We start from the raw sequence: 45,570 nt of genomic DNA on the forward strand, positions 1-45,570 counted from the left end.
GGAGAGGCTGCGATCCGGGAGGCCTCGCTGGCCGCGCTGGAGCAGATGGGCGTGCGCCATCTCGCCATGCGCCAGGCCGGCGACCTCTCGTTCGGCCAGAGCCGCCTGGTCGAGATGGCCCGCGCCATCGTCGGTCGGCCCAAGGTGCTCCTGCTCGACGAGCCGGCGGCCGGCCTGCGCGGCGGCCTCGTGCTGGAACTGTCGACGATCCTGCAGCGGCTGCGCGCGCAGGGCATGACGATCCTCGTCGTCGAGCACCGGATCAAGCTCGTCACCAGCATGTGCGACCGCGTCGTCGTGCTCAATCTGGGAGACCTCATTGCCGACGGCGCCCCCGCGACCGTGATGGAATCGCCTGCCGTCATCGAGGCCTATCTCGGCGAGCGCGCCGGCGAGGCCTCTGACGAGACGCGGGCGCGCCGCATCCGGCGCCGCTCCGTCGATCATGTCGCAGCGCATGGTTGAACAAGATCAATCTTCAGGGAGGAAGACAATGAACAGGAAAACGACAATGGGAATGCGCGGCCTGCTGGCTTTGGCCGGTGCCGGCGTCGCACTGGCGACAACGCCGCTGGGCGGGGCCGCAGCTCAGGAACAGCCGCTGATCGGCGTCTCGCTGCCGATGACGGGGTCAAAGGCCCTCGTCGGTCGCAACTTCAAGCAGGGTGTTGAACTCGCCATCGCCGACATCAATGCTGCCGGCGGCGTGCTCGGCAAGCCGCTGCAGGTCGTCTTCGAGGATGACCAGGGCGACAATACCAACGGCGCGATCAACGCCGTCAACAAGATCATGCAGGTGCACAAGACGCCTGTGATGATCGGCCCGCACTACTCCGTGACGCAGATGGCGACCCAGAACGTCTACTGCAACGGCAAGGTCGTCTCGCTCACCGGAGCGACCGGCGTGGCCGTCACCAACAGCGGCTGCAAATATGTCATCCGCACCCGCTCCAACGACGACATCCAGGCCAAAGCCATCATCGATTACGCCCAGAAGGAGCTGAATGCGGGCGACAAGACCGCCGTGTTCTACGCGAACGACGATTTTGGCAAGTCCGGTCAGGCGCGTGTCGTCGCCCAGATGGCTGCTCTCGGCCTGAAGCCGGTGACGGTCGAGAGCCACAACCCCAACGACAAGGACTACTCGGCCCAGCTCGCGAAGCTGAAGAACGCCGGCGCCGCCCTCGTCGTCCTCTGGGCCCACGACACCGACGCCGCACTGATCGTCAAGCAGGCTAAGCAGTTCGGGCTGCCCTTCCGCTTTGCTGGCGCAGTGCTCAGCGAGGACGCCTTCCTCAAGCTCGCCGGCAGCGGCGCCGAAGGCGCGATGAGCGCCTCCTATTTCGTCCCGACCGATCCGAATCCGGCGGTGCAGACCTTCGTCCAGCGCTATCTCGGCGCCTGATGCCGTTTCCCCTTCACATCCTACCACCCCAAGCAGAGGCAAATACCACACCATGACGAAGCTTCACGGCATCATCCCGGCGCTCACCACCCCCTTCGGCGAGAAGGGCGACATCGACGAGGCCAAGTTCCGAAACCAGATCCGCTTCATGCTCGGCAAGGGCGTGCACGGCCTCTGCTTCGGCGGTTCGACCGGCGAAGGCCAGGCGCTGGAGCCTGGCGAGTTCCGTCGGCTTGGAGAAATCACCATGGAGGAGGTCGCGGGCCGCGTGCCGGTCGTTGCCGGCATCATCGCCAACTCGACGCGCGAGGTGATCAAGCGCGGCGAACTGATCGCCGACCTCAAGGTCGATGCCTTGCAGGTGACGCCGGTCTTCTACGTCTTTCAGCCCGACGACGACTCGAATTTCGGCCACTTCAAGACGTTGACGGAGACGCTGAAGACGCCGGTCCTGCTCTACAACGTCATTCCCTGGAACCTGCTGTCGACGCCGCTCGTGCTGCGCATCCTGAACGAGCTTCCGTGGGTCGTCGGCATCAAGCAGAGCCAGGGTCACATCACGCGTACGGCCGAGCTCGTCGCCAATGCGCCGAAGGACAAGGTCATCCTCGCCGCGGTCGACAACCTGCTCTATTCCTGCTTCCAGTTCGGTGCTCACGGCACGCTGGCCGCCTCTCCGACCGCCGCGCCCGGCCCCTGCGTGCGCCTGTGGGACGCCGTCAAGAAGAAGGACGATGAGACTGCGCTCGCCATCCACCATCGCCTCGTCAATTTCTGGTCGGTGCTGCCGCACGGCAATCTGCCGGCTTGCGTGAAGTACTCGCTCCAACTACAGGGCCTCGACTGCGGCATCTCCCGCCAGCCCATGCCGATGCCCGACGCGGCCACCCGCGCCGCCATCGAACGGACGCTGCCGGCGCTACTCGAATACGACGTCTGATCGAGATCGTTCGGGGAGAACCGGTCCATGAAGAAGCTGATGAACACCGCCGACGCCTTCGTCGACGAGATGCTCGACGGGCTGGTGACGGCTCACCCGACACTGGTGCGGGAGGCGCGGGTCGTCCGCGCCGTCCATGCGCCGAAGCGCGGCAAGGTCGGCATCGTCTCGGGCGGCGGCTCGGGACATCTGCCGCTGTTCACCGGCTATGTCGGCGCCGGCCTGCTCGACGCTTGCGCGATCGGCGACGTGTTTGCGGGACCGTCGGTGGATTCTTGCGTGCAGGCGATCAAGGCGGTCGATGGTGGACGTGGCGTGCTGCGCCTCTACGGCAATTACGGCGGCGACCGTATGAACTTCGATCTCGCCGGCGAGATGGTCGAGATGGACGACATTCCGACCACGACCGTGCTCGGCACGGACGATATCGCTTCCGCGCCGCCGCAGGAAGCCGGCAAGCGCCGCGGCGTCGCCGGAATCGTCTATGCCTACAAGATCGCCGGCGCGAAGGCCGATACCGGCGCCGATCTCGCCGAGGTCACTGCGACCGCCCAGGCGGCTGTCGATGCCTGCCGTACCATCGGGGTTGCGCTCGCACCTTGCCAGATTCCGGGGGCCGCGAACCCGACCTTCGAGATCGGCGCCGACGAGATCGAGATGGGCATGGGCATCCATGGCGAGCCGGGCATCTGGCGCGACAAGCACCGTTCGGCAGATGCGATCGCCGACGAGATGATGAAGCGCCTGCTCGCCGATCCCGTCGCTGACAAATCCGAGCGCGTATCCGTGCTGGTGAACAGTCTCGGTGCGACGCCGCTCGAGGAACTGTTCATCGTCTACCGCCGCGTTGCCGAGCTTCTGAAGAAGGACGGCCTGACTATCGTGCGTCCGCTGGTCGGGCACTACGTCACTTCGATGGAGATGGCGGGGCTGTCGATCAGTCTGATTCATCTCGATGCCGAACGAGAGCAGCTGCTGGCGGCGCCCTGCGCCTGTCCGTTCTGGAGGGTATGACGTGGCGATCACGGCCGATACGCTCCGCAACGCAGCCCTCCGCGCCAGCGCCGCGGCCGCGGTCGCGCAGGATGATCTCAACGCCGCCGACGGCAAGATCGGCGACGGCGACACCGGCGTCATGCTGCGCCGGCTGTTCGAGGCTATTGCCGCCGCCATTCCTTTCGAGGAGAGCGACATCGGCCAGATCTTTCAGGCCTGTGCCAAAGCTTGCGCCAGCGGCACGGGATCGAGCCTGGGAACGCTGGTCACGGTTGCGATGATGACGCTCGCCAAGGCGACCAAGGGTCGCAATGAGATCGGCTGGGACGAACTTGGTGGTCTGCTGGCTTCGGTTCGCGACCAGATGATGACGCGCGGCGGCGCCACGATCGGTGACAAGACCGTTGTCGACATGCTCGATGCGGTCGCAATAGCGCTCACGCGCTGCACGACACGCGATGAATCTATCGCAGCAGCACAAATGGCCGCGCGCGAAACGCTTGACGCATTCCGGGAGCGGCCGAACAGGCTCGGCCGCGCCCGCATGTTCGGCGAGCGGACGATCGGGCTCGACGATCCCGGCATGCTCGCCTTTTCCCGACTGCTCGCTGGAGTCGCAGCTTGAATGCCGCTGTGCAGTGGTGCAGATGAGGGCAGGACCATGAAGGAGACAGCGATGAACGCCCAGGTCCTGCCACGCCCCGCGCCGGACATTATCGCCACTGTGCGAGCAAAACTCGTCGAGCGCCTCGGCACGCGCGTGAGCGTTTCGCAAGCCGTGCTCGACCAGCACAGTCATGGGGAGGGCCTGCCGGTGGTCGGCATGCCCGATCTCGTGGTGTTTCCCGAGGCCAACGAGGAGGTCGCGTTCGTTCTGGCGCTCTGCAACGAGCATCGCGTAGCGGTCACGCCGTTCGGTGCGGGGTCCTCGCTCGAGGGCCAGCTCGCGGCGCTGGCAGGCGGCGTGTCGCTCGACATGGGCCGCTTCGACAAGATCCTCGACGTCTCGCCGGATTCGCTGGATTGCCGGGTCCAGGCCGGCGTGACGCGTGAGGCGCTTAACGCCCATATCCGCGACACGGGGCTGTTTTTTCCGGTCGATCCTGGCGCCAACGCCTCGATCGGCGGCATGGCCTCGACGCGTGCCTCCGGCACCAACGCGGTGCGCTACGGCACGATGCGCGAGAACATCTTGGGCCTCACCGTCGTCACGCCGGACGGCCGCATCGTGCGCACCGGCAGCCGTGCCCGAAAATCCTCCGCCGGTCTCGACCTCACTCATCTCTATGTCGGAAGCGAGGGTACGCTGGGCGTCATCACCGAGATCCAGCTCAAGCTCTATGGATTGCCGGAGACGATCGTCGCGGCCGTCTGCCAGTTCGAATCGCTTGAAGGCGCTGTCGTCGCCGTCGTGACGGCGCTGCAAGCCAACCTCAAGCTGGCACGCGTCGAATTGCTCGATGAGGTGCAGATGCGCGCGGCGATCAATTATTCGAAGCTCGACTATGCGGAGACACCAACATTATTCCTCGAATTCCAGGGCACGCCGAACAGCGTGCGCGAGGATGTCGAGACGATGCAGACGATCACGGAAGAGCGCAGCGGCGGCGCGTTCCAGTTCGCGGAGCGGCCCGAAGACCGCAATCGTCTCTGGAAGGCGCGGCACAATTCCTATCAGGCGGTTATGGCGCTGAGCCCCGGCAAGAAGAACATGGGTACCGATGCCTGCGTGCCGATCTCGGCCTTGCCGGCCTGCCTGCTGGAGACCAAAGCCGACATCGTCGCCTCGGGATTGACTGCGCCGATCGTCGGCCATGTCGGCGATGGCAATTTTCATCTCGGGATTCTGTTCGATCCCAAGGATGCAGACGAGACGGCGCGGGCCGAGGGGCTCGCGTTTCGCACGGCGCGTCGCGCCATCGCCATGGGGGGAACGTGCTCGGGCGAGCACGGCGTCGGATTGCACAAGATCGTGCATATGGAAGCCGAGCACGGCGAAGGCGTCGCCCTGATGAAGGCAGTGAAGACGGCATTGGATCCAAGCGGGATCATGAATCCGGGAAAGGTCTACCCTTGACGGGCATCCAAGAGACCGTTTCATCGAACACAGGCCCCGCTCCATCACCGACGCACTTGCGGTTGTCCGACGTGCGAGCGAGAAGAGCTCAGCACTTGGCGGTAAGATTGCACGTTTTCAATCGGCACCGCGCTCTACCTATATCGGCTTCGCCATCTCTCGCATGCGCCGAGAGACAGCCGTGTGGCGATCGTATCTTTATTCAGAGCGACTTCCTTCGGTCGCACATGCTCCTTGCTCAATACTGAAGCATTTTGACGTCGGCTTTGAGAGGCAGCCGACGGTCGATCATTTCGCTCAAGCTGCGGACGTCAGCTCAGCTTGATGCCGGCTTCGCGCGCCACCGGCTCCCAGCGCTCGCGTTCGCGCTTCAATGTCTGTGCGAATCGCTCCGGAGTACCGCCGGTCGCCTCCACGCCGAGAGCGGCCAGCCTGCTCGTCACGTCGGGCATTGCGAGCACCTTGCTCAAGGCGGCGGCATACTGCGCCACCAGGTCTTGCGAGGTGCCGCCTCGCATGAAGAAGCCCATGTAGGTTTGCCCGTAAAGTTCAGCAAAGCCCTGTTCCTTGAACGTGGGGATGTCGGGCGCGAGTTTGCTGCGTTGCTCGGTGGTGACACCGAGGATCCTGACGAGGCCGGAGCGATGCGAGTCCAGATAGTCCGACAGTACCGATTGCCCGGCCGGTATATGGTTGCCGATCAGGTCGGTGAGAAGTGGCTGGCCGCCGCGATAGGCGACCAGCCGGACGTCTGCGCCGCTGGTCTTGCGTAACAACGTGACAAGAAAGGCGCCGATGCTGCCGAGGCTGGATGTGCCGACATTGCCGAGCTTCGGATCGCGTCGCACCGCCTCGATATACTCATTCAGCGTCGTCGCGCCGGTGTCCTTGCTGACGGTGAGCGCGTTCGCGGCGAAGGCGCCCTCGCATACCGGTGTCAAGTCGCGTTCGGGATCATAAGGCAGGCTGTCGTACAGAAACGGGAAGAACGCCACGGCCGAAATCGGCGAGAACATGATGTGCGAGCCGTCCGGCGAAGTACTCTTCATGAAGGATCCGGCAACCAGATCGGTAGCACCAGGCTTGTATTCCACCACGATGCTGCGGCCGAGGAGCGGGGCCAGCTTGTCGGCCACCACCCGCACGATGGTATCCATGGTCGCGCCGGCGGGTACGACCACAATCATGCGCAGCGGCTGTTCGGCGCGCGCGACGTAGGGAGCGGATAATGCCAGCGGCAACGCGGCGGCAACGCGGGAGAAGCGGCGGCGGGTCAGGAGTGTCATGGCAGTCTCCAGCAATCCTTCAGAAATAGGGGGTGTTGAACTCGAATTCCTTCGGCTTGATCTTGCGCTCGATGCAGCGCGCCGCGGCAAAGCCGGCGATTTCCCCGGTCTGCGTGCACCACGGGAAATTGCGCATGACCATGAACAGCATCTTGTACTCGAAGGAGAGCGAGGCGCCGGTCAGGATCATGTTGTCGATGCCCTTCGGCAGGAAGCAGCGGAACGGCACCTCGAACGTGTATTTGCGATGGCCGTCCCAGAAGAATGTCTTGGTCATCGGCCTCGTCACGGCGTCGCGGAAGCTGCGGCCGACCTTGACGTCATCGAGATTGACGACGTATTCACCGATCGGATGGCGGCCGTCGCGGACGCCGACGAAACGGCCGATGCCCGCAACTGTCGCGTTCTCGAACCCGGGAACGTATTTGCGCAGGAACTTGGCCTCGGCATTGATGAAGCCGCGCAAGGCCTGCTTTGCTCTCGCATGGTCGGCGGCATCGTCGTCCATGTGCAGGGCCCATTCGTAGGGCACGTTCTGCCAGAGTACATAGGTGCCGTCGGCGGAGATCGGGCTCATGTCGAGCGTCGGATGTCCGATATAGGCCTCGCCATAGACATTCTTTCCGGCCATGCGCGGCCGGTACACGCCCTCGGGCAGGGCGCCGTCGGCGGTGGCCTCGGCCATCAGCTTGTGCAGCAGCGGGTCCTTTGCGGTCTCCTGATGTGCGGCGACCTTCTGGAAATCGATGCCGTTCATGGTCCACAGCAGCCCGCCGGGAATGGGGCGTTCGATTCCGTCCCAGCCGGTGCTCTCGGGCTGCCCGCCGCCGCCGCGCACGAACGGCGCGCCGGCGCGCGCGACCAGCTCGCTGGTGCCCGAACCCTCGATGAAGATCTTGCCGGCGATCCCCTGCAGGCCGCTGGCATTCTCGACCACGATGGAGGAGATCCTGTCGTTGCCTGAGCCGCGGCTGACGATCGCGTCGACGAAGCTCGTGCCGTACAGCGCCGTGACGCCAGCCTCCTGCAGCATGTTCGCCATCACGCAGCCGGCGCCTTCGGGATTGAAGGTCATGCGGGTGAAGGCGGCGCCACGCTCCTTGTTGCGCTCGTAATGCGAGAGCGGATTTCCGGCCCAGCCGGGATGGGTCTGCTCGGTGGCCGTGTAAATGTAACCCTCGGCGGCGAAGCGCTGCATCAGTTCGGTGTGGATACCGCCGACGCCGACGTCCGCAGAGCCCTGCAGCCCCGAAGTATGGACGCCGCCGGGCATATCGAAGCGCTCGACCAGCACGACGCTCGCGCCCATGCGCGCGGCCTGAAGCGCGGCGGCGAAACCGCCGGGACCGGCGCCGACCACGACGACGTCGGCTTCATAGACGATGGGAACATCGCGCTTCACCACGATGGCCGGGCGTTGCATTTCGCTCATGTTTTGGTTTGCGTCCGTCACCGTTCAGTCCATTCCTAGGGTTCAGGTTGCGAAAAAGCCGGCGTCCGCCGGGCGCGCCAGCACGCCCTGCCGCACCAGAATCTCGGAAGCCATGGTGATCGTCTTCTGCGTCGCCGGATCGGACGCTGCAGCGAACTTGAAGCGCAGGCGCCCGGCCTTCTTGGCCGCCTTCAGCGGTTCGGCCTCGACTCGCGTGCGCGGCGCATATTTGTCGACGAGCTGGTCGAAATTGGCGTCGAGGCCGGCGACGCATTCGCCGAACATGGCGTTGAGCCGCGACGAAAGGCCCGGCGTCCGCTCCAGCAACTCTTTGCGCGCGTTGACGCAGAAATACGGCAGGTCGAGCGAGGTCTTCTCCCGGAACGCCGCGCCCAGATTGTAGATGACGCCAAGATCGGCCCGGCGCGCCATTCCCGAACTGATCATCGGCTCCCACGCCATCGCGGCGTCGGCCCGATCGGCGATCGTGAGCGTGACGCCTTGCGCCGGGTTGTCCGCGTTCTGCACCTGTGCTGCGGTTTCGATGTCGATCTTGTCGAATTCCTTGATCATCGCGCGCGTCATCCGGTACACGCCCGATTGCAGCGGCGCGGCCACGGTCTTGCCCTTGAGATCGGCCAGCGAGCGCGGCCCCTTTTCGGTGGCGACGAGGCCGATCATGTCGGCGGTCATCAGCGTGCACAGCAATTGGCAGGGCACGCCGCCCTGATATCGGGTCAAGAAAGGATCCCAGCTCGCGATCATCAGCTCATAGGAGCCGGCCACGAAGTCGTTGAACAGCGTGGCGATCGAGGTGTTGAGGATTGGCTCCGGAAAACGCAGGCCATGCTTTTGGTCGAGCTTGTTGTCGCGGATGTAGTCGTAGAACGCCACCGTCAGTCCTGGCGTCGCGGTCGCCCATTTGGCAGTGAACGCTTCCTCCGCGCGAACGATAGCGGGCGCCGGCAGTGCCGCAGCCGCCGCGACTGCACCTGTGCGCACGACAAACTTTCGTCTCGAAATCTGGGTCATCGCTTCATCACCCGTGCTCTTGCTGATGTGAGTCCTGCGCGGCTTCCGGGCCGAGCGCCGTTTCGATGTCGTGGCGCAGCCTGTCCCTGGCTTCTCCGTCCTCGCTTGCCGCCGGCACCGCGGCTTCCAGGCGAATGCGTGCCCTGGCGCCGAGAACGATCACCCGGTCCGCCATCTCGATCGCGTCGTCGATGCGATGGGTCACCATCAGGCAGGTCTTGCCGAATTGCCGGGCCAGGCCGCAGAAGTCGCGGCGCAATGCCGACGAGGTGACGTGATCGAGCTGGCTGAAGGATTCGTCCAGCAACACGAGCTCCGGATCGACGGCAAGTGCGCGTGCGAGCGAAACGCGCTGGCGCATGCCGCCCGAGAGTTCATGGACGTAACGGTCCTCGGCCCCGGACAGTCCCACGCGCCCGAGCCATGATGCGGCGATTTCCCTTGCCTGGCGTTTCGGCTTGCCGAGGATGAGCAGGCCGAGCTCGGCATTCTCGACAGCGGTGCGCCAGGGCAGCAGCCGATCGGTCTGGAAGCTCACCGCCATATGGCCGCGCAGCGCCTTGAACTGGCGAAACGGATCATGGCCCGCGACGCGCACGGATCCGGCGTCGGGCGGCGTGGTTCCCATCACAAGGTTGAGCACGGTGGTCTTCCCCGCACCGGTGCGGCCGAGCAGCGTCACGATCTCGCCGCGCCGCACCCGGAAGCTCAGCTCGCCGATCACTTGGGTGCCGGCAAAGCTCTTGGCGACGCCGTCGAGGGCGATGACCGGTTCGGAACCGGCGGACGGAGAGGGCCGCTCGCTCATCGTACCGACGCCTCCGGCCGCCACTTCAGCGCGACCTTCTCGATTCCGTTGACGATGAGCTGAAGGACCATGTTGAGAAGGACCAGCAGGAATGTCCAGGCCAGCACCTCGTCCATGTGAAACGAGGACTGCGCCAGGCCCATGCGCGAGCCGACGCCGATGGCGGCTGCCACCAGCTCGGCGAAGATCACCATGCGCGTCGCATAACCGACGACCGTTTTCGTCGTCAGCAGGATGTAGGAAACGATGTGCGGGGCGATCAGATAGCGCACCACCTGCCAGCGCGAGGGTCGGAAACTCTCGATCATGTCGACGAGGTCCTTCGGCAGCGCGCGAATGCCGTCATAGGTGTTGAGGGCATAGAACGGCAGCAGGATCATGGTGAGGATGAAGAAGATCCGAATCTCGGGATCCTTGAACCAGAACACGGCGAGCAAGATCCAGGACAGCGCCGGAATACCGGTGTCGATCACGATCAGCGCCCTCAGGAATGGGCGCAGGCCCGCCGATATGCCCATCACGAGTCCGATCAGGACGCCGGCGATCAGCGAGAACAACAGGGCCAGCAGCAGGCGTCCGACCGTCGCCGCCACGTGCAGCATGTCCTGCGTCACAATCTTCCAGCCGGCCTTCGCCACGGCGACGGGGGAAGGCATGATGTAGTCGGGCACATAGCTGCTGACGACATGCATAGTGACGAGGATTGCGATCACGACGACGACCATCGCGCCGATGTCGTTCATCGCCGCCGGGCGGCCCGCGGCCCGGGGCGCAAGGCCTTCCATCGCGTTATCCGTCATCGCAAATCCGGCTCCCCAAAATGAAGCCTGACCATGAATCCTCCCGGCAATTCTCTCGGGCCTGTCGCTGCTTTTACTTATCATGAACTTAACATGTTATGTGGATGCGTCAACTCAGGCGATGCGGTAGGCTGCCCCTGCGACATCGATTCTGGAGGAACAAGGACGGCTGAGAATGAGAACCCGGCTGAAGACAGGCGGGGCGGATCACCGCCCGCCGCGAGATAGCAATGCGCAGAAGGAGCCGGCGCGGCGGGCGCCGGGACATGCGGAAGGCGCGCGCCGCAGCGGCATGACGCAGGAGATCGTGTTCGAGACGGGCCTGCCGGTCGCCCTATTGCGCGCGCGTGAGGCGGTGATGTTCCATATGCGGCCGATCCTGCGCGCGCACGGATTTACCGAGCAGCAGTGGCGCGTCATGCGGAAGCTTCATCCGTCAGTTCCGATTGACAAGACGACGTTGTCGTCTCGCGCCACCTTGCTGATGCCCAGCCTGCTTCGCATTCTGAGGGATCTTGAGGAGATGGAGCTGATCCGGCTGGTTTCGTCCGCTCGCAATCCGCGACTGTCGCGCGTCATCTTGTCGGCGAAGGGGGCGGCCGCCGTCGCGAGGACATCGGCGGACATCGAGCGCGCCATGAAGGCGGTCAGAACCCGGATCGGCGAGGCGAGCGTGGCGCAGTTGCTGGAGCTGTTGCAGACTGTCGAAAGCCGGCTCACCGGATTTTCACTGCCTTAGCCGCTCGCTTGTATGGTGGGATTGGGTGCGTTCAAACCTTCTTGTCAATGTTCCTAACCCCACCACCAAGCCAGCGTTGGGTTTGCTGCCGATGGCCGACGAGACGACCGGCGCCCCATTCTTCGGCCACGGGTCGATTCTGGCGAAAAGGCGGCTGTTGCGGCGCAGATTGACCAGTGATTCAGTCTGTCTGGTTGGCAGGACTGAAGATCATGATGGGGCATCGGCAAGTGGAGCAGGCCGCTTATGAGTTCTCACTTGAGAAGCATATTTCCGCCGATTACCTGCTCAGGTCGATCGAGAGGTTTGTTGACCTCGAAGAGATGAAGCGGGACCTGGCATCTTTCTACAGCAACATCGGTCGGCCCTCGATCGATCCGGAGCTCATGATCCGGATGCTGCTGATCGGTTACTGCGTCGGTATCGGTCAGAGCGGCGCCTGTGCGATGAGGTTCACCTTAATTTGGCCTACCGATGGTTCTGCCGGCTCGGTCTCGATGGGCGGTGCCGGATCACCCAACGTTCTCCAAGAACAGGGCGGCCGCTTCCGGCAAGCGGTCTCTTCCGACGCGTGTTCGAGTGCGTGTTGCGCCGCTGCATCGAGGAGCGGCCGGTCAGCGGTGAAGGGTTTGCAGTCGATGCGAGCTTGATCAACCGAACGATGTTCTGATGCCATCGGCCCATGCCATCGATCGCGAATATCGCGTACTGACCGCGCTTCAGGAGAATGCCGCCCCGACCCCGAGACCGTATCGCTACTGCGATGATCGCGACGTCCTGGGGACGCCCTTCTACCTCATGGAATGGCTGGAGGGACGCGTGGTCCACGACTATGCGTTACCCGGCTTCGCGCGCCACGAGCGGAAAGCATGCTATCGCTCAATGTGTGCCGCGCTGGCTCAGATCCACAAGCTCGACTTTCGGGCGGTCGGGCTCGCCGACTTCGGCAAGCCCGGAAACTATTTCGCTCGCCAGCTCGGCCGCTGGTCCAAGCTATGGACCGAGTACCGCCGTGGCGACGACGACAACCCGGCACTCGACTGGATGTTGCGCTGGCTCTCCGACCGTGTACCGGAAAGCGAAAGCCTGGTGCCGTCCATGGCGATTTCCGCATGGGAAATCTGGTGTTTCATCCGACCGAGCCACGTGTGGTCGGCGTCCTGGATTGGAAATTGTCGACCTTGGGTCACCCGCTTGTCGATCTCGCCTTCAACAGCCAGGCCTGGCGCATGGCGCCGGACGAGAACGGGGGATTGCTCGGCCTGCTGCTCGACGACATGGGCATCCCGCGCGAGCAGGATTACCTCGAACGCTATTACCAGCTGTCTGGTGCGGCCGAGCGCTTGACGTTTTTCCACCAAGTCTTTGCGATGTTCCGCGGTGCGGTCGGAAGTGCCGGCGTGGCGGCGCGCGGCGATCTCGGTAACAACGTTCTGCCTGATGCCGCCAATGTGGGACGACGGCTCGCCCGCGCCTACGCGACGCGGGGGATGGCCCTGATCGAGAGCGAGTCATGAGCATGCCGGAACGGCGTCGATGAGCGTCGATGAAGCGATCCGTCGGCGCCGTTCCGTGCGCGGCTTCCTATCCCGCGAGGTGCCCGACGCGATCCTTCGCGAGGTCTTCGCGCTGGCGGAATGGTCGCCCTCGAACTGCAACGTGCAGCCGTGGATCCCTCACGTGGTGTCGGGAGACAGGCTCAAGCGGCTTCGCGACGCGCTCGTCGCGGCGGAATGCGCGACGAGCCGATCAAACCGGACTGGCCGGCCGACGGCAAGTTCACGGGAGTGTATCGCGAACGGCAGGTCGGTGCCGCTCAGGCGCTTTATGGCGCGATGGGTGTGGCACGAAGCGACGCGATCGGGCGCAAGCTGGCCTATGTTCGGAACCACGCCTTCTTCGATGCGCCCCACGCCGTCTTCATCTTCATGCCAGAGCTGTTTGATACGCGCGAGGCGGCCGTTATCGGCATGTACGCACAAACCCTAATGCTCGCCTTCGTCGCTCGTCGGGGGATGGAGATGATGAGATCGACGACCAGTCAGCCTCTACGACTGAGGTTGATACCATCAAGTTCACCGACCTGAACGCGAACGATATCAGCGTCAGCCGGTCCGGCGGCGCCTTGCTTGTCTCGGTGCTTACGATTGGCGCGACGATCAAGGTCGACAATCAGGACTACTCGCAGACCGCCAACTACGGCGTAGAGCAGTTCTTATTCGCCAATGGGACCAGTTGGAGCAGCTCCAACATCGTGGATGCGGTGTCAACGTTCACCTGGGTCGGAAGTGCCGCGAACGCCACACTCACCGGCAACGATTATGGCGCGAACATCTTTCAGTTCGGCGCGGGAGCCGAGACGGCCTATGGTGGCGCTAGAAGCAACGTGTACCAGGTCACCACGAATACGGGGCAGGCGCAGATCAATCTTTCATCCGCGTCAGGCTCGAAGAACGAGATCGATTTCCTCAGTGGCATCACCGACCAGAACCTCTGGTTCGAGCAGGTCGGCAATGATCTGAAGATCGACCTTCTTGGGACCAGCACCAGCACGACGGTCAGCAATTGGTTCTCCGGTAGCGCAGGTGCGCTGCAGGAGATCACGGCCGGTGGCCTCAAGATCGACAGCCAGATCTCGCAGCTAGTCCAGGCCATGGCCACCTATTCGGCCAACCATGCAGGGTTTGACCCGTCCAATCCGAGTATCTAGGCTTTGCCGAACGACACCACGCTCCAAAGCGCGGTAGCGGCGTCATGGCATGCATAGGTCGAAAGTTGAGCTACGACCTGAAGGGCGTAGCTCAACGGCGCTGTCACAAAAAGGGCTGACCACCGATTGACCACCGAACCCATTGAATAAACGGCGATAAAGGTGGTCAATCGCGGTCGAACTTAATTGTTTTTGTTGATCTTTTCGCTTACTACTTACGTTCGGGACGGAGGGGTCGCAGGTTCATCCTGCCACTCCGACCATTCCTGCTAAAAGTCGACGTTTTCCAGAGGCTTGGCCGACCGGCCGCCCCGCCTCAGAAGGCCTTTCTGCACCGATTTCGGGATCGGGTCCACGGCCGATTTGGCCGGGCAGGGCGGTTTGTTCCGGCAGCATGGCTTGCGCGGGATGACCGATCGGGCCGACGCTCGAACGAGCCTGCCCACCGGCTCGATCAGATCGATCTCTGCGGCTCACTGCACGCTATTCGGCCGCGATGTCGCAGGGCGCGGACTGAGCGCCAACGACATCGCTACCTTCGCCGCCAACACGTAGAACGCCCCGCTTTTCGAGCGCGCGATGTCCAGCTGTTGCGAAGTCGATCGTAACCGATCGGACGATGGATGCGCGGAGTGCGTGCATCCATTGGGTCGGCATGGATGAAACACACCTGGAGAGATTGATGACGCCCGTAGTTCGTTCGCTCGTGGCCGGCGTGGCCATGGCCGTCAGCCTGCTTGGTCGTTCTGGGGCGCGCCACCGACATCGTGGACACCGCGGTTTCCGCCGGTTCGTTCACGACGTTGGTGACGGCCGTGAAGGCGACCGGTCTGGTGAAAACGCTCACCTGGCCGCCACGGCGGCGGGGCGTCGCACAGACGATGACGTCCGGGGATCAGGGAGCCCGTCGCGATTGATGTGATTGTCTCGAATCGCCTCTTACGACGGGGTATGCCGGCGGTCTGTTGGAATAGCCGAGGGCCGCGCCGATGGTTCGGGCTGCCTCCATGACGTGAACCGAATATTCCTTGATCTGCTTGCGCTTGATACGCGTATCGGGTCCGGACATGCCGATCGCTCCGACGAGCTCGCCGGAGCGGCCGAGGATTGCGCAGGCGCAGGCCGCAATCCCCTCGCGCCACTCGCCGTGCAGCACGGAGGAGTAACCCTGCGCGCGTGCCAGCTCGATGTCCTCGCGCAGCTCCTCGATCGTCGTTCGAGTCGCTTCCGTGTAGCGCCTGAGATGCGGCCGAAAACGTTCCAGATAGTCATCTGGCATATGTGCGAGCATCGCCTTCCCTGTCGCCATGGTGAAGGCGGGGGCGCGCATGCCCACGCTCGTATGGGCGCGGATATGGTGAGCGCTCTCGATCTTGTCGACGTAGACGACGTCGGTGTCCTCGAGCACGGACAGGTGAATGGTTTCGCCGGTAATCTCGGCAAGCTTCGTCATGGCCGGCCGCGCGACGTTGATCAGGTCCATCCGGTGGATGACATGGCTGCCGAGCGCCCAGATCTTGGTCGTGAGCTCGTAGGTGCTGTGAGGGGGGATCTGGCGCACATAGCCCTGGGACTGCAGGGTCATTAACAGCCGATGCACGTTGCTCTTGGTGAGCTTCAGCTCGCTCGCGAGGTCCGTGACCCCCCGGGGCTGCTCGCTCAGAGCAAGTGCTTCCAGGAGACGTAGCCCCTTGGTAAAAGCCTTATCCATCCACCAGCCAAAGTAGAATGATCTTTCACAGCGTCTAGCATGGTCGCACGATCCGCAACAGCCCGCGTGTGAGATCGGCCCCGATCCTCTCGGATCGGGGCCGGTCGGCCTGCCTACTGGGCCAGCAAGGCGTTGAGCTTCTCCTGCCCGTACTCCTCATTGGTGGATTTTCCGGCCGGCGAAGCCGCGCCCCAATAATCCGGGCTCCATTCGATCGCCTTGGAGACGTTGTCCGGGTTGTTGGCCCAGTAGCGGGCGAGCTTCTTGTCGGTCGCGGCCTCGAACACGACCTGGGAGGGAAGGGCGACCGGGAAGGTCGAGGTGAGCTGCGCCGCGCGCTTGGGCTCAAGCCGCCAGGACAACAGCTTCAGCGCGTTATCGTAGTTCGGCGCTCCCTTGGGGATCGAGAAGAAGTCGTAGTAGACGAAGCCCTGATTGAAGGTCAGCTCGATCGGGGCGCCCTCCAGGGCGAGCTTGCTCATCGAGCCGGTGTAGGCCATGCACATGTCGGCCTCTCCGTCGAGCAGCAGCTGCGGCGGCTGTGCCGACGTCGTCCACCACTTGGCGATGTGCGGCTTGATCTCCTTGACCTTCTTCAGCGCCCGCTCCATGTCGATCGGGTAGAGCTTGCTCTTTTCCACGCCGTCGGCCATCAGCGCCGCCTCGAACACGAAACGAGGCCAGGCGGGCATGCAGCGGCGGCCGGGAAATTTCTTCACATCCCAAAAGTCGGCCCAAGTGGTCGGTACGTTCTCGCCCTTGTACTTGTCCTTGTTGTAGACGAGGCCGACGCCGATCACCTGCAGCGCCACGCCCTTCTTGCGCTTCAGGTTGTCCGGCATTGCCGCCAGCGTCTGCTTCGCCCCGTCGGACAGCTTGGAATAGTCGATGTCGGCCAGGCAGCAGTCGCCAAGCAGCTTCGTCTCCTGGTCGAAGATGAACGTCAGGTCCCATTGCGCCTTGCCGGCTTCGGCCTGAGCCTTGATGCGCGGGCCGCTACGGGCCTCCTGGACGGTAACCACCTTGATGCCGGTCTCCTTCTCGAACGGGTCGTACATGACTTTGCGCAATGCATCGCCATATCCGCCGCCCGGATCCTGCATGATCACGACGTTGCTCTGTGCTTGAGCCAAGCCCATCCCCATCGCAATGCACAAGGCCGAGGCCACTACGGAAACCGACAGTCGCCAGCGTTTCATTCCCAGCATTTTCTCTTCCTCCAGTTGAATCTTGATCTGCGTCACGTTGCCTTCCGCGACGTGGCGAGAACCGGTCGGGCAAGGGCTAGCCCGGCGACCACCAGCAGCACCTCCAGCGTCGAGACCACGGCCAGCACCGGATTGAGCCGGTAATTGACGTCACCCCAAAGCATGAGGGGCAGCGTCTTCAGCTCCGCGCTCGACAGGAACAGCGTCAGCACCAGCTCGTCGAACGAATGCAGGAAGGCAAAGAATGTCGCCGCAGCCAGGCCGGGCATGATGGCAGGCAGGGTCACCAGGCGGAACACCGTCAGGGACGATGCGCCATGGACGGCAGCGGCCTGTTCGAGTCTGGTATCGACGCCTTGAAGCGATGCGGACACGATCACCACGACGAGGGGAAGGCCGCCGATCGCATGCGCCGCGGCAAGGCCGAAGACGGAGCCGACCAGGTCGAAACGCAGGAACAGGCTGTAGAGCGACAGGCCGAGCACGACCGGAGGCACGATGATCGGACTGACGAGCAGCAGCATGATGGTGGACTTGCCACGAATGCTGCTCCTGACGATGCCGAGGGCGGCCGACGCGCCCAGCACGATCGCGATTCCCGCCGACATCGCCGCGACCACCAAGGACGTCCAGAACGCCCGCATCCAGTTCGAATCGGAAAAGAACTGCTCATACCAGCGAAATGAGAAGCCCGGCGGCGGGAAGGTCAGATAGCTTGCGCTGCTGAAGGAAATGATCATCACCACGATGATCGGCAGGATGAGAATGGCAATGACCAGTCCGCCCATGAGGCGAACTGTCCAGGTTCCGAAGCTCGCCGGCAGCCGCCCGAAAAGTCTCAGAAGCGGCCAGCCGATCAAGTCGGCAGCTGAGGCGGCGACACTGCGGCGGCTGACATCGGCTGCGCGGCGGTCAGCCGTTGTCGGTGTGGCCTCGGTCAGCTTGCGGCCACCCCATATGAATTCGAAGCCGAGGAAACGTCCGGCTACCGCGACCACCGCCAACGTGATCGCCAGCAGCACCACGCCCAAGGCCTGCAGGAATCCCTCGGATGTGACCGAGTCTGCCTGCTGCGTGATATGCATGGCAAACATCTGGTCGCCGGGTCCCCCGAGCAGCGTCGGCGTGATGAAGAACCCGATCGCGGCGACGAAGACCAGCAGGAAGCCGGCGCCCATGCCCGGCAGGGTCAGCGGCAGCAACACGCGCCAGAACGCGGCAATGGGCCCGGCGCCGCTGGCAAGCGCCGCGCGGGTCAGGCTTTGATCGAGGCGCGCGACGCTGGAATAGATCGTCAGCACCATCAGCGGCAGAAGCACCGCGGTCATGCCGAGAAGCACCGTGCCGCGATTGAAGAGGAGCTGCGCCGGCTCGCTCAATATTCCGATCGAAACCAACAGCTTGTTGACCGGCCCGTTGCGGCCGAGCAGGACCATCCAAGCGTAGGTCCGGATCAGGATGGCGATGAAATAGGGCAGTACGATCGCGGTCGCGATCAGGGCCTGGGTAATGCCGCGGCTGCGGTGAATGAGCAGCGCCGTCGGATATCCGAACAGCAGGCACAGGCACGCAACGGTGACCGAGATCTGCATCGTGCGGACGAGCGAATCCCAATAGAGCGGTATCGCGAATACCCGCTCGAAGTAGGACGTCCAAGACGGCCCGCTCACGCTGATCCGGATGAGATCGATCAGGGGCAGGAGATAGATGAAGGCCAGAAACGCGAGCGCAGGCAGGAGCAGCAGCGCCGGATCCTTCAACCTCCTCACGAGGTCGAGATCCGCAGCACGGTCCGCCTGGACGCCGATCGATGCCGAGGTCATGCAAGCACCCAGCAGTCCGCGGCGCCCCAGTTCACGTGCAGACGATCCCCGACGTTCGGCAATGGCCGGTCGGCCATGTCGGTGCACCGGATCAGGAGCGGATCTCCACCCTCCATTTGCGCCTCGATCCGCAGGATCTCGCCGAGGAAGATCGTAGAGGTGACGCTGACGGGCGTGGAGTTCGCACTCGGCTCGTTCGACACGGCAATGCGTTCCGGACGCACGAGCACCGTTGCGCGCCCGACATCGATCGTGTCCCGGCTTTCGGCGCTGAACACGTATCCTGCACGGTTCTTCATCGTCAGTGTCGAGCCGCGCTTCTGCAGAATCTCCGCCTCGATCAGATTGCTCTCGCCCACGAACGAGGCGACGAACCGATCGATCGGATGCCGATAGATGTCCAGCGGACGGCCGATTTGAACGATCTTGCCGGCGTTGAGTACCGCGATGCGGTCGCTCATCGTCAGGGCTTCTCCCTGATCATGGGTGACGAACAGGATCGTGCTGCCGATGGTCCGGTGAAGGTCGCGGATCTCGATCTGGATCTGTTCGCGCAACCGCCGGTCCAGGGCGCTGAGGGGCTCGTCCATCAGCACGACCTTGGGCTCCCTGACGATCGCGCGGGCGATTGCGACGCGCTGCTGCTGCCCGCCGGACATTTGCGAAGGAGACTTCGTCGCATGCTCCGTCAGTCGCATGATCTCCAGCGTTTCGGCGACGCGTCGCTCCGCAGTCGCCCGATCGACACCGGCCATGCGAAGCGGAAACGCGACGTTCTGGCTGACCGTCATGTTCGGAAACAGCGCGTAGCTCTGGAACACCATGCCGAAGCCGCGGTTGTGCGTAGGCACGTTGTGGACCGGCTTGCCGTCGACGAGGATCTCGCCGCTGTCGAGGCTCTGGAAGCCGGCAACGAGATTGAGCAGCGTCGTCTTTCCGCTGCCGGAAGGGCCAAGAAGCGTGATGAACTCGCCCGGCTCGATGTCGATGCTGATGCGGTCGACCGCGTGGAAGCTGCCGTATCTTTTCACCGCGTCGCGGACGGCGATGCTCGATCCGATCGCGTCGCGGTCCCGCTGGCGGCCGGTCGGCAATGTCCGAACGTTCGCATCGCCGGCGCGCATCGGGCGCTGAGCCGCGGGCTCACCCATTCTTTCCTCCCAACGTGTTCTATATTATAGAACGTTATTCCAATTATTGTTGGCTTACCGCTTCGTCTTGTCAAGTCGAGTCGTCCGATCGCGGAGCAATGGTACGACGCTGTGACCGGCTGCGCGGGCGGAAACGCTGCAAATTAAGGCCCCTCAGCGAAGCCAGATTGACAGCGTCAGCAAAATCCGCCTAACATAAATTTGGAATTGCGTTCTACAATATAGAACATGGTGGAGGGGGCAAGGGTGTTGAGCGAGCCTCGCGCAATGGCGAAGCACATCGAGCCGGGCATGCGGGTGGCTTTGCCGGTCGACTACGCCGGCGTCTCCATGGCGATGACGCGGCCAATGATCGAGCATGGCGCGGGTGATCTCGATCTCGTCTGCGTGCCGACCGGTGGATTGCAGGTCGACCAGCTTGTCGGCGCAGGTCTGGTCCGGACGGTGGAGACCAGCGCTGTCTCGCTCGGCGAGGCGGGTGGAGCGCCCCGCTTCAACGCAGCCGTCAGGGAAGGCGCGGTTCGACCGAAGGACGCGACGTGCCCCGCCATCCATGCGGGTCTGATGGCGGCGCAGAAGGGCAGTCCCTTCATGCCGCTCCGGGGGCTGATCGGAACGGATCTGCTCCGCCATCGCGACGATTGGCGCGTGATCGACAATCCGCTGGCTGACGGGGGCGATCCGATCGTGCTGATTCCGGCCATCAAGCCCGACGTCACGATCTTCCACGTTCCGATGGCGGATCGCTTCGGCAATGTCTGGATTGGGCGGCGGCGCGAGCTTGCCGCCATGGCCTACGCCTCGCGCACCGTTCTCGTCACGGTGGAGCGCATCGTCGAGGAAAATCTGCTCGCTGACGAGATGAGCGCCGCCGGTGTGCTGCCGGCACTCTACGTCACGGCAGTCGCGCGCGCACCGAAGGGCGCGTGGCCCTATGGTCTGTGGGGCGAGTATCCCGCCGACAGCGCGGAGATCGCACGTTATGCGAAGGCCGCGCGAACGGCTGACGGCTTCTCCGCCTATATGGCGCAGGCGCAGACGGAGCCCGCGTGATGGCCGAAGTTCTCCCTCGCGAAGTGCTGATTTGCACGATCGCGCGGCTGCTCGACGGCGTCAGGCATGTCGCCGTAGGCGCCTCCTCTCCGATTCCCGCTGCCGGCGCGATGCTGCTGCGGGCTATGAAGGAGGCGGGCGGCGCCGTCGGTCCGCGCATCTCCATCCTCGGCTCTGTCGAGCATAATTTCTTCACCAACGGTTCGGCCGAGCTGTTCGATTGTGCAGGTCAAGGCCGGATCGATGCGTTCTTCCTTGGCGGCGGCCAGATCGACGGCTTCGGCAATGTGAACCTCGTCGGCGCCGGTGATTATCCGCGCTCCAGCGTGCGCTGGCCCGGCTCGTTCGGGTCGGCCTATCTCTACTTCGTCGTGCCGCGCGTCATCCTGTTTCGCGAAGAGCACACGCCGCGTGTCTTCGTCGAGAAGGTGGACTTCATCAGTGCCCCCGGCATCAGTTCCGAGGGGGTGTTTCGGAGCGGCGGCCCCGTTGCTCTCCTGACCGGCAAGGGCCTCTTTCGATTTGACAAGACGCGGCCCGGGTTCGATCTCGAGAGCGTTCATCCCGGGCACAATCTTGCGGAGATCAAGCAGGCGACCGGCTTTCGCTTCGCCCATGACGTCGAGCCGCGGCAGACGGCACTGCCCGATCGATCGACGCTCGACCTGCTCCGCGGCCGTGTGTTCGACGAACTCGCCGAGACCTATCCCGAATTTGCCGCGCAGATGCGGCGCGATCTCGTAGCGGTCGACGCATGAGCAGGATCAAGCGGATCCCGCATTGCAGCCATTGGGGTGCTTACACGATCCTCGTCGAGGATAACCGCATCGTCGGCGTCGAACCGTTCGAGCACGATCCGGCGCCGTCCCCGATCATTCATTCCATCGCCGAATGGGCCAATCCCGAGCGGCGCGTGCTGCGACCGATGGTTCGTTCCGGCTGGTTGGACAAGCGTGAAAAGAGCGATCGCCGCGGGCGCGGCCGGGAGAGATTTGTACCGGTTAGCTGGGACGAGGCGACGACGCTGGTTGCGGACGAGATAAGGCGCGTGGCGGGCACGTTCGGCAACGCGTCGATCTTCGCAGGCTCCTATGGCTGGACCAACTCCGGCCGCCTTCATCATGCGTCTTCGCTTCTGAAGCGCATGCTCAATCTGGTTGGCGGCTTCACCAGGCACGTCGATACCTATTCCATCGCCGCAGGCCCCGTCATCCTGCGCCACACGCTGGGCAGCGACGACGCCTGCGGCGGCCGCGCCAATACGCTCGACACCATCGCACAGCACACCGAGACGCTGGTGGTGTTCGGCGCTCTCTCGCCGCGAACCGCGCAGAATGAGGCGGGGGGAATTGGCAGCCACCGGCTCGAAACCTATCTCAGGCAGATCGTCGAACGCGGCGTCAAGATCATCCACGTCTCCCCGCTGAAGGACGATCTGCCCGACTGGGTCAACGCCGAATGGTGGCCGATCCGGCCGAACACGGATGCCGCGCTGATGCTCGGCCTTGCCGGCGAGATCGTGAAGGCGGGCCGGCACGATGCGGATTTCCTCGCGCGCTGCACCAGCGGCGCGGATCGCCTGCTCGGCTATCTGAAGGGCAAGACTGATAGTGTGCGCAAGGAGGCCGTGTGGGCCGCGAGCATATGCGGCCTCGATGCGGACCGGATCGCGACGCTGGCGAGGCGCCTGGTCGACACGCGGAGCATGCTGACGGTGAGCTGGAGCCTGCAGCGCGCCCATCACGGCGAACAGCCGTTCTGGGCGGCGCTCGGACTTGCATCGATTGTCGGCCAGATCGGATTGCCGGGCGGCGGCGTCGGTTACGGCTACGCCTCGCTGGGAGGCGTCGGGGCACCGCTCAATCTGGGCCGCTCTCCTGCCATTTCACAGCTGACCAGGCCGATCGACAGCTTCATTCCCGTGGCGCGGATCAGCGACATGCTGCTCAACCCCGGCAAACCGTTCAGCTATGAAGGCGAGACCCGCACCTACCCGGATACGAGGCTGGTGTATTGGGCGGGCGGCAATCCCTACCACCATCATCAGGACCTCAATCGCCTGTCGGAAGCCTGGACGAGGCCCGAAACGATCATCGTGCAGGACCCGATGTTCACGGCGACAGCGCAACGGGCCGACATCGTGCTGCCGGCGACCACCTCGGTAGAGCGCAACGATCTTGCCGGCAACAGGCGATCCGACTTCATCCTGGCCATGAAGCAGGCGATCGAGCCGCTGGGCGAATCCCGCTCCGACCTTGCGATCTTCGACGCGATTGCGGGCAAGCTCGGCGTCGCCGATCGGTTCAACGAAGGCCGCGACGAAATGGGCTGGGTCCGGCATCTCTACGAAGCCTGCCGCAGCGACGCCTCGCAGCGCTTCGGCTTCGAGATGCCGGATTTCGATGCGTTCTGGGAAGCCGGCTATGCCCGCTGCCCGGTCAAGACAGACCATACCTACTTGGCCGACTTCCGGAACAAGCCGGAGGCGTATGCGCTCAAGACCGAAAGCGGAAAGATCGTGCTCGGCAGCGAAACTCTGGCCAGGCTGGATTATGCCGACTGCCGCCCGCATCCCGCGTGGATCGAGCCCGCTGAATGGCTCGGCGATGCAGCCGCCGGCCAAATGCACCTGGTGTCCCATCAGCCGGCCGGCCGTCTTCACAGTCAGCTCGAAACCGGCGCATCGAGCCGGGCCATGAAGCGCAATGGCCGTGAACAGGCTCGCCTTCATCCCGACGACGCGGCTGCTCTCGGCGTCGAAGACGGCCAGACCATCCGCATCTGGAACGGCCGCGGCGAGTGCCTTGCGACGGCGGAGGTCACTGCCATGGTCCGTCAAGGCGTGCTGGTGCTTCCGACCGGTGCCTGGTTCACGCCGACGGGCAATAGCGGTCTGGAGGTCGCCGGCAATCCGAACGTGCTCACGCTCGATATCGGCACGTCTCAATTCGGCCAGGGCTGCTCGGCCCATACCTGCCTCGTGCGGGTCGAGCCCTACGCCGCCGATCGCCGCGATGCCTTCGAGGCCTATCGGGAAACGCTCGTCGCGCTTGCGGCAGTCTAACAGGAGCTTGGAACATGTCTGCGCCCGCCATCAGCCGCTTTCCCGTTCCCGATATCGCGACGCTGCCGGAGGATATTCGCTCGCGGATCGAGGCGGTTCAGGAGAAGTCCGGCTTCGTCCCCAACGTCTTCCTGACACTCGCGCATCGTCCTGACGAGTTTCGGGCATTCTTCGCCTATCACGACGCTCTGATGGACAAGCCCGGGCCGATCACCAAGGCCGAGCGCGAGATGATCGTTGTCGCGACCAGCAGCGCCAATCAATGCCAGTATTGCGTCGTCGCACACGGCGCCATCCTGCGCGTACGCGCGAAGAATCCGCTGATCGCGGATCAGGTCGCCGCCAATTATCGCAAGGCCGATATCACCGCGCGGCAAAGGGCGATGCTCGATTTCGCGATGAAGGTCTCGGCGCGCGCCTATGAGGTGGACGACTCTGACGTCCGGGATCTCAAAGGACACGGATTCACCGAGGAGGACGTCTGGGACATTGCGGCCATCGCGGCATTCTTCGGCATGTCGAACCGCCTCGCCAACGTCACCAGCATGCGCCCGAACGACGAGTTCTTCGCGATGGGACGCTGAGCGCCGCGAACGAGAACTGCAATGGCATCGCTGGTCATCGACAGGCGCTTCCGGGGCCCGCCTAATTCCGGCAACGGCGGCTATGTATGCGGATGTCTCGCAAGGCACGTTGCCGGAGACGCCGAAGTGACGCTGCGCGCCCCGCCGCCGCTGGAGCGGCCGCTCGACGTGCGGACGAAGGCGGACGGCGGGATTGAGTTGCACGAGAACGGCAGGCTGCTCGCGACGGCGCGTAGAGCAGGAATCGATGTGTCGGACATTCCCCGGGTGAGCTACGCGGCGGCTGAAGAGGCAGTCGGCAGAACACCCTACGACGAGAAGACTCACAACCTTCCGGGATGCTTCGTCTGCGGCCCCGCGCGCGGCCATGGCGACGGTCTGCGGATCTTCGCAGGTCCGCTAGAGGCGGGCACCGTCCCGGGCAAGCCGGTCGTGTTCGCGGCGCCCTGGGTACCCTATGGCAGTCTGTCCGGCGTGGACGGCTATGTCGCGCCCGAATTCGTCTGGGCCGCCCTCGATTGCCCGACCGGCTATTGCAGCGTGGGCGCCCGTCACCTCGGGCTGAACGGTGACGAGACGGCCCTGCTCGGACGCATGGCCGCACGGATCGAGCGCCGACCGCGCCCGGGAGATCGATGCGTTGTGGCGGCGTGGCCGACCGGGCGGGAAGGGCGCAAGCTCTTTGCCGAGAGCGCCTTGCTCGATGCGGAGCAGGAGGTGCTGGCGACCGCGCGAGCCACCTGGCTATTGGTCGACCGCCAGGTCCAGCTCGGAGCAAGTGCATGAACGAGGGTGGGAGCAAGGTATGACCGGGCGTGAAGCAGAGCTCGAACTCCGTCAATCCATCATCGACGCGTGCCGCGAGATGGCGGCGCAAGGCATCAACCAGGGAACGTCCGGAAACATCAGCGTTCGAACCGATGACGGCATCCTGCTGACGCCGTCCGGTCTTCCCTACGACCGTATGAAGCCCAAAGACATAGTGGCGATGAAGTGGGATGGCTCGTGGACCGCGTCGGCCGGCAACGTTCCATCGACGGAATGGCGCTTTCACCTCGACATCCTGAAGTCGAAACCGGAGGTCGGCGCCGTCGTTCACGCCCATCCGGTCTTCTGCACCATCATCGCGATCATGAATCGCTCGATCCCTGCGATCCACTACATGATCGCCGCGGCCGGCGGAAACGACATCCCCTGTGCGCCCTATGCTCAATACGGCACGGCCGAGTTGTCGCAGGCGGCCCTCAACGCGCTCTGCTATCGCCGCGCCTGCCTGCTCGCACATCACGGGCTGATCGCCATCGGTCCTAATTTGCGCAAGGCCTTGTGGCTCGCCGTGGAGGTCGAGGTGCTCGCCAAGCAATATCACGGCTGTCTTCAACTCGGCGCTCCTCCGCTGCTGCCGGACGGGGAAATCGACAGCATCCTGAAGCGGTGGGGACAGTACGGCCTGCGCGATAGCGAGGGCACGCCCAAGGTCCCTCAGCTGTCGAGATAGATCACGATCCAACTACTGTTCTGCGAGAAATCATGACTCACTCTCACGACGTCAGCGTCTGCGGCACTTATATTCTGGACATTCTGGGAGTGCCGGTGACCGAGATTCCGCCTGGTGGCGGCCGTTTGCTGATCGAAGAAATTCGGCTCGCGGTCGCGGGCACCGCCGGCGGAACGGTCGTCCCTTGCGCGCGTCTCGGTCTGAAGGCGCTCGCGGTCGGCGCCGTCGGCTCCGACGAGAAGGCCGACTGGATGCTGAACGCGCTGGAGCGCGAAGGCATCGACATCTCTCTCATGGAGCGGATGGCCGGCAGTCCGACCTCGGCCACGATCCTGCCGATCCGGCCCGACGGCTCGCGTCCGGTCATGCACGCAAGGGGCGCTTCCGCCCGCTGGCGCATCGCACCCGAAACGCAAAGCGCCGCTTGCCGGAGCAAGATTCTGCATCTCGGCGGGGTTGGCTCCCTGCTGGCGATGGATGGAGCGCCGTCCGTCGCATTGCTGCGCGAGGCGAAGGCGGCCGGCTGCACGACGACGCTCGACCTGATCCAGGCTCGCGGCGAGACGTTGGCACTGGTCGAGCCTCTGATGCCTTATGTCGACTTCTTCATGCCAAGTATTGACGAGACCCATGCGATGGTTGGGATCGCGGATCCGGCCGCATGCGCGCGCTTCTTCATCGAGAAGGGAGCCGGAGCCTGCGCTATCTCGATGGGCGCCGACGGCTCGTTCGTGATGACGCGCGACGGACGTCAATTCACCGTACCTGCCTTCGAGGTGAAGGTTCGTGATACGTCGGGATGCGGCGATTCCTACACCGGCGGCTTCATCGCGGGTCTCGTGCGCGACTGGGATTTGCTGGACTGCGCCAGGCTTGCGACGGCGACATCCGCAATTGTCGCGACGGGTCTCGGCTCCGGCGCCAACCTCGTGTCATTCGAGGAGACCGCGAAGGCGATGAACTCGCTTCCCGTGCGCAAGCCCGCTCAGGCGTGAGCCAACCACATCATCAATACGTCAATCCGACCAATAGGGGAAAATAACATGGCCCGACATGCAATCGTTACGGGAGCCAGCCGCGGAATTGGCCGAGCAATCGCCATGGGTCTTGCCAGGCGCGGCTATGATCTCGCGCTGACCGACATGGCACCTCAGGAGAAAGTCCTGCTCGAGACCGTCGCCGATATCGCCGCGCTCGGTGGTCGTTGCATCCCGGTGCTTGGCGACGTCAGCGATCTCGGGGATTGCAAGCGGGCCATGGCGGAAGCCGTGCAGGGGCTGGGACACATCGACGTCCTCGTCAACAACGCCGGCATCCTCCGACTGGCGACGATCGACGAGCTGACCACCGAGGCATGGGATCAGACATTCGCCGTGAACACACGGGGCGTCTTCCAGATGACCCAATCCGTGGTGCCGCACATGAAGGAGCGCAAATACGGACGGATCGTCAACATCGCCTCGCTCGCGGCACGAACGGGCGGTCCGGGACAGTCCCACTACGCCGCGTCGAAGTCGGCCGTGGTCGGCTTCACCCGGGTTTCGTCTATGGAGTTCGGAGGCCACGGCATCACGGTCAATGCCGTATGCCCGGGCATCATCGTGACCGAGATGGGGATGAACAATCTCCGTGATCCTGAGCGCGTCGCCTATTTCGAGAAGGTCACGGACTTGCACCGGCTTGGGCAGCCGGAGGACGTCGTCGGGCCCGTGGCGTTTTTCGCGTCCGATGATTCAGCGTTTGTGACAGGTCAGGCCCTCAACGTGGACGGAGGTATTTTCTACAGTTAACGACGGGACGATCGTTGAAAGAACGCGCTGTTAGCAGCGCTTCCAAGACAGTGCATCATCGAGCTCCTCATCGGCTTATGTTCCAGGGGGATGTGAAGGCCGGCACGCGAGCATGGTTGGGTTTCTCGCTGTAGGTCATCCGGCTCGGCATCATCCAGGAGCACCTTCTGATCCTCCGAGCCCTAGAGCGCGGGGTCTCCGAACAGCGGATTGCGAGGGCTCTTGGGGTTGACGTTGCCCTCATCAAGCAGCGCCGCGATCTGCTGCGCGGCATCGCTCCTAACGCGGTCGCACTCCTGAAAAACAAGTCCTTAAACCCGACGACGTTTAATGTTCTGCGAAAAATGAAGCCGACGCGGCAGGTTGAGGCTTGCGAACTGATGATGGCCGCCTCGAACTACTCCCCGTCGTATGCCAGAGCCATCCTTGCGGGAACGGACAACGCAGAGAGGATCAAACCCGCACGCCAAAGCCGTCCGTCCGTGGTTACGTCAGCGGACCTCGCGCTCATGGACCGAGAATTACAGGACATCCGAAAGCAACTCGCCGCAGTGGAGGCATCCTACGGTCGGGACATGCTCGATCTGGTGGTTGCCGCGCGCTACGTTTCGCAGCTGCTCGGTAATCAAAAGATTGCTCGCTATCTCGACGACAACCACCCGGAGATCATTCGTGAGTTTTGCATTATAGTCGCAGCCACCTTACGAGAGCCTGCCTTGCCGACGGACATCTGAAAGTCGCGATTCGCTGCACTATAGGTCCACCTATTTACCTAGGAATAGAGCTATTAGTGAGGCTAGGGAGGTAGCAGGCCTGTGTCTCGCTCTCGGACAACTCGAGCGCCGACTTGTGGCATTAAGCCGGCAATTCCGATAGAGGAAAATATCCTAAGGCTGCAATGCATGTTTGTTGCCTCATTCGAGGAATGCGTGTCAAATGTTCCTACGACATCACGCGCCTCTTGATCAGCGGCTCCGGCGAAATGTGAGTTTTACGCCTACGCATGGGGGAGCGCGTAGGAACGGCGGCTTCTGACGGGCTATCAAGGCGCCAAGCCGGCAGTTAAGCTACCCTTTGGCAAGAGAACAGTGCCTCCACGGTAGTGGATTTAGCCATGTAGCGGACCGGAGACTCGAACCCCCGACACTCTAGTTGCGATTGGTCCGACGGTCGTCTCTTGCAAGGTACTTCCTTATTTGGAAGCGCCCGCTAAGCAATTGATATCGCTAGATGGGAACTCAGCTCTGTTTTCCAAATGGTCATTGAAATCATTGAATAAGCAAACTGATTTTGATTCCGCCATTCGGAGTCTGATCCGTTGTGGCCAAAAAGACGCTCAAGGTCTTGAGTTCGTTAAGTACAGAGCGCCAGTAGGCGCAGGTCCTTAGTACGTGTTTGGAAACCGGTCACCGGACACGCCGCCGGCGGCCAGCCTGAAGTCATGCGGCCTGGCGAGTTCTTTCTTGCTCCCCAGAGTGTTTGGCTCGAATCGGAATTGGGTCACGGCTCTTCGGCTGGCTCCGTGGCCAAGCCAATTTATCAGGACGCCCTCCTCCGCAAGCGACTTACCGAGTGCGGAAAACACGACAGTGCTAATAGCTTGTTGCTGGCTGCGCAGGTGGTCTTCAACCAGCTTGTGTCGGGTGACATAGCCAGCGTTCACACCAGGGATAGAATGGTTCATGAGGAGCTTGGCATCGAACTCAGAAACGCCGGCAGCGGTGGCAATCGTCCGAAATGTTTGACGAAGGTCATTGCCCCATTTTGATAGAATATCTCGATCTTCCTTTTGTTTCCGCTAAGTGCCCTGAAGCGCTCTCAGCTGGGAATAGCCATTTTTGCGCCTGAGACGGATGCATTTGCCTGCCGAAACGAAGCACCCTGATGAGGCTCAGGATCATTTCCCGAGATAGCGGGATGCCGAACGCCCGCTTACTGCCTCCCTTGGGCTTTGGGATGTGGAGCGTTCGCCTTCGAAAATTGATGTGCTCGGGCTTGGCCTGCTGCAATGCGGTGGGCCTGGAGCCACAGAGTAATGTGAAAAGATGGAATTCGCGCCGGATCGGATTGTCCAGACTAGCCAGCTCTAAGAACCATTCTTTCAAGTCACCGGTGCCCATACCAGTGTTCCTGCGCTCCTCCTGATTCCAATCGACTGCATCTGCGGGATTGTCACGTGGCAACGATCGATTGGTCTTCCGAGCATGATTGTAGATGGCCCGCAGCGTCCGCATGCTGCCATTCGCCATATACGGACCGTTCTCCCTGGTGAGCTGATCATGCTTTTTGGCGACGCGGCCGGGATCGTTCGCGAGATCGAGCAGAGGGGTCTCAAGCCATTCCGAAAAGAGACGTTCGACGTGATCCCGATATCCACTTATCGTTTTCTCGCTACGGCCTTTTCGGATCAGGTGGGCTTCCAGATAGCGTTGCCAAGCCTGCTTTAGGGTAGCGGCCGCTACGGCACTATTCCCATCGGTCTCAGCCTGTCCGGCCCTTCCGTCTAGTCTCGTTTTCGGGTGCTGTCCTTTGCTGATCTGAGCAAGATATTCCTTGGCAATCGCGCGGGCTGCTCGGGTCGTCAACTCGCTCGCATCTCCAATCGATACTCTGATGGTTGAGGCTCGCTTTCCACTTTGTCGAAGATCACCTTGAACAGTGAACGTCCTCTTCCGCTTCCCCACAACCACGAGAAGCCTTTTAACTCGGTGTCGCGAGCCAGATACCAGCCATCTTCGGGCTTCGGTAGCTGAGCGATGGCCTTGTCGCTGAGAGCAATGCGAATGTCGGTCATGAGGGCCGCGTGAACTGCTAAAACGGTTTTCAAACGGTTTTGGCGAACTGAGGTGTTTGAAGGTCGGGGTTCGCTGGACTGCGAAGCTATGCGACAAGTCCCTATAAATAAAAGACCTTCTTGGACGTTGTCGTAGTGTGGCGCAGATTCAGAAATCGCAGGGAGGCGCCGGTTTTGAACTCTTAATCAGCGGGTCCCAGGTTCGAGCCCTGGTGCGCCCACCACCCTTAAGAAACTGGCCCGCAAGGGCTTTTTTAAATTCTTCGATAGAGCAAAGCGCGTCTGGTGCGACGTTTTTTGTTGGAGTGGACACGGCCGGTTTGCTATTCGGCGTTTCCCTAGTTTCTATATCTTCACCCATTCGATACTGCGCGCAGATCCGATGGGACAAGTCGGTCACGTGCTTGTCGTACAATAGGAAATTGGAGCGGGCAAAACGGACGGTGTGTTCTGTCCGTCGCAGCAAGATACCGCTTGCTGCAGAAAGAACCAGAAGCAGAATGTTCCGGATCTGGGCCACCGAAGCGCAATGCGCAGTTCGATGCGGTGCAGCGATCGTTCGCGGAGTCATGCGCAAAGATCCGTTATGCACGCACGATCTAGCCGGCTTAACCTCTTCGCGTCAGCCGCGCTTTCGCTGAGAGGGTGACTTAAATTCCACGACCTCGTGCTTGTCGCACGGATCAGGTGGCTGATTTTTCTTCCACGATCTGCTCGAACTCGAGAGCCTCGAAGGCGAGCTCATCCGCCAAGCGCTTGAACATCACCAATGACGAATCGGCCGGCGGTTACCGTGAATTCTAGCCTGTTCCCAGAGGTGCTGAAGTCGGTTCAAATCGCCAATATCAGCTTGCTGGGCCAGTACGATCCCGCGGGCTTCCGGACTGAGGCAGACAAGAACATGGGAACGCTTGTCAGCTACCACGGGGATCTCGTCTGACGCATTGCGAGGAGATGGCTAAGGGTGCCGACTGCAAAGTCGGTACCTGGCTCGCCTGGACATTCGGATGCGCTACGCCGGACACGACGATGGGACTGGCTGCATTCGCCAACGCCTTGCCGACTGCGCTGATGCATCCCGCCGCTTCAGAAGAGCTGACATCTTTCGTTCGGCTTGAGCGAATCCGGCTCGAGTTGCGATTGACTGCAGTTCATCGAGCCTCTGCTTGCAAACGGCGCAGATATTGAAGCGCGAACACGAACTGATGATTGCGGCAGTGTAAGTAACCAAATCGTGGGGCTACAAGGCAGCGTGCGATCGGAATCTTCGAACGGATCACCTCACCCGTCGTAACAGGTGTGTTGCGTCGCGGCTTTCGCACGTCGCGAAATTTGCTCGAGGCGCGCCGGCCTGGGCGCAGCATCCGCTCGATCATATCGCCTTCACATGATTGTCGATTAATCTTATTATAACGTCGCTCATCCGTAATAATCCGGTGGTTATTTAGCGACTCTCAGCCAGCGCTCGCCCGGGGATTCGGTCATTAGGTCATCTATGGCCTTTGATTCACAATGCTTTTGTCGATTCTGGGATTGTCTTGACGGCTCGTTTCGCGGTGGGTTAATTCGAAATAGGCATTATATATTAAATGTTGACGATAATAGACATTTAATGAATAGTTTGTCGCTGGCGGGGCTGGAGATAAATCCGCAGCCGCTGAAATTGCCAAGGTGTCTGAAAATCCATCCTGAAAGAAGGGATTCCTCCTATGTTGCATCATTTCATCGAGACCAAGGAAGCGTTGAAGCGTCTGCGGACGGACCAGGACGGCGTGGTGTCATTCGAGTACATCATCGTCGCGGTTTGCATCATCGGCGCAGTGTCGGCTGTGTTCGGCGTTGGTGCCGGCGGTGCGATCGGAACCGCGCTGACAGGCGGGATCACCGCGATCACCACCGCTTTTACTGCGGCGGTCTGATACGGCCGTCCGGCCAGAGGGGGGCATCGGAATGTGTCCCCCTCCGAATGTTATTCTCTCCATTCTTATTCTTGCTGTGCCTTCCCACCACCCTGAGGCATGCATGAGCTGGGTTTGTTCCATCGTCTCGATACTGGAAATCTCGTTGTTGCTGTATGTCGCAACGCTCGACGTCGCGACCCGCACGATCCGAAATGACGTCTGTCTCTTGCTGGCGCTGCTCGGGATCGCCCGTCAGCTTGCCAGCCCAATGCAACTTGCCGAATCCCTCATCGCCGCGACGATCCTGTTCCTGCTGCTGCTCGCGCTCTACCAGCGTGGCGGGATTGGCGGGGGCGACGTCAAGTTACTGGTAGCTTTGGCCATTGGCCTGCCGCCGACGGGCTTGATTGAGTTGCTGACGGTAACCACGCTGGCCGGGGGCGTTCTTGCCCTGGTGCATCTGGTGATGCGCGTCCTGCCATATCCGAGGTTGGCGCCGGTCGGATCGTCGCTCGCACGCCGCGTCTACGCGATCGAGCGCTGGCGCCACGTGCGACACGCGCCCCTGCCTTATGGGGTGGCCATAGCGTGCGGTGGCATCTGGACCATCTCGAGCAGAGGATTTTGACATGTCATCCACGTTGCGCCTCTCGATCATCCTGGTGCTCTTGCTCGCAACCACCGCATTCGGGCTGATCGCCTACAACATGAACCTGCCGAAACAGGTTCCTGTAACCGTTACGGCGCAAGGGCCGGCGCCTGCTTCGACTGTCGGGTATTTTGTCGCGGCACGTCCACTGTCGAAAGGTACATTGGCCCGCGAAGACGATTTCGCCGTGCGCTCGGTGTCGCCTGAACGCCTCCCTGCAGGAGCGATCCTGGAAACACCGGACTCGAAGGCCGGACTTCCCGGCTCTCTGGTTCGCAAGTTCGTCGACGCTGGCAGTCCCATCACCTTGCAGGACGTATTGCGACCTCGGGATCGTGGCTTCCTGGCCAGCGTCCTGGCACCGGATAGCCGTGCAATCAGCATCAAGGTGGACGAGGAGTCTGGCGTGTCGGGGCTGATCAGGCCAGGTGATCATGTTGATGTCTTGTTGACCCAGGTGTTCGAGAAGGCAGATCCCGCGCGCCGGGCCCTGAGCGAGACCGTTCTAGGAAACGTTCGAGTCATCGCGATTGACCAGGAAATCATGCAGGGTGGCCGAACTGTAAGCTCGGTAGCCGGCTCGGTGGCCGGCAAGCAAGCGCAGACTGTATCGTTGGAGCTTGCCCCGGACCAGGTCAAGAAGATCACGGTCGCAAGGCAGCTCGGAACGCTTTCCCTGGCGGTGCGGGCCGCAGTCGAGCAGTGGGATACGGCGGACACCGGCGCGATGTCCAGCTGCGATGTGTCGCCGGAAATCGCCCGCCAAAATGCGATTGCCGGCCGGACTGCAGCGGTCGTTGTTCATTCCGGTGGTCAGATAAAGCAATACTCCGTCAGGAAACAGGAATCTGCCGACGGCGACGTTCCGATCAACTGCGACGGGTCGGAAGTGTCCCGCCGCGGAGCGACGATGGTGGTTCAGGCAGGCAAGTTGCTGGAGAAACGTTGATGAGCGTTAACATAGCGGCCCTCAGTACGCCTGAAGAAGCGACGTCTGTTGTCGCCCGCAATCGAATCGTCTGCTTCGTCAATGACGAATTGAGTGCCGCGGCTCTGCGCAAGGGCCTTGAAGGCAGCAACATTTCGATCAAGCGGGGCACGATCCGCAATGCCATACGGATGCTCGAAACGGACACCGAACTATTCGCCCTGGTGACGGACATCAGTGGTATCGATGGTCCATTTGCCGAACTGGAGCGGCTGGCCGGCGTCTGTCCGCCCGATGTCCGGGTGGCTCTGATCGGTGAAAGCAGGGAGATCACCTTCTATCGCGCGCTTATGGAGCTCGGCTTGACCGAGTACCTGCCGAGACCGATCACGCGGGACATGGTGCTGGACCAGCTGCGCCCAAAGCTGCTGGGCGATCGTGCGCCGGCGGCAACCGACCGAGGCGGGCATGTGATCTCGATCTGCGGCGCGCAGGGCGGTGCCGGCGCAACGAGCATCGCCATCAATCTCGCGCTGCAACTGGCGGAGACCACCAAGGCCAAGGTCGCGCTGCTCGATCTTCATCTTCAAGGCGGCGAAACAGCCGTGATGCTGGGTGTTCAGCCCGGACCGGGCCTGCGCATCGCCCTGGAGAACCCGATGCGGGCGGACACGTTGTTCCTCGAGCGCGCCGCAATTGCAGTCAACGAGCGGGTTAGCCTGATTTCCGCCGATGAGGAGCTGGACGCTCAGCTCGACATCACCGAAGCGGGCGTGAGGCACGTCCTTGGCCTGCTCCGCCAACGATTCAACTACATCGTGGTCGATGTCCCGGTCCCGTTTCCGTCATCCATCCATCCGGTGATCTCTCTTTCCCGGCACGTGCTGGTGCTGCTGGAGGCGGAGGTGACCGGACTTCGCAATGCCCACGCACTACGGACCGCCGTCACCAACATTGCCGGCAGGGATCGGGTCTTCACCTTGCTGAACCGTGCCAATCGCCCGGGCGGCCTTCCCAGGGCCGCGGTGGTCAAGGCGTTGGGGACAGAGCCTGACATGGTCGTACCCGATCTCGGGAAGGGCATGACCCAGGCGGTCAATCTCGGAATTCCCGCGCTGAAGCACGTATCTGCACTGCGACGCCATCTCGCGCCGATCGTACGGGAGATCACGGGGCTCGGCGCCGAGCAGAAGGGACGGCTGAGGAGGCTGCTGGGGCTATGAGAAAGTTTGGTAGGCGCGACGAGGAAACGCCGGTTCGCTTGCCTGCATCGACGCCGAGCTTGGCTGCAACGACGCCAAGCGTGCCTGCATCAAGACGCGACGAGGCTTCGATTGACCGGCCGGTGATGCCAGCTTCACTGCGCGAACGCGTCATCGAGCAGATTGAGCCATCGGTGGCCGCAACTGTTTCGCGTGACGTCCTTCGGCGCCAGATCGAGGAAATCATCCATGGCATCGCCAATGAGGAACGGCTCGAACTGTCGGGTCGCGAGCAGCTTCAACTGGCGGACGAGATTGCCGACGACATGACCGGCTATGGGCCGCTGCGTCCGCTTCTGCTCGATCAATCGATCAACGACATCATGATCAACGGGCCGAGTAACGTTTATGTCGAACGAGCCGGCAAGCTGGAGCGGATCGCGGTGCGCTTCCGCGACAATGATCACATCGCATCGGTGGCCCAGAAAATTGCCGCGCAAGTTGGACGGCGCATCGACGAATCCAGTCCGATGGTGGATTGCCGCTTGACCGACGGCAGCCGCGTCAACATCATCTTCCCGCCGCTGGCGATCCACAGCCCCTGCATCTCGATTCGAAAATTTCCGAGCCGCCGCCTGGATATCGCCGCACTGATCGAAAACGGCTCGATGACGGCAGCCGTCGGACAATTGCTGGAGATTGCCGCCCGGTGTCGGCTCAATGTCCTGGTCTCCGGCGGCACCGGGTCCGGCAAGACGACGCTGCTCAATGCCATGAGCCAGTTCATCGATCACAGCGAACGCGTCGTCACCATCGAGGATGCGGCGGAGTTGCAGCTCCAGCAGCCGCACGTGATCAGCCTGGAGACCCGGCCTCCCAGCCTTGAAGGCACGGGGCAGGTGACACAGCGCGATCTCTTGTGGAATGCGCTGCGCATGCGTCCTGACCGGATCGTCGTGGGCGAGGTGCGCGGCGCTGAAGCGTTTGACATGCTGCAGGCGATGAACACAGGCCATGATGGTTCGATCTCCACGGTCCATGCCAATAGCGCCCGCGATGCCCTGACCCGCATCGAGAACATGGTGCAGATGGGGCAGGTGAATCTGCCGTCGCGAGCCATTCGAACTCAGATCGTCGCTGCGCTGGATCTCATCGTGCAAGTCGAACGCATGCGCGATGGGCAACGTCGCATTATCCAGATCAGCGAGGTGATGGGGCTGGAATCGGATGTGATCACCACCAATGACATCGCAACTTTCGAATACCAGGAGGAGGACGAGCACGGGCGGATCTCGGGCACTTACCGGGCCACCCTTGCAGTCCCGAAATTCAAGAGCCGTCTCGTCTATTTCGGGCTCGATCGCGCCTGGGCCGAGGCAGTGAGGCAGATATGATACCTGAGGCCGTGATCGTCGCTGTTCTGGTGCTTGCGATGTGCGCAGCCGTCGGCTCGTTGTGGCTCGACGGCCGGGAGCGACGCATGGACCGCCGGCTGGCGGTCGCTCTACCGGCCTCCCATCCGGCCAGCCTGCCATCCATTCGCCGGGCGGAGACCGGCTCCCGATATATGCTTCTTCACCGTTTGGCCAATTACAGGCCCGAGATGGTTCACGCCTGGCATCCGGCGTATGTGCTGCTTGCTGCCGCTATCGCCGTAGCAGCGATCTTCTACGCTAATCGCCTGTTGGGATTTTCCGTTTTCTACGTGTCTGTCGCGGCTGCGGTTGCCGCCGTGGTAGTCGTGCGAGGTCTGTTTGGCTGGCAGCAACGTCGCTTCGCCAGTCAACTTTTCCGGCAGCTGCCTGACGCCATTCAGCTGGTGACGAGTACGGTTCGATCGGGTCTGCCTGTGCACGAAGCATTTCGCACCATCGCGCGCGAAATGCCGCAACCGACGTCGGGACAATTTGCAATCGTATGCAGCGAAATGAATCTGGGAAGACCTCCGGAGGAAGCCGTCGAAGGCGTCTATCGGCGAACGCAAGTGGCAGAGTATGCGATGTTTGCGGTGACACTTGCGGTTCAATTGAAGTCCGGCGGCAGCTTGGCCGAGACCTTGCAGACGCTGGGCGACACGGTGAGCCAGCGTGTTGCGCTCGCTGCTCGCGCCAAGGCGCTCGCGGGAGAAGTGATCTTCTCCTCGCGAGCACTCACGATCTCGCCCCTGATTGCCGGAGCATTGCTATACGCGGCCAATCCGCAGAACGTCGATTTGCTGTTCACTGACCCGACCGGAAACAAGCTTCTGGCTTACGCGGTAGCCTCGGTGCTCATCGGGCATCTGGTGATAAGTTGGATGGTCAGGCGGGAAACGGAACTATGACTTTTGGTCTCGGGCTGGCGGCCCTCGCAGTCGTAGCTGGAACGGCGGCCTTCATGTTGATCATCCGCGAACTACACGTCCGTGCATTGGACACGCGGGTCTCAAACGCCGTGATGGGTATCCCTTACCGGTCTGCCCCCTTCAAAGACCTGACCGGTTGGTTTTCATGGCTGGGCATGCGCTATCGGCGCTTCTACGCCGAGGAGAATCTGGAGGAGCTACGAACGGTCCTCCACTCATCTGGATTCAATCATCATAGAACCTTGCCGATCTGGATCGGCATCAAGATCGTCAGCATGTTCGCGCTGCCTGTCATTGCGCTGCTTCTGGCGCAACTTTCGGGAAGGAGACCTGCCGACGTGCTGGTCTTCACGCTGATGGGTGTGGTGATCGGAATCTTGGGTCCGCGATTGGCTCTGTCGGTGATGAAGCGGCGCTTTGATGCTGCCATTCGGCTGGGCACGCCGGATATGATCGATTTGCTGATCGTGTGCAGCGAGGCGGGAATGGGCCTGGAAAGCGGGTTGGGGCGTGTCGCCGAAGAAATGAAGTCGACCAATCCTGCCATGGCCTGGGTGCTGCACCGTCTCCTTGATGATCTCCGGATACTGCCAAGTCGCGTCGAAGCATTCGAGAATTTGGCGGTCACTTCGGATGGTCTTCGCCGGTTCGGCACGATGATCAGCCAGAGCTTGCAGTACGGAACGCCGTTGGGCCAGGCGCTGCGCAGTATTGCACTCGACCTGCGGCGGGAACGCATCACCAAGCTGGAAGAAAGGGCGCACAAGTTGGGCGCCAAGCTGACCATTCCGATGGTGCTGTTCCTGCTCCCAGCCATGTTCGTCATCATGGGGGGAAGTCCCGTTCTTCACCTCGTGCGTTCGTTCGCCAGCTTCGGAAAGTAGCCATGAGCACAATTGCCCTCTCCAAGAGCGGATCTTACGACCGGATCATGCGGCTGCTTGGCAGCTTGTGGTTCTTGTTGCTGGCTCTTTGCGTCGCCGTCAGGATTGGGGCGTCGCTGCACGATCCATGGCCCTCGCTCTTGTCGAGCTTTTGCCTCGGCATCTTCTACATGCTCCTGGCGCTGTTGATCATGACGCGCTCACCGGCAAAGGCGCATGCCGATGGCCTGCTTCCAAGAATAGCTGCCTTCGTCGGCAGCTATCTGCCATGGACGATCAGCTTTCTCGGTAAGACCGACGACACGCTGCCCAACCTGGCATCGACGGCTTGCGTGCTGGTCGGCACGATCATGATGCTTGTCACCATCCGACATCTGGGGCGGTCGTTCAGCCTGGTGCCGCAGGCGCGCACGGTGGTCCAGACCGGTCCGTATCGATGGATCAAGCACCCGCTCTATGTCGCAGAAGAAATCGTGGTGCTGGGCGTCGTGCTGCAATACCTGACACCGGTTACGGTGATCGTCCTGGTCCTGCATATCGGCATTCAGATCTGCCGAATCCTTTACGAGGAAGACCTGCTTCGGCGCAATTGCCCTGAATATTCGAGTTACGAAGCATCACGTTGGCGAGTGATTCCTTACGTTTGGTGAGCGGCTATGCGTGGCCGGATTGTGGTGGACATGGTTCAGATCGCTGCGGCTCGGGTGACGCGATCGCACGTGGCAAGTCCCCGTGGAGGCAGGCGCGCGTATCGTAGAGGGTCCTTCGTCGCCGATCAGCGCGGCGCCGTCGCGTTCGAGACAGTCATCGTTTACATTTTCATGGTGGCGAGCCTGCTGATGCCGCTCGCCGATGTCGCTGCCGCGGGCTTCCGGTTCATCTCTGCGTGGTCGGCGTTGCGGTCTTTCGGGCAGTACATTCAATACAAGAACCCGCCCGACCCGGCGGACCCGGGGACCTGGGTGTCGGCGCTACAGACAACGGTCGCCGGGCATACCATCGGTAATATCCAGGTCATGTGCGGAAGCACGGCCTGCAACTCCGGCAACCTTGGTTTGACTCCCAAGTACTTTACCTTTTCGACAACCGTCACTTTGGCCCCGATTGTGTTGACGTCAGTGCTGTGCCCCAACAGTTGTACGTACACGCTGCTTTACTCTGAACGCTTCCAATAGGTGCTTCCATGCGTAGTCTGCTCCGTTCCAAACGAGGCTCGGCTGCATTCGCGACAGTGATCGCGCTGGTGCCGCTCATCGGCGTGGTCGCACTCGGGACCGAGGCCGGATCGTGGTACGTCACCAGGCAGCACGCGCAGAATGCCGCCGATGCAGCGGCCTATTCGGGTGCCTTGCGACTTGCATGCGCGAATGCTGGTGTGCTCTGCGATACATCAGTGGATTATCACGCCAAGCAATTCGCGGCACAGAACGCGTTCTGCAACGCCGGCGATACGGCCTATCCGGGCAGCAACTGTCCGACCAGCCTTCCGACCGGAATCTCGCGCGCCGTGCAGATCGATATCGGCAGCTACAGTGCGGGTGCGTTCACAACGCCGCCCGCAGGAGGCGGTGGTAACGCCGTTCGCGCCCTCGTCAGTCAGCAACAGCCGGCCTACTTGTCGGCAGTGCTGGGTTTGACGACCGTCAGCATCCCCGCCCAAGCCATCGCTCTGGTCGAACTGCCGAGCAAGGTGTGCGCCTTGGCGCTCGGACCTGATCCGAACGCCGGTGGAGGGGCGCTTAAAATTGCCGGTAACGTCAGCAACAACGGCACGGGTTGCCCGATAATGTCGGATGCCAGCGTTCAGTTTGCCAGCACTGCCACTTTCACCGGTTCGGGGTGGGCCGTCTTGGGCGTAACCGGCTGTAGTCCAGCCAGCACCTGCGCCAATCCCGGCGTCACGCACAACTATTTCATGCCGTACGCCAACAATCCGCTCAGCAAATTGGATAGCCAATCGTTCAATAGCTTGACATCGAGCGGAAGGCCAAACGATTTGGCATGCAGTGGTACGTTGACGCCCAACACTCCGCCGAGCAGCACCAACCTGTACCGCAACCTAACGTGCACGACCGGGGACACGGTAGATTTTAGTCCGGGCACGTACTTTTTCTACAATGGGACAATAAAGTTCAATGGCGGAACCATCACCTGCAATGCCTGCACACCCTGGCCACCGGCAGGCACGGGTTTGGGCGTTACCCTTGTATTACTCGGGGATTCGAGCATTTCCATCTCTGGCGGCGCTGTAGTTAATCTGTCCGCGCCTTACACCAACACGTTCTCTTCTGATCTGAACGGCGTTCTGATTGATGATCAAGCACCGAGCAAGAGCAGCAATAAGGTCACCATCAACGGTGGTACGGTCAAGCTGGGTGGTGCGATGTATTTCCCGCACGTCGACGTGACCTGGAACGGAGCGACGCAAAGTACCAATACGACCTGTTCACAAGTGATCGCCCAGACACTCACCATGGGCGGTGGCGGCTTCCTGAGCACGGATGGATGTAACCCGGCGACCGTCCCTTACACCCAAGTTGTCCGCTTGGTGCAATGATGAGAAAGCTCGATCAGCGGGGCATGGCATCATTCGAATTCATCCTCGCCTTCGTGTCCCTTTTCATGTTGATCTTCGCCATCTTCGATCTCGGACGCTATGCGATCACGATGCAGTCCTTGCGGACGCTCGCGAGCGCCGGGGCCCGAGCGATCATGATCAACTGCTACACGCCTGCCTTGCTTCAAAGCCCGCCTCAGTCGCCGTCAAGCTGCGCGGGCGATCCGATGTCCACGACCGCTAAACAGACTGCCGCGCCGTTCCTGTATCGCGGCGGTCTCACGCCGACGCTGAGCGTGGCATCCAGCGGCAGCAACTTGACCGTGACCGCTTCTCAAGCCGGCTTCACCATGCTGATGCCGATATGGGGCACAGCACTCAATGCGCCGAGCGCGTCAACGCAGATTCCCTTCTAGTTTCCCCGAGCATCAAGCCCATGAGCCACCCGACCACCCAAGGGAGCGGCGACAATGCCAAGCGCGGACTCGGTCCAACTCACCGAATATGGCAGTATACCTTACGCGTTTTTCACCGACGCCGGCTCGCGGCTGCGCGCCGGTCGAGAGTTGGCGAGCGCGTCGGCATCTCCATTTCGTTTCAGCCAGCGACATTCGGCAACGGAACCAGAGGAAATGATGCTCGCTGGCAACATTGCAGAGTTTTCATTGCCGCTCGAGGCGGTGCGGTAAGCGTCTCTTCTTGCAAGGAGGCAGCATCAAGGACGATGATCTTGGAAACGCGAAGTAACGAATTGTACTAGGACAGATTGTAAGCTCTGCGACGTGGTGCGCGGAGGAGAGCTATTGGGGATATCGAGCACGTAGATTTGCGGGGATGGCCGCGGATTGCTGTGGGGGGACTCGGATGGGTGGTAATCGCGTTTTGGATAGGACTATAAGGAGGCTTCTCGCCTTCAGCGTGATGGGTCTTGGCGCGACGCTGGCCTTCTGTGCGTCCGCCGACCGCGCGACGGCTGCAGACCGGCGGGGCTCCGCCGGCGGCGTCTTCGTCAGCGAAATGAACGACGTCCAGAGGGTCAAAGTCGTCGTCAACAAGTCACGCACCTTCAAGGTCGATACGCCTTTCGCGACGATCGTGGCCGGCTCGCCTGACATTGTGGACGTGAAGTCGCTCAGCGATCACCTGATCTACGTCCAGGGCAAGCAGACCGGCACCACCAACGTCATCCTGCTCGACTCCTCGATGAAGCAGATCGGCATCCTCGACGTCGAGGTCGTGATCGATACCGCCAATCTCCAGCAGAACATCCGCAGCAGCACTGGCGGGCACGGGATCCGCGTCTCGGCTTCCGAGGGCCAGGTGGTGCTCAGCGGAACGGCCGCCGATGCGGTTACGGCCGAGCGGGCCATGGCGATCGCCACCAGCACGGTCGCGAAGGGGGGCACTGTCGTCAACGCGATGAGTGTCGCGGCGCCGCAGCAGGTGATGCTGGAGGTGCGCTTTCTCGAGGTCACCCGGGATGCTGGCCGCGACCTCGGTGTGAACCTGTACGCAGCGAATGCCAACGGGACCAACGTCGCGAATACGGGACGTGGCAATTTGAGCACTACGGCGGGCCGGCGACCGATTGGTGGTATCAACACCGCCAATAGTCCCCTAGGTATTGGCGGCGGCCCTGTCGGTGCTCCCCCAACCGGTAGCCTACCGTTACTCGGAACAGCTGGTACGCTTCTTGGCACGGCGGGCGGCATAGCTCCGGTCCCGTTCGGAAGCTTGTTGACCAGCATCGTCCGAACGAGCAATGGCGGTTCGGTGGACTTGTTGATCTCTGCGCTGGAAACCAAAGGATTGGCTCGCAGGTTGGCCGAGCCGAACTTGACCACGCTTTCCGGAGATGCAGCGCGCTTCCTGGCGGGTGGTGAGTTTCCAGTGCCGATTCCGAACACGACCGCAGCCGGCTTTCCGACCATCACCATCGACTACAAGAAGTTCGGTGTCGAATTGGCCTTTGTCCCCACCGTGCTCTCGCGGGGGGTCATCAACCTTCGGGTAGAGCCGTCGGTCAGCGAGCTTGATTTCGCCAACGCGGTGACGATTCAGGGGACGACAGTTCCGGCGTTGACCCGCCGCGATGCACGCACCACGGTGGAGCTGCGGGACGGCCAGAGCTTTGCGATCGCCGGCTTGCTGCAAACCCGCAACCGTCAGGACGTTTCGCAATTGCCCTGGATCGGCTCGGTGCCTGTGCTCGGAGCCTTGTTCAGCAGCAAGTCGTACCAGCAGGAGGAAACCGATCTCGTCATCATCGTGACGCCGCGCCTGGTCGCACCGGCCGCACCGGGTCAGCAACTGGCGTCGCCGCTCGACTCTCGCCTTCCGGCCAACGACGTCGATTTCTTCCTCAATGGCCAGATGGAAGTCCGCAAGCGTTACAATGACTACGTTAACTCCGGTGGCGACGTTAAAGGACCTTATGGTCACATCATCGCTCCCGAGCTCACTGCGACCATCCCGGCACCGGCCGCTGCGAACCAGCCGGTCGTAAAAACGCTCAACTGAGAAGGAAGCGGGAGATGACCATCAGGTATCTGGCTCTGTTCGCACCGCTGCTGCTCGGGGGATGTTACGGGGTGGCCGGTCATGACGAGGTTGACCGCTATTTCCAGCGTTCCGACACCATCACGATGAGTGCCGGCAATGCCAAGGAGGTCAACGCCGTCACCCACACAATCCATCCATGGCCGCGAAACGTCGGTGATCGCAGGATCGCGCACGACGCCCGGCGCGTGGGCGCCGCCGTGACACGCTATGGCAACACGAAACAGCCGGTGGATCAGCTTCCCGACATTGGCGATGCGACGAAACAAATGGGCGTGCGGACTGCCCCAACCCAGAACGTCAACATAGAAGGATTGGGGGCTGGATCGACTGCAGGAGTATCAGTGCCGGTCGGCGGAGTAGGCGTAGGCGGCAGGTAACGATTTTTAGTGCGTGGTTTTGGCGATGTTGTTTGCGAACGGCGCAGTGAAGTTGCTGCGACGTGCGGGGGACCAAGGGGTTATGCGACGTATCATCTTCATGCTGACCTGTTGCTGGTTGGGGATCGGCCTTGCGGGGTGTGATCATACGCTGAGGCAGGCTGCCGTCGTCGCTCCCGTCGAGCCGCCTGGCGGCGACCCGGTGCAGGAGCCGACCGACGTCAAATATTATCCCTCGGACGAGCCGGTACGGCTGGGCTTGGAGCATTTCAACCGCGGCAGCTACGGGTTAGCTAATCGCTATTTCAGGGATGCGGTCGAGAAATCGCCGAAGGACGTGACGGCCTGGGTTGGACTCGCGGCGAGCTATGATCGGATACGTCGGTTTGACCTGGCTGACCAGGCCTATGCCCAAGCGATCCGACTGGGCGGCGAAACCGTGCAGGTTCTGAATGACCAGGGATATTCGTACATGCTGCGCGGCAATCTGAGTGCGGCGCGCCGAAAGTTTGAGAAGGCCTATTCGCTCGACCCAGGCAACCCGGTTATCGCCAATAACCTCGAGCTTCTCAATGGCAGCCGGCGGTTCATTGAAAGACCACCAAACAACCAGCCTTAAGAGGGCGATCGACTACTGCGATCGCGGCCAGTTCTCGTCAATTGGGCCCAATCACAGCGTCAGCGTGACGGCTGCCGCTGCGGACGATGACAACAACGCCATTGCGAACGGTAAATCTCGCGCCGAGCAGCTTCCGCACCTTGTCCGTGATCGGAGAGGAAAAGGGAACGGTTTCTCCCACGACGGGATCGCCGACCTTTGTCGTCTCAGTCGCGGGGCCAGCAACTGGTGCAGGCTTGATATAGTCTCGGACAAGCTGAATCTCTTCACGTGACAGGATGAGCGGAGCCTGGTCGGCTTGGATCTCCGACGGCGGTTTGGGTATTCCACTGCTTGCCTTTTCGCGCATCTCATTCGTGCTTGCGATCTGATCGAGCCTGGCTACGCGTAGCTTGAGTGCGATGATATCACGTTGCAGTGTCGCGATCTCCAATTTGCGCGCGTTGACCTGCATGAAGACAATGATGGCGCAAACGCAACTCACGACGAAGCCGACGCTCAGCAGTGCGATCAACCAGCGCTCGAAGTTTCCCGTCGATCCCCCGGTCGTTCGGGGGAGTTGATCGCGCTGGAGATGGCGTCGCCAGATGCGACGTGCTCGGTCGATCCAATTGGTAGAGCCCGTTACGCCGGTCCCCGCCCGGCC

45 protein-coding genes and 3 pseudogenes (1 of these 48 cut by a window edge) are annotated in these 45,570 nt (G+C 62.1%); 36 read left to right on the plus strand and 12 right to left on the minus strand.

Annotated elements, in window-relative coordinates:
- The 6 genes in view from P0R31_RS23430 to P0R31_RS23455 are tightly spaced (at most 52 nt apart) and all read left to right on the plus strand, a layout consistent with a single transcriptional unit that may run on beyond the window.
- Positions 1–465, plus strand: the 3' end of a protein-coding gene (locus tag P0R31_RS23430) for a branched-chain amino acid ABC transporter ATP-binding protein/permease (protein ID WP_275516543.1). It extends 1,380 nt beyond the left edge of the window; the window shows 465 of its 1,845 coding nt (coding positions 1,381–1,845); its start codon lies beyond the left edge, outside the window; the stop codon is at positions 463–465.
- A gap of 28 nt (positions 466–493) precedes the next feature.
- Entirely contained in the window at positions 494–1,405 is a 912-nt protein-coding gene (locus tag P0R31_RS23435; RefSeq protein ID WP_275516544.1) for an ABC transporter substrate-binding protein, read from the plus strand.
- A 52-nt stretch (positions 1,406–1,457) separates the two neighbouring features.
- Complete coding sequence (locus tag P0R31_RS23440) at positions 1,458–2,345, plus strand: dihydrodipicolinate synthase family protein (protein WP_275516546.1); 888 nt, start codon at positions 1,458–1,460, stop codon at positions 2,343–2,345.
- A 27-nt stretch (positions 2,346–2,372) separates the two neighbouring features.
- Positions 2,373–3,359 (plus strand): dihydroxyacetone kinase subunit DhaK, encoded by a 987-nt coding sequence (locus P0R31_RS23445; protein WP_275516548.1) that lies wholly within the window; start codon positions 2,373–2,375, stop codon positions 3,357–3,359.
- 1 nt (position 3,360) lies between these two features.
- Positions 3,361–3,966: a dihydroxyacetone kinase subunit L gene (locus P0R31_RS23450; protein WP_275516549.1), complete on the plus strand. Its 606-nt coding sequence runs from the start codon at positions 3,361–3,363 to the stop codon at positions 3,964–3,966.
- Positions 3,967–4,017: 51 nt separating this feature from the next.
- Positions 4,018–5,418 (plus strand): FAD-binding oxidoreductase, encoded by a 1,401-nt coding sequence (locus P0R31_RS23455; RefSeq protein ID WP_275516550.1) that lies wholly within the window; start codon positions 4,018–4,020, stop codon positions 5,416–5,418.
- A gap of 311 nt (positions 5,419–5,729) precedes the next feature.
- Here the strand turns inward: P0R31_RS23455 and P0R31_RS23460 are convergent, their stop codons facing one another.
- The 5 genes from P0R31_RS23460 to P0R31_RS23480 are packed head-to-tail and all read right to left on the minus strand — an operon-like array spanning position 5,730 to position 10,776.
- Positions 5,730–6,704: a tripartite tricarboxylate transporter substrate-binding protein gene (locus tag P0R31_RS23460; RefSeq protein ID WP_275516551.1), complete on the minus strand. Its 975-nt coding sequence runs from the start codon at positions 6,702–6,704 to the stop codon at positions 5,730–5,732.
- A 19-nt stretch (positions 6,705–6,723) separates the two neighbouring features.
- Entirely contained in the window at positions 6,724–8,136 is a 1,413-nt protein-coding gene (locus P0R31_RS23465; protein WP_275516552.1) for an FAD-dependent oxidoreductase, read from the minus strand.
- A 42-nt stretch (positions 8,137–8,178) separates the two neighbouring features.
- Positions 8,179–9,138: an ABC transporter substrate-binding protein gene (locus P0R31_RS23470; protein WP_275516553.1), complete on the minus strand. Its 960-nt coding sequence runs from the start codon at positions 9,136–9,138 to the stop codon at positions 8,179–8,181.
- Between the two features lie 37 nt (positions 9,139–9,175).
- On the minus strand, positions 9,176–9,976 hold the full coding sequence (locus P0R31_RS23475) for an ABC transporter ATP-binding protein (protein ID WP_275516555.1): 801 nt from the start codon (positions 9,974–9,976) through the stop codon (positions 9,176–9,178).
- Positions 9,973–10,776 (minus strand): ABC transporter permease, encoded by an 804-nt coding sequence (locus tag P0R31_RS23480; protein WP_275516556.1) that lies wholly within the window; start codon positions 10,774–10,776, stop codon positions 9,973–9,975. Before P0R31_RS23480 ends, P0R31_RS23475 begins: the two co-directional genes overlap by 4 nt.
- 307 nt (positions 10,777–11,083) lie before the next feature.
- Between P0R31_RS23480 and P0R31_RS23485 the strand changes: the two genes are divergently transcribed.
- The 6 genes and pseudogenes from P0R31_RS23485 (at position 11,084) to P0R31_RS23505 (ending at position 14,225) form a co-directional block, all read left to right on the plus strand.
- Positions 11,084–11,515, plus strand: a complete 432-nt coding sequence (locus P0R31_RS23485) for a homoprotocatechuate degradation operon regulator HpaR (RefSeq protein ID WP_275516557.1) — start codon at positions 11,084–11,086, stop codon at positions 11,513–11,515.
- A 212-nt stretch (positions 11,516–11,727) separates the two neighbouring features.
- Positions 11,728–12,167: pseudogene (locus P0R31_RS23490) on the plus strand (transposase); the annotation flags it as partial.
- A gap of 17 nt (positions 12,168–12,184) precedes the next feature.
- Positions 12,185–13,032: pseudogene (locus P0R31_RS23495) on the plus strand (phosphotransferase family protein).
- A 19-nt stretch (positions 13,033–13,051) separates the two neighbouring features.
- A pseudogene (locus P0R31_RS41100) lies at positions 13,052–13,228 on the plus strand (nitroreductase family protein); the annotation flags it as partial.
- Between the two features lie 20 nt (positions 13,229–13,248).
- On the plus strand, positions 13,249–13,602 hold the full coding sequence (locus tag P0R31_RS23500; protein ID WP_275516559.1) for a hypothetical protein: 354 nt from the start codon (positions 13,249–13,251) through the stop codon (positions 13,600–13,602).
- A 38-nt stretch (positions 13,603–13,640) separates the two neighbouring features.
- The gene (locus tag P0R31_RS23505) at positions 13,641–14,225 is read left to right on the plus strand and encodes a calcium-binding protein (RefSeq protein ID WP_275516560.1); all 585 of its coding nucleotides are present in this window, start codon (positions 13,641–13,643) and stop codon (positions 14,223–14,225) included.
- Between the two features lie 895 nt (positions 14,226–15,120).
- Here P0R31_RS23505 and P0R31_RS23510 read toward each other — a convergent pair.
- The 4 genes from P0R31_RS23510 to P0R31_RS23525 all read right to left on the minus strand — a co-directional run bounded on the left by P0R31_RS23510 (position 15,121) and on the right by P0R31_RS23525 (position 20,118).
- On the minus strand, positions 15,121–15,936 hold the full coding sequence (locus P0R31_RS23510; protein WP_275516562.1) for an IclR family transcriptional regulator: 816 nt from the start codon (positions 15,934–15,936) through the stop codon (positions 15,121–15,123).
- A gap of 113 nt (positions 15,937–16,049) precedes the next feature.
- Positions 16,050–17,075, minus strand: coding sequence for an extracellular solute-binding protein (locus P0R31_RS23515; protein WP_275516597.1), 1,026 nt, complete (start codon positions 17,073–17,075; stop codon positions 16,050–16,052).
- Positions 17,076–17,176: 101 nt separating this feature from the next.
- Positions 17,177–18,967, minus strand: a complete 1,791-nt coding sequence (locus P0R31_RS23520; protein ID WP_275516564.1) for an ABC transporter permease subunit — start codon at positions 18,965–18,967, stop codon at positions 17,177–17,179.
- Entirely contained in the window at positions 18,964–20,118 is a 1,155-nt protein-coding gene (locus tag P0R31_RS23525; protein ID WP_275516565.1) for an ABC transporter ATP-binding protein, read from the minus strand. The genes P0R31_RS23520 and P0R31_RS23525 overlap by 4 nt, the downstream gene beginning before the upstream one ends.
- A 267-nt stretch (positions 20,119–20,385) precedes the next feature.
- Here P0R31_RS23525 and P0R31_RS23530 point away from each other — a divergent pair, with 267 nt between their 5' ends.
- The 9 genes from P0R31_RS23530 to P0R31_RS23570 all read left to right on the plus strand — a co-directional run bounded on the left by P0R31_RS23530 (position 20,386) and on the right by P0R31_RS23570 (position 28,841).
- Entirely contained in the window at positions 20,386–21,171 is a 786-nt protein-coding gene (locus P0R31_RS23530) for a CoA transferase subunit A (protein ID WP_275516566.1), read from the plus strand.
- Positions 21,171–21,929 carry a CoA transferase gene (locus P0R31_RS23535; protein ID WP_275516567.1) on the plus strand — a complete coding sequence of 253 codons (759 nt, stop codon included), beginning with the start codon at positions 21,171–21,173 and terminating at the stop codon, positions 21,927–21,929. Before P0R31_RS23530 ends, P0R31_RS23535 begins: the two co-directional genes overlap by 1 nt.
- Positions 21,926–24,235 (plus strand): molybdopterin-dependent oxidoreductase, encoded by a 2,310-nt coding sequence (locus tag P0R31_RS23540; protein ID WP_275516568.1) that lies wholly within the window; start codon positions 21,926–21,928, stop codon positions 24,233–24,235. Before P0R31_RS23535 ends, P0R31_RS23540 begins: the two co-directional genes overlap by 4 nt.
- 14 nt (positions 24,236–24,249) lie before the next feature.
- The gene (locus P0R31_RS23545; protein WP_212091779.1) at positions 24,250–24,819 is read left to right on the plus strand and encodes a peroxidase-related enzyme; all 570 of its coding nucleotides are present in this window, start codon (positions 24,250–24,252) and stop codon (positions 24,817–24,819) included.
- A gap of 21 nt (positions 24,820–24,840) precedes the next feature.
- Entirely contained in the window at positions 24,841–25,605 is a 765-nt protein-coding gene (locus tag P0R31_RS23550; RefSeq protein WP_275516571.1) for a hypothetical protein, read from the plus strand.
- Between the two features lie 19 nt (positions 25,606–25,624).
- Positions 25,625–26,317, plus strand: coding sequence for a class II aldolase/adducin family protein (locus tag P0R31_RS23555; RefSeq protein WP_275516572.1), 693 nt, complete (start codon positions 25,625–25,627; stop codon positions 26,315–26,317).
- A gap of 32 nt (positions 26,318–26,349) precedes the next feature.
- Complete coding sequence (locus P0R31_RS23560) at positions 26,350–27,312, plus strand: sugar kinase (protein WP_275516573.1); 963 nt, start codon at positions 26,350–26,352, stop codon at positions 27,310–27,312.
- A gap of 48 nt (positions 27,313–27,360) precedes the next feature.
- Positions 27,361–28,107, plus strand: coding sequence for an SDR family NAD(P)-dependent oxidoreductase (locus P0R31_RS23565; protein WP_275516574.1), 747 nt, complete (start codon positions 27,361–27,363; stop codon positions 28,105–28,107).
- A gap of 152 nt (positions 28,108–28,259) precedes the next feature.
- The gene (locus P0R31_RS23570) at positions 28,260–28,841 is read left to right on the plus strand and encodes a plasmid partitioning protein RepB C-terminal domain-containing protein (protein ID WP_275516598.1); all 582 of its coding nucleotides are present in this window, start codon (positions 28,260–28,262) and stop codon (positions 28,839–28,841) included.
- Between the two features lie 1,017 nt (positions 28,842–29,858).
- Here the strand turns inward: P0R31_RS23570 and P0R31_RS23575 are convergent.
- On the minus strand, positions 29,859–30,692 hold the full coding sequence (locus P0R31_RS23575; RefSeq protein WP_275516576.1) for a hypothetical protein: 834 nt from the start codon (positions 30,690–30,692) through the stop codon (positions 29,859–29,861).
- Complete coding sequence (locus P0R31_RS23580) at positions 30,689–30,901, minus strand: hypothetical protein (RefSeq protein ID WP_275516578.1); 213 nt, start codon at positions 30,899–30,901, stop codon at positions 30,689–30,691. The genes P0R31_RS23575 and P0R31_RS23580 overlap by 4 nt, the downstream gene beginning before the upstream one ends.
- A 1,709-nt stretch (positions 30,902–32,610) precedes the next feature.
- On the opposite strand from P0R31_RS23580, the gene P0R31_RS23585 reads away from it, so the two are divergent.
- The 15 genes from P0R31_RS23585 to P0R31_RS23655 all read left to right on the plus strand — a co-directional run bounded on the left by P0R31_RS23585 (position 32,611) and on the right by P0R31_RS23655 (position 44,924).
- Positions 32,611–32,820: a hypothetical protein gene (locus P0R31_RS23585; RefSeq protein WP_036008144.1), complete on the plus strand. Its 210-nt coding sequence runs from the start codon at positions 32,611–32,613 to the stop codon at positions 32,818–32,820.
- Positions 32,821–32,923: 103 nt separating this feature from the next.
- Complete coding sequence (locus P0R31_RS23590) at positions 32,924–33,430, plus strand: A24 family peptidase (RefSeq protein ID WP_275511574.1); 507 nt, start codon at positions 32,924–32,926, stop codon at positions 33,428–33,430.
- Position 33,431: 1 nt separating this feature from the next.
- The gene (gene cpaB / locus P0R31_RS23595; protein ID WP_275516579.1) at positions 33,432–34,400 is read left to right on the plus strand and encodes a Flp pilus assembly protein CpaB; all 969 of its coding nucleotides are present in this window, start codon (positions 33,432–33,434) and stop codon (positions 34,398–34,400) included.
- Positions 34,400–35,602 (plus strand): AAA family ATPase, encoded by a 1,203-nt coding sequence (locus P0R31_RS23600; protein ID WP_275516599.1) that lies wholly within the window; start codon positions 34,400–34,402, stop codon positions 35,600–35,602. Before cpaB ends, P0R31_RS23600 begins: the two co-directional genes overlap by 1 nt.
- A complete protein-coding gene (locus P0R31_RS23605; RefSeq protein ID WP_275516580.1) occupies positions 35,599–36,975 on the plus strand; it encodes a CpaF family protein in 1,377 nt (458 codons plus the stop codon). The genes P0R31_RS23600 and P0R31_RS23605 overlap by 4 nt, the downstream gene beginning before the upstream one ends.
- A complete protein-coding gene (locus tag P0R31_RS23610) occupies positions 36,972–37,904 on the plus strand; it encodes a type II secretion system F family protein (RefSeq protein ID WP_275516581.1) in 933 nt (310 codons plus the stop codon). Before P0R31_RS23605 ends, P0R31_RS23610 begins: the two co-directional genes overlap by 4 nt.
- Positions 37,901–38,809, plus strand: coding sequence for a type II secretion system F family protein (locus P0R31_RS23615; RefSeq protein WP_036008129.1), 909 nt, complete (start codon positions 37,901–37,903; stop codon positions 38,807–38,809). The genes P0R31_RS23610 and P0R31_RS23615 overlap by 4 nt, the downstream gene beginning before the upstream one ends.
- A gap of 47 nt (positions 38,810–38,856) precedes the next feature.
- Entirely contained in the window at positions 38,857–39,459 is a 603-nt protein-coding gene (locus P0R31_RS23620; RefSeq protein ID WP_275516583.1) for a methyltransferase family protein, read from the plus strand.
- A 30-nt stretch (positions 39,460–39,489) separates the two neighbouring features.
- The gene (locus P0R31_RS23625; protein ID WP_275516584.1) at positions 39,490–39,984 is read left to right on the plus strand and encodes a hypothetical protein; all 495 of its coding nucleotides are present in this window, start codon (positions 39,490–39,492) and stop codon (positions 39,982–39,984) included.
- Between the two features lie 8 nt (positions 39,985–39,992).
- Positions 39,993–41,366 (plus strand): pilus assembly protein TadG-related protein, encoded by a 1,374-nt coding sequence (locus P0R31_RS23630; protein ID WP_275516585.1) that lies wholly within the window; start codon positions 39,993–39,995, stop codon positions 41,364–41,366.
- On the plus strand, positions 41,366–41,782 hold the full coding sequence (locus P0R31_RS23635) for a TadE family protein (protein ID WP_275516586.1): 417 nt from the start codon (positions 41,366–41,368) through the stop codon (positions 41,780–41,782). Before P0R31_RS23630 ends, P0R31_RS23635 begins: the two co-directional genes overlap by 1 nt.
- A 54-nt stretch (positions 41,783–41,836) precedes the next feature.
- Positions 41,837–42,055: a hypothetical protein gene (locus P0R31_RS23640; RefSeq protein ID WP_157284112.1), complete on the plus strand. Its 219-nt coding sequence runs from the start codon at positions 41,837–41,839 to the stop codon at positions 42,053–42,055.
- Positions 42,056–42,230: 175 nt separating this feature from the next.
- Positions 42,231–43,886 carry a type II and III secretion system protein family protein gene (locus P0R31_RS23645; RefSeq protein WP_275516588.1) on the plus strand — a complete coding sequence of 552 codons (1,656 nt, stop codon included), beginning with the start codon at positions 42,231–42,233 and terminating at the stop codon, positions 43,884–43,886.
- A 14-nt stretch (positions 43,887–43,900) separates the two neighbouring features.
- Positions 43,901–44,305 (plus strand): hypothetical protein, encoded by a 405-nt coding sequence (locus tag P0R31_RS23650; protein WP_275516590.1) that lies wholly within the window; start codon positions 43,901–43,903, stop codon positions 44,303–44,305.
- Between the two features lie 82 nt (positions 44,306–44,387).
- Positions 44,388–44,924, plus strand: coding sequence for a tetratricopeptide repeat protein (locus P0R31_RS23655; protein WP_085969012.1), 537 nt, complete (start codon positions 44,388–44,390; stop codon positions 44,922–44,924).
- A 37-nt stretch (positions 44,925–44,961) separates the two neighbouring features.
- Here the strand turns inward: P0R31_RS23655 and P0R31_RS23660 are convergent.
- Positions 44,962–45,570 (minus strand): hypothetical protein (locus P0R31_RS23660; protein ID WP_275516591.1); only part of this gene is annotated, 609 nt, incomplete at its 5' end.

The organism is Bradyrhizobium yuanmingense (genome assembly GCF_029167105.1).
Lineage (GTDB): Bacteria > Pseudomonadota > Alphaproteobacteria > Rhizobiales > Xanthobacteraceae > Bradyrhizobium > Bradyrhizobium yuanmingense_A.

What these genes read in the sequence shown, in the direction of transcription:
- P0R31_RS23645 (WP_275516588.1), top strand. Translation starts at nt 42,231, where the DNA reads ATGGGTGGTAATCGCGTTTTGGATAGGACTATAAGGAGGCTTCTCGCC.
- P0R31_RS23615 (WP_036008129.1), top strand. Translation starts at nt 37,901, where the DNA reads ATGACTTTTGGTCTCGGGCTGGCGGCCCTCGCAGTCGTAGCTGGAACG.
- P0R31_RS23520 (WP_275516564.1), bottom strand. Translation starts at nt 18,967, where the DNA reads ATGACCTCGGCATCGATCGGCGTCCAGGCGGACCGTGCTGCGGATCTC.
- P0R31_RS23545 (WP_212091779.1), top strand. Translation starts at nt 24,250, where the DNA reads ATGTCTGCGCCCGCCATCAGCCGCTTTCCCGTTCCCGATATCGCGACG.
- P0R31_RS23580 (WP_275516578.1), bottom strand. Translation starts at nt 30,901, where the DNA reads ATGACCGACATTCGCATTGCTCTCAGCGACAAGGCCATCGCTCAGCTA.
- P0R31_RS23465 (WP_275516552.1), bottom strand. Translation starts at nt 8,136, where the DNA reads ATGAGCGAAATGCAACGCCCGGCCATCGTGGTGAAGCGCGATGTTCCC.
- P0R31_RS23510 (WP_275516562.1), bottom strand. Translation starts at nt 15,936, where the DNA reads ATGGATAAGGCTTTTACCAAGGGGCTACGTCTCCTGGAAGCACTTGCT.
- P0R31_RS23515 (WP_275516597.1), bottom strand. Translation starts at nt 17,075, where the DNA reads ATGGGCTTGGCTCAAGCACAGAGCAACGTCGTGATCATGCAGGATCCG.
- P0R31_RS23635 (WP_275516586.1), top strand. Translation starts at nt 41,366, where the DNA reads ATGAGAAAGCTCGATCAGCGGGGCATGGCATCATTCGAATTCATCCTC.
- P0R31_RS23445 (WP_275516548.1), top strand. Translation starts at nt 2,373, where the DNA reads ATGAAGAAGCTGATGAACACCGCCGACGCCTTCGTCGACGAGATGCTC.
- P0R31_RS23535 (WP_275516567.1), top strand. Translation starts at nt 21,171, where the DNA reads ATGGCCGAAGTTCTCCCTCGCGAAGTGCTGATTTGCACGATCGCGCGG.
- P0R31_RS23625 (WP_275516584.1), top strand. Translation starts at nt 39,490, where the DNA reads ATGGTTCAGATCGCTGCGGCTCGGGTGACGCGATCGCACGTGGCAAGT.
- P0R31_RS23460 (WP_275516551.1), bottom strand. Translation starts at nt 6,704, where the DNA reads ATGACACTCCTGACCCGCCGCCGCTTCTCCCGCGTTGCCGCCGCGTTG.
- P0R31_RS23525 (WP_275516565.1), bottom strand. Translation starts at nt 20,118, where the DNA reads ATGGGTGAGCCCGCGGCTCAGCGCCCGATGCGCGCCGGCGATGCGAAC.
- P0R31_RS23500 (WP_275516559.1), top strand. Translation starts at nt 13,249, where the DNA reads ATGCGCGACGAGCCGATCAAACCGGACTGGCCGGCCGACGGCAAGTTC.
- P0R31_RS23610 (WP_275516581.1), top strand. Translation starts at nt 36,972, where the DNA reads ATGATACCTGAGGCCGTGATCGTCGCTGTTCTGGTGCTTGCGATGTGC.
- P0R31_RS23620 (WP_275516583.1), top strand. Translation starts at nt 38,857, where the DNA reads ATGCGGCTGCTTGGCAGCTTGTGGTTCTTGTTGCTGGCTCTTTGCGTC.
- P0R31_RS23540 (WP_275516568.1), top strand. Translation starts at nt 21,926, where the DNA reads ATGAGCAGGATCAAGCGGATCCCGCATTGCAGCCATTGGGGTGCTTAC.
- P0R31_RS23655 (WP_085969012.1), top strand. Translation starts at nt 44,388, where the DNA reads ATGCGACGTATCATCTTCATGCTGACCTGTTGCTGGTTGGGGATCGGC.
- P0R31_RS23550 (WP_275516571.1), top strand. Translation starts at nt 24,841, where the DNA reads ATGGCATCGCTGGTCATCGACAGGCGCTTCCGGGGCCCGCCTAATTCC.
- P0R31_RS23475 (WP_275516555.1), bottom strand. Translation starts at nt 9,976, where the DNA reads ATGAGCGAGCGGCCCTCTCCGTCCGCCGGTTCCGAACCGGTCATCGCC.
- P0R31_RS23560 (WP_275516573.1), top strand. Translation starts at nt 26,350, where the DNA reads ATGACTCACTCTCACGACGTCAGCGTCTGCGGCACTTATATTCTGGAC.
- P0R31_RS23600 (WP_275516599.1), top strand. Translation starts at nt 34,400, where the DNA reads ATGAGCGTTAACATAGCGGCCCTCAGTACGCCTGAAGAAGCGACGTCT.
- P0R31_RS23590 (WP_275511574.1), top strand. Translation starts at nt 32,924, where the DNA reads ATGAGCTGGGTTTGTTCCATCGTCTCGATACTGGAAATCTCGTTGTTG.
- P0R31_RS23530 (WP_275516566.1), top strand. Translation starts at nt 20,386, where the DNA reads ATGGCGAAGCACATCGAGCCGGGCATGCGGGTGGCTTTGCCGGTCGAC.
- P0R31_RS23440 (WP_275516546.1), top strand. Translation starts at nt 1,458, where the DNA reads ATGACGAAGCTTCACGGCATCATCCCGGCGCTCACCACCCCCTTCGGC.
- P0R31_RS23605 (WP_275516580.1), top strand. Translation starts at nt 35,599, where the DNA reads ATGAGAAAGTTTGGTAGGCGCGACGAGGAAACGCCGGTTCGCTTGCCT.
- P0R31_RS23640 (WP_157284112.1), top strand. Translation starts at nt 41,837, where the DNA reads ATGCCAAGCGCGGACTCGGTCCAACTCACCGAATATGGCAGTATACCT.
- cpaB (WP_275516579.1), top strand. Translation starts at nt 33,432, where the DNA reads ATGTCATCCACGTTGCGCCTCTCGATCATCCTGGTGCTCTTGCTCGCA.
- P0R31_RS23435 (WP_275516544.1), top strand. Translation starts at nt 494, where the DNA reads ATGAACAGGAAAACGACAATGGGAATGCGCGGCCTGCTGGCTTTGGCC.
- P0R31_RS23585 (WP_036008144.1), top strand. Translation starts at nt 32,611, where the DNA reads ATGTTGCATCATTTCATCGAGACCAAGGAAGCGTTGAAGCGTCTGCGG.
- P0R31_RS23630 (WP_275516585.1), top strand. Translation starts at nt 39,993, where the DNA reads ATGCGTAGTCTGCTCCGTTCCAAACGAGGCTCGGCTGCATTCGCGACA.
- P0R31_RS23480 (WP_275516556.1), bottom strand. Translation starts at nt 10,776, where the DNA reads ATGACGGATAACGCGATGGAAGGCCTTGCGCCCCGGGCCGCGGGCCGC.
- P0R31_RS23650 (WP_275516590.1), top strand. Translation starts at nt 43,901, where the DNA reads ATGACCATCAGGTATCTGGCTCTGTTCGCACCGCTGCTGCTCGGGGGA.
- P0R31_RS23565 (WP_275516574.1), top strand. Translation starts at nt 27,361, where the DNA reads ATGGCCCGACATGCAATCGTTACGGGAGCCAGCCGCGGAATTGGCCGA.
- P0R31_RS23455 (WP_275516550.1), top strand. Translation starts at nt 4,018, where the DNA reads ATGAACGCCCAGGTCCTGCCACGCCCCGCGCCGGACATTATCGCCACT.
- P0R31_RS23555 (WP_275516572.1), top strand. Translation starts at nt 25,625, where the DNA reads ATGACCGGGCGTGAAGCAGAGCTCGAACTCCGTCAATCCATCATCGAC.